At 41.4% G+C, this 54,062-nt stretch carries 72 protein-coding genes and 2 tRNA genes (1 of these 74 running past the window's edge); 69 read left to right on the forward strand and 5 right to left on the reverse strand.

Translation table 11 applies throughout. From position 1 onward, the window contains the following. Window positions 1–387 precede the first annotated feature (387 nt). Window positions 388–459 (forward strand) — tRNA-Arg (locus ACXM1Q_RS01675). A gap of 37 nt (window positions 460–496) precedes the next feature. Here ACXM1Q_RS01675 and ACXM1Q_RS01680 read toward each other — a convergent pair. The 3 genes from ACXM1Q_RS01680 to ACXM1Q_RS01690 all read right to left on the reverse strand — a co-directional run bounded on the left by ACXM1Q_RS01680 (window position 497) and on the right by ACXM1Q_RS01690 (window position 2,989). Further along, on the reverse strand, window positions 497–1,567 hold the full coding sequence (locus ACXM1Q_RS01680) for a site-specific integrase (protein WP_458515562.1): 1,071 nt from the start codon (window positions 1,565–1,567) through the stop codon (window positions 497–499). Between the two features lie 124 nt (window positions 1,568–1,691). Next, the gene (locus ACXM1Q_RS01685; protein ID WP_458515563.1) at window positions 1,692–2,150 is read right to left on the reverse strand and encodes an Ltp family lipoprotein; all 459 of its coding nucleotides are present in this window, start codon (window positions 2,148–2,150) and stop codon (window positions 1,692–1,694) included. A gap of 56 nt (window positions 2,151–2,206) precedes the next feature. After that, the gene (locus ACXM1Q_RS01690; RefSeq protein WP_458515564.1) at window positions 2,207–2,989 is read right to left on the reverse strand and encodes a LexA family transcriptional regulator; all 783 of its coding nucleotides are present in this window, start codon (window positions 2,987–2,989) and stop codon (window positions 2,207–2,209) included. Window positions 2,990–3,349: 360 nt separating this feature from the next. On the opposite strand from ACXM1Q_RS01690, the gene ACXM1Q_RS01695 reads away from it, so the two are divergent. Then, complete coding sequence (locus ACXM1Q_RS01695; protein ID WP_458515565.1) at window positions 3,350–3,508, forward strand: hypothetical protein; 159 nt, start codon at window positions 3,350–3,352, stop codon at window positions 3,506–3,508. 93 nt (window positions 3,509–3,601) lie between these two features. Here ACXM1Q_RS01695 and ACXM1Q_RS01700 read toward each other — a convergent pair whose 3' ends face one another. Then, entirely contained in the window at window positions 3,602–4,282 is a 681-nt protein-coding gene (locus ACXM1Q_RS01700; RefSeq protein WP_458515566.1) for a DUF4145 domain-containing protein, read from the reverse strand. Between the two features lie 124 nt (window positions 4,283–4,406). Here ACXM1Q_RS01700 and ACXM1Q_RS01705 point away from each other — a divergent pair, with 124 nt between their 5' ends. Together ACXM1Q_RS01705 and ACXM1Q_RS01710 are read left to right on the forward strand one after the other, a co-directional pair. Further along, a complete protein-coding gene (locus ACXM1Q_RS01705) occupies window positions 4,407–4,643 on the forward strand; it encodes an XRE family transcriptional regulator (RefSeq protein WP_458515567.1) in 237 nt (78 codons plus the stop codon). A gap of 59 nt (window positions 4,644–4,702) precedes the next feature. Next, window positions 4,703–4,885, forward strand: coding sequence for a hypothetical protein (locus ACXM1Q_RS01710; RefSeq protein ID WP_458515569.1), 183 nt, complete (start codon window positions 4,703–4,705; stop codon window positions 4,883–4,885). Here ACXM1Q_RS01710 and ACXM1Q_RS01715 read toward each other — a convergent pair. Continuing rightward, window positions 4,858–5,388, reverse strand: coding sequence for a hypothetical protein (locus tag ACXM1Q_RS01715; protein WP_458515570.1), 531 nt, complete (start codon window positions 5,386–5,388; stop codon window positions 4,858–4,860). The genes ACXM1Q_RS01710 and ACXM1Q_RS01715 overlap by 28 nt on opposite strands. Window positions 5,389–5,610: 222 nt before the next feature. Here ACXM1Q_RS01715 and ACXM1Q_RS01720 point away from each other — a divergent pair, with 222 nt between their 5' ends. The 65 genes from ACXM1Q_RS01720 to smpB form a co-directional block, all read left to right on the forward strand. Beyond that, entirely contained in the window at window positions 5,611–5,889 is a 279-nt protein-coding gene (locus ACXM1Q_RS01720) for a DNA-binding protein (protein WP_458515572.1), read from the forward strand. Between the two features lie 44 nt (window positions 5,890–5,933). Beyond that, window positions 5,934–6,875, forward strand: a complete 942-nt coding sequence (locus ACXM1Q_RS01725) for a replication initiator protein A (protein WP_458515573.1) — start codon at window positions 5,934–5,936, stop codon at window positions 6,873–6,875. Window positions 6,876–6,884: 9 nt separating this feature from the next. Continuing rightward, window positions 6,885–7,658: an ATP-binding protein gene (locus ACXM1Q_RS01730; RefSeq protein ID WP_458515574.1), complete on the forward strand. Its 774-nt coding sequence runs from the start codon at window positions 6,885–6,887 to the stop codon at window positions 7,656–7,658. Between the two features lie 9 nt (window positions 7,659–7,667). Continuing rightward, complete coding sequence (locus ACXM1Q_RS01735; RefSeq protein ID WP_458515575.1) at window positions 7,668–7,826, forward strand: hypothetical protein; 159 nt, start codon at window positions 7,668–7,670, stop codon at window positions 7,824–7,826. Window positions 7,827–7,843: 17 nt separating this feature from the next. Continuing rightward, a complete protein-coding gene (locus ACXM1Q_RS01740; RefSeq protein WP_458515576.1) occupies window positions 7,844–8,149 on the forward strand; it encodes a hypothetical protein in 306 nt (101 codons plus the stop codon). A 98-nt stretch (window positions 8,150–8,247) separates the two neighbouring features. Next, window positions 8,248–8,559 carry a hypothetical protein gene (locus tag ACXM1Q_RS01745; protein ID WP_458515577.1) on the forward strand — a complete coding sequence of 104 codons (312 nt, stop codon included), beginning with the start codon at window positions 8,248–8,250 and terminating at the stop codon, window positions 8,557–8,559. A gap of 133 nt (window positions 8,560–8,692) precedes the next feature. Then, window positions 8,693–9,601: a recombinase RecT gene (locus tag ACXM1Q_RS01750; RefSeq protein WP_458515578.1), complete on the forward strand. Its 909-nt coding sequence runs from the start codon at window positions 8,693–8,695 to the stop codon at window positions 9,599–9,601. 3 nt (window positions 9,602–9,604) lie between these two features. Continuing rightward, entirely contained in the window at window positions 9,605–10,435 is an 831-nt protein-coding gene (locus ACXM1Q_RS01755; protein WP_458515579.1) for a PD-(D/E)XK nuclease-like domain-containing protein, read from the forward strand. Next, on the forward strand, window positions 10,432–10,614 hold the full coding sequence (locus tag ACXM1Q_RS01760) for a hypothetical protein (protein WP_458515581.1): 183 nt from the start codon (window positions 10,432–10,434) through the stop codon (window positions 10,612–10,614). The genes ACXM1Q_RS01755 and ACXM1Q_RS01760 overlap by 4 nt, the downstream gene beginning before the upstream one ends. Before the next feature lie 86 nt (window positions 10,615–10,700). Beyond that, on the forward strand, window positions 10,701–11,129 hold the full coding sequence (gene ssb, locus ACXM1Q_RS01765) for a single-stranded DNA-binding protein (RefSeq protein WP_458515583.1): 429 nt from the start codon (window positions 10,701–10,703) through the stop codon (window positions 11,127–11,129). Window positions 11,130–11,137: 8 nt separating this feature from the next. Next, entirely contained in the window at window positions 11,138–11,347 is a 210-nt protein-coding gene (locus ACXM1Q_RS01770) for a hypothetical protein (RefSeq protein ID WP_458515585.1), read from the forward strand. Next, window positions 11,325–11,756, forward strand: a complete 432-nt coding sequence (locus ACXM1Q_RS01775; RefSeq protein ID WP_458515587.1) for a RusA family crossover junction endodeoxyribonuclease — start codon at window positions 11,325–11,327, stop codon at window positions 11,754–11,756. The genes ACXM1Q_RS01770 and ACXM1Q_RS01775 overlap by 23 nt, the downstream gene beginning before the upstream one ends. A gap of 128 nt (window positions 11,757–11,884) precedes the next feature. Then, window positions 11,885–12,058: a hypothetical protein gene (locus ACXM1Q_RS01780; protein WP_458515589.1), complete on the forward strand. Its 174-nt coding sequence runs from the start codon at window positions 11,885–11,887 to the stop codon at window positions 12,056–12,058. Window positions 12,059–12,198: 140 nt separating this feature from the next. After that, window positions 12,199–12,339, forward strand: a complete 141-nt coding sequence (locus ACXM1Q_RS01785) for a hypothetical protein (RefSeq protein ID WP_458515591.1) — start codon at window positions 12,199–12,201, stop codon at window positions 12,337–12,339. Continuing rightward, window positions 12,340–12,687, forward strand: a complete 348-nt coding sequence (locus ACXM1Q_RS01790; RefSeq protein ID WP_458515593.1) for a DUF1372 family protein — start codon at window positions 12,340–12,342, stop codon at window positions 12,685–12,687. A gap of 3 nt (window positions 12,688–12,690) precedes the next feature. Beyond that, window positions 12,691–13,023: a hypothetical protein gene (locus ACXM1Q_RS01795; protein WP_458515595.1), complete on the forward strand. Its 333-nt coding sequence runs from the start codon at window positions 12,691–12,693 to the stop codon at window positions 13,021–13,023. Window position 13,024: 1 nt separating this feature from the next. Continuing rightward, window positions 13,025–13,201 carry a hypothetical protein gene (locus ACXM1Q_RS01800; protein WP_458515597.1) on the forward strand — a complete coding sequence of 59 codons (177 nt, stop codon included), beginning with the start codon at window positions 13,025–13,027 and terminating at the stop codon, window positions 13,199–13,201. Next, window positions 13,198–13,398 carry a hypothetical protein gene (locus ACXM1Q_RS01805; protein ID WP_458515599.1) on the forward strand — a complete coding sequence of 67 codons (201 nt, stop codon included), beginning with the start codon at window positions 13,198–13,200 and terminating at the stop codon, window positions 13,396–13,398. Before ACXM1Q_RS01800 ends, ACXM1Q_RS01805 begins: the two co-directional genes overlap by 4 nt. After that, window positions 13,395–13,601 carry a hypothetical protein gene (locus ACXM1Q_RS01810; RefSeq protein ID WP_458515331.1) on the forward strand — a complete coding sequence of 69 codons (207 nt, stop codon included), beginning with the start codon at window positions 13,395–13,397 and terminating at the stop codon, window positions 13,599–13,601. Before ACXM1Q_RS01805 ends, ACXM1Q_RS01810 begins: the two co-directional genes overlap by 4 nt. Next, window positions 13,598–14,155, forward strand: a complete 558-nt coding sequence (locus ACXM1Q_RS01815; protein WP_458515601.1) for a DUF1642 domain-containing protein — start codon at window positions 13,598–13,600, stop codon at window positions 14,153–14,155. The genes ACXM1Q_RS01810 and ACXM1Q_RS01815 overlap by 4 nt, the downstream gene beginning before the upstream one ends. Window positions 14,156–14,330: 175 nt before the next feature. Next, a complete protein-coding gene (locus ACXM1Q_RS01820; RefSeq protein ID WP_458515603.1) occupies window positions 14,331–14,747 on the forward strand; it encodes a hypothetical protein in 417 nt (138 codons plus the stop codon). Continuing rightward, entirely contained in the window at window positions 14,744–15,154 is a 411-nt protein-coding gene (locus ACXM1Q_RS01825) for a transcriptional regulator (RefSeq protein WP_458515605.1), read from the forward strand. Before ACXM1Q_RS01820 ends, ACXM1Q_RS01825 begins: the two co-directional genes overlap by 4 nt. Before the next feature lie 179 nt (window positions 15,155–15,333). Continuing rightward, window positions 15,334–15,404 (forward strand) — tRNA-Trp (locus ACXM1Q_RS01830). A 37-nt stretch (window positions 15,405–15,441) separates the two neighbouring features. After that, window positions 15,442–15,855, forward strand: a complete 414-nt coding sequence (locus ACXM1Q_RS01835; RefSeq protein WP_458515607.1) for a terminase small subunit — start codon at window positions 15,442–15,444, stop codon at window positions 15,853–15,855. 1 nt (window position 15,856) lies between these two features. Beyond that, window positions 15,857–17,134 (forward strand): PBSX family phage terminase large subunit, encoded by a 1,278-nt coding sequence (locus ACXM1Q_RS01840; RefSeq protein ID WP_458515725.1) that lies wholly within the window; start codon window positions 15,857–15,859, stop codon window positions 17,132–17,134. A gap of 13 nt (window positions 17,135–17,147) precedes the next feature. Continuing rightward, window positions 17,148–18,641 carry a phage portal protein gene (locus ACXM1Q_RS01845; RefSeq protein ID WP_458515609.1) on the forward strand — a complete coding sequence of 498 codons (1,494 nt, stop codon included), beginning with the start codon at window positions 17,148–17,150 and terminating at the stop codon, window positions 18,639–18,641. Continuing rightward, window positions 18,631–20,283, forward strand: coding sequence for a minor capsid protein (locus tag ACXM1Q_RS01850; protein WP_458515611.1), 1,653 nt, complete (start codon window positions 18,631–18,633; stop codon window positions 20,281–20,283). Before ACXM1Q_RS01845 ends, ACXM1Q_RS01850 begins: the two co-directional genes overlap by 11 nt. Then, on the forward strand, window positions 20,274–20,459 hold the full coding sequence (locus ACXM1Q_RS01855) for a hypothetical protein (protein ID WP_458515613.1): 186 nt from the start codon (window positions 20,274–20,276) through the stop codon (window positions 20,457–20,459). The genes ACXM1Q_RS01850 and ACXM1Q_RS01855 overlap by 10 nt, the downstream gene beginning before the upstream one ends. A 52-nt stretch (window positions 20,460–20,511) precedes the next feature. Further along, window positions 20,512–20,640, forward strand: coding sequence for a hypothetical protein (locus tag ACXM1Q_RS01860; protein ID WP_458515615.1), 129 nt, complete (start codon window positions 20,512–20,514; stop codon window positions 20,638–20,640). Between the two features lie 2 nt (window positions 20,641–20,642). Continuing rightward, complete coding sequence (locus ACXM1Q_RS01865; RefSeq protein ID WP_458515617.1) at window positions 20,643–20,870, forward strand: hypothetical protein; 228 nt, start codon at window positions 20,643–20,645, stop codon at window positions 20,868–20,870. A gap of 121 nt (window positions 20,871–20,991) precedes the next feature. Then, the gene (locus ACXM1Q_RS01870; RefSeq protein WP_458515619.1) at window positions 20,992–21,564 is read left to right on the forward strand and encodes a DUF4355 domain-containing protein; all 573 of its coding nucleotides are present in this window, start codon (window positions 20,992–20,994) and stop codon (window positions 21,562–21,564) included. 10 nt (window positions 21,565–21,574) lie between these two features. After that, the gene (locus tag ACXM1Q_RS01875; RefSeq protein WP_458515621.1) at window positions 21,575–21,940 is read left to right on the forward strand and encodes a hypothetical protein; all 366 of its coding nucleotides are present in this window, start codon (window positions 21,575–21,577) and stop codon (window positions 21,938–21,940) included. A 3-nt stretch (window positions 21,941–21,943) separates the two neighbouring features. Next, window positions 21,944–22,993, forward strand: a complete 1,050-nt coding sequence (locus tag ACXM1Q_RS01880) for a major capsid protein (RefSeq protein ID WP_458515623.1) — start codon at window positions 21,944–21,946, stop codon at window positions 22,991–22,993. Window positions 22,994–23,004: 11 nt separating this feature from the next. Beyond that, window positions 23,005–23,241, forward strand: coding sequence for a HeH/LEM domain-containing protein (locus ACXM1Q_RS01885; protein WP_458515625.1), 237 nt, complete (start codon window positions 23,005–23,007; stop codon window positions 23,239–23,241). Between the two features lie 9 nt (window positions 23,242–23,250). Continuing rightward, window positions 23,251–23,604: a phage head-tail connector protein gene (locus ACXM1Q_RS01890; RefSeq protein ID WP_458515627.1), complete on the forward strand. Its 354-nt coding sequence runs from the start codon at window positions 23,251–23,253 to the stop codon at window positions 23,602–23,604. Window positions 23,605–23,901: 297 nt separating this feature from the next. After that, on the forward strand, window positions 23,902–24,276 hold the full coding sequence (locus ACXM1Q_RS01895) for an HK97-gp10 family putative phage morphogenesis protein (RefSeq protein WP_458515629.1): 375 nt from the start codon (window positions 23,902–23,904) through the stop codon (window positions 24,274–24,276). Next, a complete protein-coding gene (locus tag ACXM1Q_RS01900) occupies window positions 24,266–24,655 on the forward strand; it encodes a hypothetical protein (protein ID WP_458515631.1) in 390 nt (129 codons plus the stop codon). The genes ACXM1Q_RS01895 and ACXM1Q_RS01900 overlap by 11 nt, the downstream gene beginning before the upstream one ends. A gap of 14 nt (window positions 24,656–24,669) precedes the next feature. After that, window positions 24,670–25,161 (forward strand): phage major tail protein, TP901-1 family, encoded by a 492-nt coding sequence (locus ACXM1Q_RS01905; RefSeq protein ID WP_458515633.1) that lies wholly within the window; start codon window positions 24,670–24,672, stop codon window positions 25,159–25,161. A gap of 44 nt (window positions 25,162–25,205) precedes the next feature. Then, entirely contained in the window at window positions 25,206–25,556 is a 351-nt protein-coding gene (locus ACXM1Q_RS01910) for a tail assembly chaperone (RefSeq protein WP_458515635.1), read from the forward strand. A gap of 50 nt (window positions 25,557–25,606) precedes the next feature. Then, on the forward strand, window positions 25,607–25,936 hold the full coding sequence (locus ACXM1Q_RS01915) for a hypothetical protein (RefSeq protein ID WP_458515637.1): 330 nt from the start codon (window positions 25,607–25,609) through the stop codon (window positions 25,934–25,936). Then, on the forward strand, window positions 25,937–29,602 hold the full coding sequence (locus tag ACXM1Q_RS01920) for a tape measure protein (protein WP_458515639.1): 3,666 nt from the start codon (window positions 25,937–25,939) through the stop codon (window positions 29,600–29,602). Continuing rightward, window positions 29,599–31,605, forward strand: a complete 2,007-nt coding sequence (locus ACXM1Q_RS01925; protein WP_458515641.1) for a distal tail protein Dit — start codon at window positions 29,599–29,601, stop codon at window positions 31,603–31,605. The genes ACXM1Q_RS01920 and ACXM1Q_RS01925 overlap by 4 nt, the downstream gene beginning before the upstream one ends. Beyond that, entirely contained in the window at window positions 31,606–37,725 is a 6,120-nt protein-coding gene (locus ACXM1Q_RS01930) for a peptidoglycan amidohydrolase family protein (RefSeq protein WP_458515643.1), read from the forward strand. It abuts the gene before it with no gap. Window position 37,726: 1 nt separating this feature from the next. Next, entirely contained in the window at window positions 37,727–39,721 is a 1,995-nt protein-coding gene (locus tag ACXM1Q_RS01935; RefSeq protein WP_458515645.1) for a DUF859 family phage minor structural protein, read from the forward strand. A 14-nt stretch (window positions 39,722–39,735) separates the two neighbouring features. Continuing rightward, a complete protein-coding gene (locus ACXM1Q_RS01940) occupies window positions 39,736–40,104 on the forward strand; it encodes a DUF1366 domain-containing protein (RefSeq protein WP_458515647.1) in 369 nt (122 codons plus the stop codon). Window positions 40,105–40,123: 19 nt separating this feature from the next. Beyond that, on the forward strand, window positions 40,124–40,264 hold the full coding sequence (locus tag ACXM1Q_RS01945; RefSeq protein ID WP_458515649.1) for a CD1375 family protein: 141 nt from the start codon (window positions 40,124–40,126) through the stop codon (window positions 40,262–40,264). Window position 40,265: 1 nt separating this feature from the next. Then, on the forward strand, window positions 40,266–40,727 hold the full coding sequence (locus ACXM1Q_RS01950; protein WP_458515651.1) for a phage holin family protein: 462 nt from the start codon (window positions 40,266–40,268) through the stop codon (window positions 40,725–40,727). Beyond that, complete coding sequence (locus ACXM1Q_RS01955; protein WP_458515653.1) at window positions 40,711–41,448, forward strand: CHAP domain-containing protein; 738 nt, start codon at window positions 40,711–40,713, stop codon at window positions 41,446–41,448. The genes ACXM1Q_RS01950 and ACXM1Q_RS01955 overlap by 17 nt, the downstream gene beginning before the upstream one ends. A 43-nt stretch (window positions 41,449–41,491) precedes the next feature. Further along, a complete protein-coding gene (locus tag ACXM1Q_RS01960; RefSeq protein ID WP_458515655.1) occupies window positions 41,492–41,929 on the forward strand; it encodes a hypothetical protein in 438 nt (145 codons plus the stop codon). Between the two features lie 4 nt (window positions 41,930–41,933). Beyond that, window positions 41,934–42,260: a hypothetical protein gene (locus tag ACXM1Q_RS01965; RefSeq protein ID WP_458515657.1), complete on the forward strand. Its 327-nt coding sequence runs from the start codon at window positions 41,934–41,936 to the stop codon at window positions 42,258–42,260. Between the two features lie 3 nt (window positions 42,261–42,263). Then, window positions 42,264–42,767 (forward strand): hypothetical protein, encoded by a 504-nt coding sequence (locus tag ACXM1Q_RS01970; RefSeq protein WP_458515659.1) that lies wholly within the window; start codon window positions 42,264–42,266, stop codon window positions 42,765–42,767. Between the two features lie 157 nt (window positions 42,768–42,924). Further along, window positions 42,925–43,515 (forward strand): hypothetical protein, encoded by a 591-nt coding sequence (locus ACXM1Q_RS01975; RefSeq protein WP_458515661.1) that lies wholly within the window; start codon window positions 42,925–42,927, stop codon window positions 43,513–43,515. A gap of 29 nt (window positions 43,516–43,544) precedes the next feature. Next, window positions 43,545–43,901: a hypothetical protein gene (locus ACXM1Q_RS01980; RefSeq protein WP_458515663.1), complete on the forward strand. Its 357-nt coding sequence runs from the start codon at window positions 43,545–43,547 to the stop codon at window positions 43,899–43,901. Further along, a complete protein-coding gene (locus ACXM1Q_RS01985) occupies window positions 43,901–44,341 on the forward strand; it encodes a preprotein translocase subunit SecB (protein ID WP_458515665.1) in 441 nt (146 codons plus the stop codon). The genes ACXM1Q_RS01980 and ACXM1Q_RS01985 overlap by 1 nt, the downstream gene beginning before the upstream one ends. Before the next feature lie 364 nt (window positions 44,342–44,705). Further along, window positions 44,706–44,885: a hypothetical protein gene (locus ACXM1Q_RS01990; RefSeq protein WP_458515667.1), complete on the forward strand. Its 180-nt coding sequence runs from the start codon at window positions 44,706–44,708 to the stop codon at window positions 44,883–44,885. A 543-nt stretch (window positions 44,886–45,428) separates the two neighbouring features. Continuing rightward, a complete protein-coding gene (locus ACXM1Q_RS01995; RefSeq protein WP_458515669.1) occupies window positions 45,429–46,997 on the forward strand; it encodes a DEAD/DEAH box helicase in 1,569 nt (522 codons plus the stop codon). 775 nt (window positions 46,998–47,772) lie between these two features. Next, complete coding sequence (gene ybeY / locus ACXM1Q_RS02000) at window positions 47,773–48,261, forward strand: rRNA maturation RNase YbeY (protein WP_458515672.1); 489 nt, start codon at window positions 47,773–47,775, stop codon at window positions 48,259–48,261. Next, the gene (locus ACXM1Q_RS02005; RefSeq protein WP_135038444.1) at window positions 48,242–48,637 is read left to right on the forward strand and encodes a diacylglycerol kinase family protein; all 396 of its coding nucleotides are present in this window, start codon (window positions 48,242–48,244) and stop codon (window positions 48,635–48,637) included. Before ybeY ends, ACXM1Q_RS02005 begins: the two co-directional genes overlap by 20 nt. A 15-nt stretch (window positions 48,638–48,652) precedes the next feature. Beyond that, the gene (gene era / locus ACXM1Q_RS02010) at window positions 48,653–49,552 is read left to right on the forward strand and encodes a GTPase Era (protein WP_458515674.1); all 900 of its coding nucleotides are present in this window, start codon (window positions 48,653–48,655) and stop codon (window positions 49,550–49,552) included. Further along, window positions 49,552–50,373, forward strand: coding sequence for a DNA-formamidopyrimidine glycosylase (gene mutM / locus ACXM1Q_RS02015; RefSeq protein WP_458515676.1), 822 nt, complete (start codon window positions 49,552–49,554; stop codon window positions 50,371–50,373). The genes era and mutM overlap by 1 nt, the downstream gene beginning before the upstream one ends. Further along, entirely contained in the window at window positions 50,370–50,972 is a 603-nt protein-coding gene (gene coaE / locus ACXM1Q_RS02020) for a dephospho-CoA kinase (RefSeq protein ID WP_458515678.1), read from the forward strand. The genes mutM and coaE overlap by 4 nt, the downstream gene beginning before the upstream one ends. 21 nt (window positions 50,973–50,993) lie before the next feature. Further along, window positions 50,994–51,143, forward strand: coding sequence for a 50S ribosomal protein L33 (rpmG, locus tag ACXM1Q_RS02025; protein ID WP_135038452.1), 150 nt, complete (start codon window positions 50,994–50,996; stop codon window positions 51,141–51,143). A gap of 67 nt (window positions 51,144–51,210) precedes the next feature. After that, entirely contained in the window at window positions 51,211–51,444 is a 234-nt protein-coding gene (secG, locus tag ACXM1Q_RS02030) for a preprotein translocase subunit SecG (RefSeq protein ID WP_135038454.1), read from the forward strand. A gap of 67 nt (window positions 51,445–51,511) precedes the next feature. Next, window positions 51,512–53,788, forward strand: coding sequence for a ribonuclease R (rnr, locus tag ACXM1Q_RS02035; protein ID WP_458515681.1), 2,277 nt, complete (start codon window positions 51,512–51,514; stop codon window positions 53,786–53,788). Continuing rightward, on the forward strand, window positions 53,751–54,062 hold the 5' portion of the coding sequence (smpB, locus tag ACXM1Q_RS02040) for an SsrA-binding protein SmpB (RefSeq protein ID WP_458515683.1). 156 nt of this gene lie beyond the right edge of the window; only the first 312 of its 468 coding nucleotides appear in the window; its start codon is at window positions 53,751–53,753; its stop codon lies off the right edge, out of view. Before rnr ends, smpB begins: the two co-directional genes overlap by 38 nt.

Raw genomic sequence — 54,062 nt, forward strand, 5'->3', positions numbered from 1 at the left:
CTTTTTGATAATTCTTTGTTTGGTCTTTCCGTCTTTGCGATAACTTTCGGCAAGGTACACATGAGTTCTACCTTCTTTATTTGTAGTAGTTCGAATAAAAGCCATGTTTCCATTATATCATACAAGCGCATACAACACAAACAAAATCTAGCGAGAGCTTTAAAAAAATCCAGTTCTATCAAGTAATTGAACTGGATCGGCTACAACATAAACTGATAAACTCGGGAGTATGCTAGTAACTAAAAATGGGGAATAGTTTTTGATAGGGCAACGTTTGGACGCTGCCCTATTTTTGATTCCCCAATATCTGTGTAGACATGAGCGATTATGAATTGTAGAAAAAATTTCTTGCCTTCCTCTATCGTTTTTGATATACTTAATGAGTTACCACCCTTAGTGTAATGGATATCACGTAAGATTCCGGTTCTTGAGATGGGAGTTCGATTCTCTCAGGGTGGATGAAACTACGTTGAAAAAGCCTGTAACAACAGGCTTTTTACTTTATTTGACCCAAATCTGCCCCAAATAATTTTCTTATCCTATCAGAATTCTTATTTTTACTATCCTCAAGAAGGTGGGTATAAATAGTAAGAGTAGTTGTAAGGTCTTTATGACCTAAGATATTAGAAACTGTTAGGATGTCAATTTGCTTGCTAATCAAATAGCTGGCATAGGTATGTCGCAGACTATGTACGTGAGTATTTTTGCTGGTTAGTTTTTTAAGAGTTTTATTTACTGCGGTGTTTGAGAGGTTGTCAAAAAGACGGTTACTTATACCGTGGTACTCGATGTAAACTTTTAATAATTCTGCAGTTTCTGGATCAATTGGAATAGTGCGGATAGAGCTTTTGTTTTTAGTGGGAGCGAATCCACGTTCCGCACCATAGACCTTGAAGGTTTTATCAATATTGATTTCTTGACTCTCCCACAGAATATCATTCTTGGTTAACCCCATCGCTTCTGAAAAACGCATTCCAGTTACAGAAATGAGATAGATACAGAAGTGAGACTTATAGTGAATGTTCTTTTTTGTCTTTTGGATAAGTTCCAGATAGCTATCAAGTTCTAAAAACTTTTCAGGATTTTCTACATCTTTATTTTTTACTGTGGTTAGAGCAGTGAAATCCCTCTGAAGAATGCCATCGTGTAAAGCGAATTTGATACACTGTTTTATATGAGTATTAAACATTCTGACTGTTTGAAAAGAATGGCTTTCTTGGAAAGTATTTATAGCACTTTGATAGGTAGCAGTAGTCATCTTACTTAGCTTTGTATCTTTGAAGAACTCCTCTATCTTTTTGTGAGTGTATTCATACTTCTTCCATGTTTCAGGACGGATATTTGGTTTTTTATATAAATTTGCCCACTGGATAAAATACTCCTCAAATGTAATATCGTTATTTTCAACAACTCCTAAATTTAGAAGATTTTCAGCTTGGTTTGCGGCTCGAGCTGCTTCGCTTTTTGTCCGAAAACCTGATTTTGACTTCTGCTTGTATTTACCATCAGGAGTTTTGTAGGATATCCGATATTCCCATCCATTATCCCTTTTTCTAAAATATGCCATAACTTTACCTCATTTATGATAAAATGGGTATAGTAAAAGAGCCGGCAGTAGCTGCAGGTTTTTACTATACAATCGTTTCTCCTCACACTCAATTTTTGGCGAAGGCGAGTGTGGGGAGATTTTTTTATTTTTCTTCAGCAAGTTCTTTTTCTAGTTTTTCGATGGCGTAATTTACTTCACTTTCTGTGTATCCTCCACCATCTCCCTCAGAAGTTAGGCTTTCTTTAATTTTATCAGCAGACATACCAAACTCGTTTAGCTGTTTGGCCGTTTTGTAGGCATTCTCTTTGAAATCAATACCAGCTTGTTTGATTGCTTCTTCAGCTACTTCTTTGGAGTACTCGAATTCAGATGAAGTCATAGCTTCAATCAGTGCTTTTTTGGACATTGGTACATCTTTAAGATACTCAAGATTTTTAACAGCAGCATTGACATCAACGTTGTTTGTTGAAGCACTAGATGAAGAAGACTGTTCTGCCTGTGATTCAGAACTAGATGATGATTCAGTTGATTGGTTATTTGAACAAGCGACAAGTGTAAAACTTGCAAGAAGTGTGACTCCTAATAAAGCAATCTTTTTCATAATAAAAACTTCCTAGCCAGCTTTTACCGTGGATCAGGCATTGCACATTGATTTTTTTATTTTCTATAAACATCAACCACGACACCGACCGCTTCGGCGTATTCATCTTCAGAGAAGTAAATGTCATCGTAGTCAGAATTCAGACTTTCGAGTCGATCAGACTGTAGTCTTTTAACAAAGTTACCCTTACTGGTTCTAAAGACACCAATCTCCCCGATTTCAATTTGTTTAGTAAAGGTGATAAAAAGAATATCTCCGTTGTGAAGTTTCGGTCGCATAGAGTCACCAATAACCATGGCTAAGTCGTCAAACTCATCAGGAATTTCACTTGTAGGAACTCTGACCTCTATATCTGTATCTTCTTCTTGCCAAATTCCTTCTCCAGCTGATTCCAGTCCATGAACGATAAGATATTCGTATTCCTCCTTTGGTTTGGAAAGTGTAGTGACCTTCTCGGAATCGTAGTATGTAGAATCTTCTTGAACTGTGTTCTGTTCCTGTAACTGTTTTTCAGCTGTGTCTAAGACAATCAATTGGCGCTCATGCTCAAGCTGACTTGAGGTGTCTGTTATTTTTTTGAGGGTGGAGGATTCAACCTCTTGATGGTTATCAATTAAAACGGATTTATCATCCGAAGAGGAGGATAAATCAAATAGTTCTTGAGGTTCTACCCCCAATGCTTGAGCATAGATTCTAATATCTCTTTCATCTAGTTGTCTTTTACCATTCTCATGGTTCGAAATTGTATTTTGTTTGAATCCAGTTAACTCGGCTAATTGGGATTGTGTCAGTTTTTTTGATTTTCTGATTATTTTAATCGATTCCCCAAGAATATTCATAAGCTACCACCTTTCCTTTCCTATATTATACATCAATGAGATAAAAAAATAAACAAAAAAATCTCAAAAAGGGATAAAAAACTGTTGACAAATATCTCGTATCGAGATATAATATAATCAAGGTCAGGGAATGACCTAGCAAAAAGAAAGGAGGTACAGGACATGGAGTCAAGGCTAAATAAAAAGCCTAAGCACAAGGAAATCGCATTCGAAATCAGTTTCCTTGGACTTAGACTTAAGTTCAAATTCTTAATCAAGTGGTAACTTGGTTAAGAGGGAGGCGAAAGCCTCCTCCCCTTAGGGGGATATATTTAGTCTAACACATAGCTTGTACCTCCGCAAGAAAAAGGAGAGTAAAAAATGAACTGGAAAAAAGTTTTAATTGGTAGTTTTGAGAAAACACAAACATTTTCTGCCGGAACAGAAAAAACTAAGATTTCCATCAAAGGTGGATTGATTCCAAGCGTATTGATTCTTGGAGCAATTGCTTACGGTGTTTATCGGTTGGTGTTTGGGTGAGGAGGTCAATATGAACGAACTAGAAAAAACAGTCCTTGATGAATTGGTGAAAACGACTGGAGTTATTCTTGAAAAAATCGAGAGTATTGAGATTCAATTAGAAGAAGTGAAACGTAATGCTTCATCAAAATCGTATTCAGACGCAATAAATTGAGCGCACGCTAGTATGAATCGCTTAAGATCTTGAATATCTTTATCGTCATGTTTTCTAATGTAATGCGTCTCGTCATTTCCGATCCATGAGATAGCTTTAGCTAAGGTTTGTATTTTAGGGAATTTGGAAAAGTAAGTTGATATTACCTGACCCAAAGGCATAGTTTTGATTTGATCTTGATTTTCTGGCTTTTTATAGATTGCAAAATCTTTGAGAAGAAATTCAGCTGATTTTCGATAGCCGACGCCAGCGACTTGTTCGAGTTTTTCTGCTTCTGCAACGGTAGCTTGTCCGTAAATTTCAACGAAGTCAGGGGATACTTTTTCGATGTTCCGTGGGAGATTAACCTTAATTGGTGGACGGTAGGAATAAGTTTTGATATTAGTTGAGAGGCTATCGGGGTTAACTGAATATTCTAAAGCAAAATATTTTTTACAATCAGAATAGGAACATCGATATGTTACGGAAAAACGAGCGAAATCTGTTCGTAGAATATCCTGACTTTGGGACTTTGAGACTAACGCCGGCGAAGTATTTCGACCACAATGTGGACACCATTCAGGGGTATCAATTGACACTGTTTTGCGTGTATTTATGAATTCGATTTGTATATTTTCCATAATTCATTCTCCAATCATTTTTCTTTAATTATACCAAACCGTGAAGCCAGTTCTGGTACTTTCCGTGGTTCGATTCCACGGCTGGCTGTTGCCCTGCAGGGCGAATAAAAATTTAGGAAGGGAGGTGGCGGTATTGTCCAAAAAACAGAGATTGAAAATGGAACATTTGAAACCTAAAGAACGTTTACGAAAAGAGCGTCTAGCGCGTGAACTGACCGAGACATATATGGCTGATTTAATTGGTCTAAAAAATCGAAAAGGTTACTCTGAAAAAGAAGATGGACTCCAATCATTCAAAGATTATGAAATGGCCATTATCGCTAAAAAATTTGGTATCCCAGAAGCGGAATTATTTTTTTAGAACAAAATATCTCAAAAAGAGATATCCTTGCCAAGTAATGATTAGAAAGGAGGCGCACGATGAGACCAAATAGGTATCCGTATAGTGGACGTATAAAAACCCCCACCAGTGTGTCGGTGAGGGAGTGGGTTCAGGAAGTCGAGAAAGACATTGTCGAACTTGGCTTGCAAAATGACAAGAATTGGAAAGAGTTAGTGAGTCTTGCGGTGGCAAATCACCAAAGCTCTCGCCATTGGCTTTGACGCCAAGTCACATTATTTTCTCTAGTTCTTCCCATAACTGATTTGTACTCATTTGTAACAATATCAGGTCTTGGATTAAACGGGAACTCTAAAAACCGTTTTGGAGTTTGAACCTCAAGGAAATAGTCGGATTGATAGAGTATGTGTGAATCAAATATAAAATCTCCTGTGTAAATAGAGTAAGGCTTTATAAGCAAAGGAAGTTGGATTCCATTATGTAAAAATTCAGTGTTTTTAATTTCATGGGATTTTTTAAGCGAACCAATGTCTTTTGCGTAAGTTTGAATTTTATCCTTTGTAACAGTGAGTCCCACAATTGTGATTGGATTTGCTGATTCATTGATGAAAGAAATACGAACTGACATTTCACGGGTTGATTCGTCAAATATAGATCTTTGATTTGCTACCCCCAACCTATAGGTCGATTTATAAAGAGGAACTAAGAATGAGCTGATTGAAATCAGGAGAGAAAAAACAGAAATGATAATCGGAATAAACAACATAAGAATTCCTTTCTATCGCATTACTTAACTATATTTTATCAAAAAAGGAGAAAGAAGATGCTTGAGACAGTTATGTGGATTTTAACAGGAATTAATGTTCTATGTGCTGTGATTAACATTTTAGCCATGAAATCACGACGACATTAATACAAAAAAGACGCCAATTGCAGTTGGCGCCATTAGAAAATTATACACGTCAATTATACCACGAAAGGAGCGCTTATGGACGATATAGCAGATAGTTTAATAAAACGTTTTATTTCAAAGTTAAAAGTGGCAATTACTGAAGTTTTTGAGACTTTCAATATTGAACTCGCCCTACCTCTGATTTTAAACAGTGAGCAATGTAAGAAGTTGCTTGGCGTTAATAACTACGAACGTTTTCAAGAAATAGTTTCCATTCCTGGTTTTCCTAAGATTGATAAAGGTAGAGGTCACCATGTTCGTTTTCCGAGAGACGCAGTCGTGGAATGGATGAAAGAAAACTGGGAATTACTGTAAAAAAGGAGCTTAACCATGCTAGAAACTTAGGAGGAGCAACATGAATGACGGAACAGTTTATCAAAATCCCTATCCAGCTTCTCAAAGATGAGAGCTTTAGCAATCTGAGCTTGAATGCAGTTGTCCTGTATAGTTTGCTCGTGGATAGGCTGGAATCTTCGAAGAAAAACGGAGACAAGTTCAAGGATGAAAACGGGGATTTCTACGCCGTGATGACTCGTGACGAGATTGTAGATTTGTTGCGAGTCGGAAAGAATAAAGTCCCCAAAATAAAAAAAGAACTCATTGATCACAGCCTTTTAGAGGAGAAGAACCGAGGATCAAGAACGACATTATATTATCCTCAAAAACTAAAAATTGAATCCGGCAACGTCGGCCTTCATGCGTTGGTCAAAGCCGAAAATTGGAATACCGAAACAGGGCGTAATGATGTCCCGAAATCGGGCTTAACAACTCCTGTAATGTACCAAAATGGGGCGCAATGGAGTACCGAAACAGGGCGTAATGATGTCCCGAAATCGGGCTTAACAACTCCTGTAATGTACCAAAATGGGGCGCAATGGAGTACCGAAACAGGGCGTAATGATGTCCCGAAATCGGGCACTAATCAGACTAATTATAATCAGACTGATAATAATCATACTACTCTCGCTCCTAGACAGTCTAATAACGTAGATAGGGACTTCCAAATTTTGCATAATCTTGCGCTGGACGCATTGCAAAAAATGCATTTCAGTTCTAACGAGTTCCAGGTTTTCAGGCATGACGTGAGAGAAGCGACTCAGGGGAACAAGCAGGAGTTTGAACTAGTAAAGCTAGCTATCGAAGAGGCTAGAAACAACAATGCTAGTTCCTGGAACTATGTCTCAACGGTCCTTAGAAATTGGAGAGCAAAGGGGATCAGGAACGAAGAGGAACTTTACGAAAACAAGCGAAAGCGTAAAGAAGACCAATTGCCGGAGATTCCAGATTGGTTAGGGATTTAGGGAGGAGTTATGCAAGAAGTAAAATTCGGAAGTTTACCGCTAGCCTTTCAGCCAGCAAAAGAGAAATGCGAAAAGCATAACGTGGCATTTATTCAATCCCCAAAATTACCTGAACCTGTTTGTCCAAGATGCGAAAGCGAGAGAATCCAAGTCGAAAACCAAAAGAGAGTGGACAAGATTTCGAAAGAGCTAGATGAGCAGAAACGGCTCTACTTTATCAAGGAGTTGAGTATGTATGACGAGACACTTGATAAGGCAACTTTTGAAAACTTCGAGACGACAAATGATTTTGACAAAAAAGCTCTGGAGTGGGCAAAGGCAAGAACTAGGGAATGGTACAGAGGGGCTAGAAATAATATAGTTCTACGAGGTAGAGCTGGAACAGGCAAGAGCCACTTAGCCTTTGCGATGGTGAAGGCGTTGAGTGAGGGAAATGGCAAAAAAGCCCTATTCGTCAATGTTCCGACCTTGATGGACAAAGCGATGGACAACAACTTTGAAAAGAAAAATTTTTACATTGACCAGCTTAGTTCGGTAGATTACCTGGTTCTTGATGACCTTGGAAAAGAGTACAAAAGCAACGTAGGTCGCTTGATGATTTACTCAATCTTAAATGCAAGGTCGAATACTATCATCACGACAAATCTTTCTGATCGAGAATTGACAGCACATTACGACAACGATCCAGCTATTATTACCCGAATCAAAAAGGGGATCCCGAAAGGTTCAGACAATCAGCTGGAATTTGACGAAGCAAGCAATAAACGTACGATTTATTTTTAGGAGTTACAGATGGAAATAATCGCAATGATTGAGCATTTTGAGAAAACAACAGGCGACTTAATAGACGATACATACAAAGAGCGCCTGATTGAAGCGGGTTATGAGGTGGCTTATGGCTATCTTGAAAGGCGTAAGCAGTTCCACGGGAATGCAATTATCACTTTTTAAAGACAGGAGAAAATATAATGCTAGACACACTTTTGAAACTAACTGAAATCTTGGCCCTTGGGACTGCGTCTGTATGTGCATTAGAGTTCATGATCCGGAGAGTTCGTTTGAAGTGTAGACGTAAACGTGAAGCAGAGATTGCAGCAATTGAAGCTAGAGCGTACAAGAAAGCGGAGCAGGATCTGGCAGAGAAACAGCGACTAGACGCTGTAAGGCTAGCAGAATCTCGTAAGAGTATCGTGTGGTCCGCAGTTCAGGAAGAGCGTGCTTATCGCAAAGAAGCAACGAATGGAAATGTTATCCAGCTCCCATACAGACCATGAATCAGAAATGGCGGTCCGCTATATGGATTTGCTAGAAGATTACATCAGGGAAGTTGAGAGAAACGAAAAGCTAAGAAAAGAAGTTAGGAGGCTAGAAAATGAAAACTGGACGCTTAAGCGAAAGCGTAAGTTTTGAAACTAAAGAGAAAAAGGTACGTGGGAGCTTATCGATCAAACTGATTGAAAAATTAGATGCTTTACAAAATCGTGACCACAAGGCTTATGTTGAGTTTATCGAGAATGATTATCCGAATCATCAAGAATTAGTTGAGCGTTGGGAGGAATATGTTGACGCTCACGGTACTCCTCATCAAATTAATACCTTACTAGCGATAAAGGGTACGAACGGATACCCGACAAAACTCTACACCGTTTACCGTGGTCTAGTTAATCATGCAGAAGAGGTCTGATATGTATTTCGAGGACCGAGACGATTACGTTGCTCACCGTGAGTGGTTGCACCAGGAGAACATCGATCCGCTCGAAGATGAGAAGTACGACGGTTGGAAAGATAGCCTAGAAAAATAAAGATTGGAGAAAAATATGGCATACGCAATTACTACACACAAAAACTTTTTTAACTCACCTGCGGTAAAGGAAAGATTCGCAGAAGTTTTAAAGGGAAAAGAGACAGGTTTTATCACCAGTCTGCTATCTCTTGTGGGAGACGATAAAACCTTATCAAGAGCCAACTCAGACACAATTTATGCAGCAGCGATGAAGGCGGCCGTTCTAGACTTGCCAATTGAAAAAAGCCTAGGCTATGCATACGTCGTACCTTACAAAGGTCAAGCGCAGTTCCAGTTAGGCTACAAAGGATTGATCCAGCTAGCTCAAAGGAGCGGAAAATATAAGAGTATCAATTCGGGGGTTATCTACAAAAGTCAGTTCATTTCTTGGAATCCGATTTTTGAAGAATTAGAAGTCGATTTTACACAACCAACAGATGAAGTTGTTGGCTACTTTGCAGCCTTCAAGCTCTTGAATGGATTTTCAAAAATGACTTATTGGACCAAGGAGGAGGTCGAAGCTCATGCTAAACGATTTTCTAAAGCTTACAATTCTGGACCTTGGAAAACTGACTTCGATGCAATGGCCCAGAAAACCCTCTTGAAGCAAATCATTAGTAAGTACGGTCCGCTATCGGTTGAAATGCAGGAGGCTATCGCTAGTGATAACGAAAATGAGACAGTTGAAGCACCAAGAGACGTTACTCCGGATCAACCCGAAAATTTAGATGATATCTTAGGATCCTCAGAATTGCCACAGGAGGACGAAAAAGAAAAAGTGGAAGAATCTACTGAAGAAGTAGATGAAGCGCCACAGGCGGAAGAAGAACCACCTAAAAAGACACCTCAGAAGAAAAGTGAAGTGATCGACCAAGAAACGGGAGAGATTTTTGAACAAGAATCACTCTTCGAGGGAATGACTACAAATCCAAAAGAGGGTTAGAGTATGTTGACACAGGAAAATTATTATCAGGACAAAACCTACTTGACTAACTCACGGATCAAAAAGTATATGGAGTGCCAAGCCAAAGCCAAGGCTATAGAGAATGGTGATTGGGTGGAGGAGCGGGACGAAACCGCTCTTCTAGTTGGCAACTATGTTCACAGCTACTTCGAGAGTGAGAAAGCACATCAGCAATTTCTTGAAGAAAACGGCGACAAGATGATTGCTAAAACAGGTAAAACAAAAGGCCAACTCAAGAAGGATTTCTTGATTGGCGACAAGATGATTCGAGTTCTGGAAACTGACGAGCGATTCAATCAGCTTTATCACGGCCAGAGCGGCGACAAAGTAGAAAAAGAAATGATTGTATTCGGTGAACTGGAAGGAATCCCCTTCAAAGGCAAACTAGACAGCGTGAATCTAACCCGTGGCTACTTCGTGGACCTAAAGACAATGAAGTCTATCTATGCTGACGAGTGGAACTCAGAGTTGAGAACCCGAATCAAGGCAGCAGCCAACAACATCTTGAATTTTGGATACGCTGGGCAGTTAGCGCTCTATCGTGAATTGTTGAAGCAACGGACCGGAGACGACTATAGACAGTTTATTGTTGCCGTTAGCAAGGAAAATGTGCCCGACAAAGAGGTCTTAGTAATACCGGAACAATTTCTTGATACAGGTCTTTCAGACTTACTAGAGGCAGCAATCGAGATTTGGGACGTGATCCAAGGTAAGAAAGAACCTAAAAAGTGCGAGCGATGCGATTATTGCCGGAGCGTGAAAAAACTAACCAAAATCGTTAGCTTGGATGAATTGATTGGAGAACGGAAATGAGCAATTACAGAGTTAAGCATTTTTATGATAACCGGACGCCCGATCTTGAGAAACAAGTCAATGACTTTATTAAAAATAACAATATCGAAGTTTTGAAATACACATTTCATCCTATCAAATTTCGTGACAGTCTGTGTTTCACAGGTGTCCTAGAGTACGAGGTGGAAGAAAATGATTGATTTATTGAAGGAGATTGGGATGGCTATTGTTTGGTTGTTGCTAGGATATTTACTTGGTGAGCGGAGTTCAGGAAAGGGTGATTCAGATGATTAATAACGTTGTACTAGTTGGTCGCTTGACTGCAAAGCCAGAACTAAAATTCACACAATCAAATAAAGCGGTGGCGAGTTTTACGCTCGCCGTCAATCGTCAATTTAAGAATCAGGATGGTAATCGTGAAGCGGATTTCATCAATTGTGTTGTTTGGGGACAATCTGCGGAGAATCTAGCTAATTGGAATGACAAGGGATCTTTAATTGGTGTAGTTGGACGAATTCAGACTCGTAACTACGAGAATCAACAAGGACAGCGAGTTTATGTGACAGAGATTTTGGTTGGTTCTTGGCAGAAGCTAGAATTTGGTCAAAACCAAGACGGAAATCAAGGTCAGCAAGTTCCAGCGACCGGTTACAATCAAAATCCGTTTGGAAATACGGGGTCGATGGACATCTCAGATGATGATTTGCCATTCTAGGGGGTTCTATGGGAGAAGAAACCAAGGTTTATATTTTGTACAAAGGGGATGAGTTCATTGATGTTGGAACACTCGATGAACTCTCTGAGCGGAACGGCATTTCAAAGCGTACAATTCGAACCTACAGTACACCAAGTAGAAAACGGAGAAGGCCAAACGGAATGCTTGCTTATTTATACGAAGGAGATGACGAAAGTGAAGCTGGTCTTGAATATTGAACCGAAACCACAATCACGCCCAAGGTTTTCAAGACATGGGAAATTTGTAAAAACTTACGAAGAAAAAAAGATGAGTACGTGGCGTGAACAGTGTAAGTTGTTGGTTAAGAGCGTTTATAAAGGAAAATCTAAGCTGGAAGGCCCTTTGAGAGCACGAGTGAGGTTTTATATCGAACCTCCTCAATACCTCTCTAAAGTCAAAAAGAATCGGAAGGATCTACTGGATGAAATTATTCCTGTAGGAAAGAAACCTGATATTGACAATTATGAAAAAGCTCTATACGACAGCATGTCGAAGATAGTTTTCAACGATGATGGTCAGATTGCTCATCACGATGTAGCGAAATTTTATAGCTTGAATCCTCGTATTGAGGTAGAAATTGAGGAAATGAAATATGGAAAAACCTAAATTTGGAGTGCAGCTGTGGTTTAAAGGGGAACTCAGAAATGTAGTGCGGTTCTCACGCAAAGAAGCAGCAAAGTTGTACATGAAGCAGAGACGGCACACGAATTATGATATGAGGTTGGTGGAGCTGGATGACGAATAGATTTAAGGAACTGAGAATCGAGGATAAGCGTTGCGACGCTAGACTTGGAATGTATCAGTTTTTGATTGATGGTGAATGGATCGGTGTAAATCCCTACGATTACCATTGCTTTGAAATCGGGGATGCAGTTCCGCAGTATGTGGTGGAAAGGGGCAGTGAGTGAACCTATCTAATGTTATTGGTTTCATATGGTTGTATCTTGTTACGATGATGAAGCTTGGTGCAGAGTTCGATTTTTGGGATAGTTTATTTATAGGGATAGCTATTACCCTACTGTTTGCTAAAAATAATAAGGAGAAGTAGATGATTGGACCATGTCAATTTTGTAAGCAAGAAAAAGAAATCGCAGCTAGGGGGATAGCTTGCGGACCAGGAGGAGGGTTCGTAGGACTTTGTCACGAATGTTCTCGGGTGATGTTTGAAGATGACGAGGAGGACGATTGAATGACTGAACGAGAAGAAACTATCAAAGAAACCGCTTTGTTCGGTGTCTGGATCATGACGGTGTTCATCTTTGTGATTATGCTACATTTCGGAATCCAGCTACACGAGCTGGAGCAGAAAGTAGAGCGCTTGGAGATGAGTCAGGTTCAACTTAGGCAGACGTACACAGGACTGACTGTCGGAAAAGTAGTCGACAAGCAGGATAAAGACGGTAAGTACACGCTGACTATCTCTGGCTACGGGACTTTCTTGGTGAAAAAAGAGACTTATGAGAAATCGGTATTAGGTAGCGATATGCCGGAGGAAATTAAGGAGCGTGTGGAAGTGAAGAATCGTGTAGGAGGATAGAAGATGAATTGGTTAGTTTTTGCAGTAGTAGTTTTAAGTCTGATTTGTACATTGTTAAACATTTATTTATATCTAATGTTCTATGTCAATTTAAAGCGACTTGATAATCAAGTAGAATATTATAAAAAAAGTTTTATAAGAGCTTTTGGCTGGGATGAGTGGGATTGGTCTACTGGTTTTGAAAAATATCGGAAAGAGGCTAAGAAAAATTCTAGTAGATTAGATGATATTGAGTCCTTGCCAATTATCCAGGCCGCTGTAAAAGCCCGAAGAATCGAAAACCTTAATCGTGAAAAAGAAAAAGTTGAAGCAGAGCTTGGTAAATTAGGAGGATAGTATGAAATTAGTAAAGATTGATACAGGTTGGATAAATATTTCTGCGGTTAGTGCTATAACACCATCTAGCACAGGAGACTTTAAAACAAATATTTATCTAATAGGTGACAACACTCCTATGCGTTCATATCTACCACTTGACGAAGTAGTTGCAATTATCAATGGAGGGTTGAAATGACTAAAGAAGTGTTCGTAACTGAACGTCTGATTATAGATTTTCTGACGGGTATGTTCAAGACTCTGTGTAAGAAAATTGAGAACCCGAAAAATCCAAGACAAAAGATGTTTTCTGAAAGTTTTGATTTAGATATAGATAACGTAACTTATACTTGTCGATTAGAAGTCAAAAGAAAAGATAAGGAGGGAACAGAATGACAGCTAAACGAAGACATAGAGCGATTGAGAAAGCACGGAAAAGAGCTACAGTTTGGGAGTTGCGTTGGGAAGAGTATAGAAACTATAATTCTGATTCAACACCTTACAGAGCAAGATTTAAAAGTGAAAAGTTGGCTGTTGAGTGGGCTAAGGAAAATATTGGTTGCCCTAGTTCGACTAGTTTGAGGGAGATTACGCTATGACAGAAAAACTAAAATACAAAGTTGGGGACAAGGTGATGATTGAGGCGAAGATTGAGGAAGCTGATAGCTATGACACTTATCCTTATCGATTACGTATCGGGAATGCTATTACAGGTTGGGTGAAGTCAGACGAATTTAAAAAATCACTTGTAAACCTCCCACCAAAACCAAAAATCCCGCAGGCGGTGATGGAGTATTATGAGAAACACAAAGATAGTGATTGGACAATAAGTGACTATTTGAGACACCATCCAGAAGAACTTGAATACTGGTTTTTCTATGATGATAATAAACTCAAAAACCAACACGCTCTAGCAACTCTTATCACCTATGGTCCAGAAGCCGTTGAGGTTGAGAAGGAGAAGAGGTATCGGGTTGTGTTTAAATCAAGTGGCCAAGTTCTTGCTAAAGTCAATGACCACAGTATCGATGAAGTTTACTTCATGTTTTTACATAAAGGGGATATGTGTTACCCAAAACAAGAACTAATCGAAGCTGGCTTTGAAGGTGTGTTTGCTAATGAGATGTTCGAAGTGGAAGAGGTGGAGCAATGACCTATTACGGAATCCGTATCATAGACGAGGGACACACGGAATTCCATTGCATCCACTGCAACAAGCTAATCTATGAAACCGACAGTGACTTTAACTGGTTTACCGCTTTTAAAAAATGCAAGTTGTGTGCGAATAGGGAGGCGAAAGATGAACGAAGAACGTTGTAGTGATTGCTATGAATTGCATGAAGATTGTTTTTGCGATGAAGAAGATTATTACGAAGACTATTATGATTGTGGGTGTTGTAGATGCTGTGGCTGTACCTGTTATCTCGAAGATGAGGAGGCCGAGGATGGTTAGAGTTAAATCGAGTTTTACCTATCCTGGAGGGAGATCTAAGTCGATATTGACTATGTGGGGCGATAAGGTTTCGGCTAACGGAACTAACGTAACTTTGAGTTTATCAAGACCGAAAACGAGAAATAAATTCATTACGGTATGGTTGAATGAGCTGAGAAGTTATGAGTATACTGTCAAAGTTTTTGCTAAGATCTACAGTCAGTACAGCCTGTTAAGCGAAAAAACGATTGAACACTATGCCAGGGAAATTGCTAGTAAGTTGTTGGAGTTGGGATTGATTGGAGGAGATTGATGCGACTAAGTAACGCACAGTTGAAAGCGTTAGATGAACGACTATTTGATTATCCATATGTTATGAGCAATATAGCTCATAGGAAATTAGAGTTACAAACAACCATTGAACACGATGAGAACATCGGAGGTGGAAAAGGAAATGGAGTTTCAAAACCGACTGAGCGAATCATAGCCCTTTGGTCGGATGATGCAAGGATAAAATCTCTTGAAACATTTGAAAAAGCAGTTCGTGCAACGTTAGCTGAGTTAGATAGTGAGTTGAAGACGATTTTCGAAATGCGCTGGTCTAAAGGTTCTCGCAATACCTGGGAAGAAATAGCTGACAAGCTACATATCAGCAGAATGGGGATCTATCGGAAGCGAAAACGGATTTTATCGATTTTTGCTGAAAAAAGTGGAATGTGATACAAAAAGCTATAGAAGTATCACTTTTAAAGTGATAAATTGATAGCATGGTTTTTCAAAAGAACCAGAGATGATCCACCACTGGGGCAAGCGTACTATTTGCGATTTAGACATGAGTTTCTTTTCTGATTTATCTTGGTGGATGAAAGCAGTGATTTAGGTCGCTGCTTTTTGTTTTACGGACATAGTTTAATGGCAAGAACGGAAGTCTCCAAAACTTTCAGTGTAGGTTCGATTCCTGCTGTCCGCGTTAGAGATATGAAAAGGAGGTGATGATCATCGCCAAAATGACACTAAAACAAAAGCGTTTCGCAGATGAGTACATCATCTCTGGAAATGCGACGGAGGCAGCAATAAAAGCTGGCTATAGCAGGAAATATGCCAATACCAACGCTAGTAAATTACTACAAAATACTACAATCAAATCCTATATAGACGAACACCTTGCCGAACTCGAGTCCAAAACAATAGCAACTCAGGAGGAAGTCTTGTCCTATCTGACGTCTGTCATGAGAGGTGAGCAGAGAGAACAGACGCTCCGTGGTGAGGGTGAAGGCTATCAGTCGATTATTGATATTGATGTCGGAGCTAAAGACCGAATCAAGGCAGCTGAGTTGCTTGGTAAGCGCCATAGACTTTGGACGGATAAAGTTGAAACTGAACATAAAGGCGAGGTGGCTTTCGTTGACGACATTAGTTAGATTGAGTTCACTGCTCCCTAAAAAGTTCCATTCTGTTTGGAAGGCTAGTTTAGATCAAAAAATTTTACACGTTGTCTGCAAAGGGGGGCGTGGTTCCGGAAAGTCTTCGGATATTGCTCATATTATTGTTCAGTTGATGATGAGATATGCAGTCAATGCTGTCTGCATTCGTAAGGTTGACAATACGCTTGAACAATCGGTCTATGAGCAGTTGAAATGGGCCATTAGTGAGCAAGGCGTGACTCATTTATTCAAGTTCAACAAGTCGCCACTTCGAATCACTTATCTCCCAAGAGGGAACTATGTTGTCTTCCGTGGCGCTCAACAACCAGAGCGAATCAAGTCTCTTAAAGATAGCCAATTTCCGTTTGCAATCGGTTGGATTGAGGAATTGGCAGAGTTTAAAACTGAAGATGAAGTAAAGACAATCACTAACTCCCTGCTTCGTGGTGAGTTGGATGATGGTCTTTTTTATAAGTTTTTCTACACCTACAATCCACCAAAGAGAAAACAATCTTGGGTGAATAAGAAATATGAAAGCCAGTTTCAGCCTGATAATACCTTTGTACACGCTTCAACTTATAAGGATAACCCATTTATCGCCAAGGAGTTTATTGAGGAGGCAGAGGCGACCAGAGAGCGTTCTGAACGGCGCTATCGTTGGGAGTATCTAGGCGAAGCAATCGGTTCTGGAGTCGTCCCGTTTGACAACTTGGAATTCCGAGAAATCACCGATGAAGAAGTTGCAAATTTTGACAATATCCGAAATGGTGTGGACTTTGGTTATGCTACTGATCCTTTGGCTTTTGTTCGCTGGCACTATGACAAAAAGAAAAACGGTATCTATGCTGTCGATGAATTTTATGGTCAGAAAATAAGCAATAGGAAATTAGCGGAGTGGTTGAAAAAACGTGGCTATTCTTCCGAGGAAATCTTTGCGGATTCTGCTGAACCAAAATCAATTGCAGAGTTGAGAAATGACTTGGATATTCCTCGGGTCCGAGGAGTTAAGAAAGGTCCTGACTCGGTAGAGTTTGGAGAGCGTTGGCTTGATGATTTGGATTTTATTTGTATTGATCCAAAACGTACCCCAAAAACTGCTCGAGAGTTTGAAAATATTGATTATCAAGTTGATAAAGACGGAAATCCCAAACCAAGGCTCGAAGACAAGGATAATCACACCATAGATGCTACTCGCTATGCTTTTAGTGAGGATATGAAGAAAATCAAAAAAACAGGCAACCAGTTCGATGTTTTACGAGCTGGTTTTGGTTTGTAAGAAAGGAGAAACATTGGCCTATATTGAAACATTTAGCGATAGTACAGGCAGAACTAAACAGCTAGAATTCCGCTTTCACCGTGAGTCTCGTTTGCGCTATCGTGTAGAAAGTCTGGCAGACCTTAAGGCGGACAACTATTCATTGTTGCGTGATTACATTGCTCACCATGAGGGAATTCAGCGACCACGGATTCAAGAATTGTACGACTACGCTGAAGGAAACAACCACGAAATCAGCAAGGTTGGCAGACGCAGAGAAGAAGATATGGCAGACGCCAGAGCGGTTCATAACTTCGGTAAGGCTATCGCTAGCTTTAAACAAGGATACCTGGTCGGAAATCCCATCCGTGTTGATTACGAAGATGACGAAGCAACTGATAAGGCACTGAAAGAGCTATCCCAACTGAATGACTTTCACCAACTCAACCGTGATTTGATTCTTGACTTGTCTAAAGTTGGAAGAGCGTATGATTTGATTTATCGTGCCAAAGACGACACTACTCGGGCTGTTAAGCTAGATCCGCTAGGGACATTCGTTATTTTCGACATGACACTGGAAAACCACAGTGTGGCTGGTGTTCGTTATTATCAAAAGTCACAATTTGATGAAAGCAAAAAAATAGTCGAATTGTACACAAGTGAACGGATCATCACTTTTGAATACGATGGTGACCTGAAAGAAATCGGCAGTGTGCCTCATGCTTTTGGTTTAGTGCCAATTACAGAGTACCTGAATACAGGAAACGGAATGGGCGACTATGAAACAGAGTTGTCCTTAATAGATCTGTACGATAGCGCACAATCTGACACTGCTAACTACATGCAGGACTTGTCGGACGCTATTTTGGCAGTCATTGGCCGCATCTCTTTCCCGGATTACGTTGATACTGTTGAAAAACAAATCGAATTCATGAAACAAATGCGTAAAGCCCGTTTCATGAACCTTGAGCCTCCGATGGATTACGAAGGCAAAGAAGGAAGTGTGGATGCTAAGTACCTTTACAAGCAATACGATGTTAATGGTACGGAGGCTTATAAAAAGCGTGTTGTTAATGACATCCACAAATTCACGAATACTCCAGACATGACAGACGAGAACTTCTCTGGTGTCCAATCTGGTGAAGCTATGAAGTGGAAGGTATTTGGCCTTGATCAGGAGCGTGTAGATATGCAGGCGCTCTTTGAGCGCTCGCTCAAACGCAGATATAGACTAATTGCGACTGTTTCGACTTTGCTCAAAGAAATCAAAGACTTTGATGTTGCTAAGTTGAAGGTAACCTTCACGCCTAACCTTCCAAAATCCTTGCAGGAGAAAATCGAAGCCTTTCAAGCTCTTGGTGGCGAACTTTCGAAAGAGACTGCTATGCAGATTACGGACATTGTTGATGATCCGAAGGCTGAATTGGACAAGATAAGCAAAGAGGATGAGGAGTCTAGCTTGTTAGCACAGAAAATGGCAAAGAATGACCGCCTATCTGACAAGGATGTGATTACTGATGACCGATGATTACTGGAAAGAGCGGATAAAGGCTGAACAAGAAGCTAAAATTGAGCGTGATGCTAGTCTTGGAGACGAAATGAAGCGTCTTTACGACTATCACTTTGCCGAAATTGAAAAGGAAATCCGTGCTTTTGAGCAGCGCTATGCTGACAAAAACGGTTTGACCTTGGCTCAAGTTAAGGAAAGAGTCTCTGAGATGGACGTGAAGGCTTTCGAGGAGAAGGCTAAGCGATATGTCGCAGAAAAAGATTTCTCTGCCAAGGCTAACTCAGAACTTTCCCTTTACAATCTGAAAATGCGGATGAAGCGTCTTGAACTTCTTCAGTACCAGATGGATTTAGAGATGGTCGCCCTTGCGGATTCCGAGCATAAGATGACGGAAAAATTCCTGAATCAGGAATATGTGAAGGAGTTGGAGCTACAATCAGGTCTTTTGGGTAGGTCGGTTTTATCTGACGGTGCCATTAAACAAATGGCTCAAGCAACACTCAATACACCATTTAAAGGCGCAACTTGGTCCAGTCGGATTTGGGAACGGCAAGACGAACTTCGCTATATCGCAGCTAAAATGACGGAGGATTTACTGCTCAAAGGCAAGAATCCAACGGATATGATTCCAAGGCTTAGAAAAGAATTCAATGTATCTGCTAATGAGGCAAGACGACTAGCCGTTACAGAAGGCGCTAGGTTGGCAACAGAGGCTCAAAAACAAGCTTTTGATGCCAACGGCTATACGGAGTATGAATTCATCTCGGAACCTAAAGCCTGCGATATTTGCAAACCTCTGGATGGCAAGATTTTCAAGGTCAAGGATATGGAACCTGGAAAGAACGCTTCTCCCATGCACCCCTGGTGCCGTTGCTCTACTGCTGCACACTACTCGCTTAGCGATAAGGAATATGAACGTATTATCCGAGAGAGTGCTGAAAGTATGGGTGTGGAATATAGGTCAGCTAAAAAAATGTTTGCCTCAGAGGACAATCAGAGGTACAATGAGAGTGTGAACAATTTTGATTTGATGGCTAAAAGCCAGCTCTATATTGTAGGAGACAGGATACGTGTAAGTGCTAAACAAATTCAAGGTATTCAATACGATTTTTGGGTACAAGATAATACCAAGAAAATTCGTGATACAGTGACGAATGTCACAGAGGCATTGAATAATCTAGAGGACGCTTACCAAATTCCTAGAATTGTGTTTGTTAAACAGAGTCGTTTGAACGCTTTTGCAGGATACAATCAAGCGCAAGATATTCTTTTTATCAGCGACATTCTTCACTCGAAGAGAGAAGTATCAAAGCTATTAGCTGATAATTATTTTGCAGCAACAGATATTGAAGGTGTTTTGAAACATGAATTAACACATAAACAGCATTGGGATTCTGCTAAAGCATTTTACAAAGCAAACAAAAAGCGGTACAATGGTGTTGAACAAGCTATGTCTGATATGAATTCTGGATTGATATCGTATGTTAAGACGCAACAATCACAGGATATGATGTATTTGCATCGCATTAGTTTGAACTCTTTGGCTGCGTTTGAAGAAAATAATATAAATGAATTGGTTGCAGAAGTCGGAGTTCTTGGTCTTGATACATCTGATAAATTGTTGCTGGATAAAGTAGAGGAGGTTTTAAAATGGAAGTAATGGCTTTACCAAGTAAAGAGAAACTACAATTCTATAATGAAGTTTACCCTTGGGTAGAAATGAGCTATCCAGATGAACAAACACCTCGTTTTCGATTTCAAAAAGGCACACCTAAAGCAATCCTAGATTTATTTGAATCTATCAAGGATAAATTAGGTTATGATTATGCATATTAATGAGCACCTAGAGAAATCTAAGTGCTTTTTTCGTACCCTGGAAGGAGGAATAATGTTACAACTAATTTGGAGTATTGTAAGTGCCCTGGTCGGTTTAGGAATAGGGATTTTTCTTGTATCGATTATGGTTGCATACGTTGTGTTTTTGATTAGAGAACTGAAGAAAGCTTGGAAGGAGTAGCTATGAGCAAAGCAAACCAAGCGATTAAACCCATTTATAACTTCGGAGAGAAATCTAAGACTCTTCGACCTCATAAGGTGGTCGAAACTCCGAAAGGGGTATATATTAACGGTCAGAAAATAGATTTTGTGGTTGAAGACTCCGTATCTGTTAAATTTGATAGCAACTTAGCATTAGTAACGTTGACGTTTGTTGCAGATAGCTTTGAGTATCGAAACGAAGATATTTAAGATTATTATTTTGAAGATCAATGAGCTGAATAAGCTCTTTTTATTTTGCCCAAAACATGCTTACGGCTCTAAACTGCGCAAGAGAATATAGTCAGACATGACTCAAAACAAGGAGGCCGACATGGCAGATTTAGTTGAAAACGGTGTAGTGGAAGAAAAAACTCAAGAGGAGGTCGACACTCAAGAGGAAGTTAAGGCTGAAGCTGCAACCGAAAAGACATACACTCAAGCGGAAGTAACTGAAATGATTCAAGAAAATGTGAATCGTGCGGTTGCTAAAGCACACAAAGATGCCGAGGAGAAATTCAAGGCAGAACAAGATGAAGCTAAAAAGTTAGCGAAGATGAATGGTAAGGAAAAAGCTGACTATGAGCGCGATAAACTTCTCGTTGAGTTGCAATCGTTGAAAGACGAGAAAACTCTTAACGAGATGAAAAATATCGCTCGGGATATGCTTTTGGAATCAAATATCACGCTTTCTGATGAGCTTTTAGGTAGATTGGTTACGCTGGATGCCGAGGATACAAAAAAGGCTGTGACAGACTTTGTTTCGGCTTTTAACACAGCGGTATCTGAGGAAGTCAAGAAAACTATTCGACAAGATCCTCCAGGCCTTGGTTCTGGTGTGTCTAAACAAACCAATTATGGTGCTAGTCTTGCTAAAAACAAGAACACTAGCGGAAAATTAGTATAAGGAGGCCAACATGGCAGAAAAAACACTTTTTGGTGTCGCTGAAATCTTGCATAATATGACTTATGAAGCGATTTCCGTGACAATTGATAAGGAAACTACTGGTACAGTTACCGAAAACGGTCGAAAAATCCTAAAAGCTGGAACTCTATTGGCCGGAGATGGAGCGTCTATCTTTGAAGATCGCAGCAAGAAAGTAAAAGCAAATTCGACTGCGCCAGATGGAGTTCTACTCTATGATGCAGATGTGACAGACGGTAATGCTGTAGCATCTCTTGTTTACCGCGGTACTTTGCGAGCTGACAAAGTAAACGGTGGAACTGTGACAGATGAAATCAAGGGTAAACTCCCTCATATTCAATTTGTGAAAGGAGTCTAATAAATGGCTTTAATCTATGATATTGTAACTGCCCCAAACTTGGCAGGTTATTGGAATACATCGCAAACTAATGTTGAGACAACGCTTGGGGAGCGTGCTTTTCCAGCTAAGAAACAACTTGGCTTGAAACTAGCTTTTATTAAAGGTTTTGCTGGCCTTCCTGTCGTTCTTCGTGCATCAGCTTTTGATACAGAGGCAACACTTCGTGAGCGTATGAATGTGACTCTTAACGAAGAAGAAATGCCTTACTTCAAAGAAGGGATTGTCGTTAAAGAGTCCGATCGTCAGCAACTCAATCTGATTGCACAAACAGGTAACCAAGCACTGATTGACACAATCGTTGAGGGTATCTTCGATGATGAATCTCGTCTATTGAGCGGCGCTCATGCTCGCTTGCAAGCAATGCGTTTCCAAGTGTTGGCGACTGGTAAAATCGGTATCATCTCTAATGGCGTGGCTCGAGACATCGATTATGGTGTAGCTGATGCTAATAAAGGAGCCGTTAAGACTGCTTGGTCTGACGCAGCGAATGCGAAACCACTAGAAGACATTTCCAAAGCTATGGATGCACTTGCAGCAACTGGTGCTAAAGCAGAAGTTTTGATTCTTAACTCCAAGACATTCGCAGAAATCAAGGCTGCTAAATCTACACTTTACGCAATCAAACCAACAGCTCCAGATGCAGCAGGGGTGACAAACCGTGAATTGACTGCTTACCTTGAGTCAGAATACGGGCTGGCAGTTGCGATTGAAAACGGAACCTACAAAGACGATGATGGGAAAACAAAGAAATTCTATCCAGATGGACGTGTAACACTTGCTCCAAATGGCGCACTTGGTAAGACTGTGTTTGGTACAACTCCAGAAGAATCTGATTTGCTAGGTGGTAATTCAGATGCAGCGAAAGTTGCAATTGTTGATACTGGTATTGCAGTTACAACAATCAAACACGCTGATCCGGTTAACGTTGAGACCAAGGTTTCTATGATTGCTTTGCCGTCATTTGAGCGCTTGGATGAAGTGTATATGCTTTCAACTGTGCCTCAAGCTTAGGAGGGCAAAATATGGGAAATGTGATCAAAGCATTTGAAGATAAGGTGACAGGTATCATTTATTACATCGGTCAAGAATATACTGGCGAGCGGGTAGAAGAACTAACCGCTCTTGGTTTCTTGGCTGATGAGAAAAAAGATGACCTTAGCGATTTGAAACTTAGTGAAGTCAAAGCAAAATTGGATGAGCTAGGAATTGAGTATGATCCAAAAGCTAAAAAACAAGAGTTGCTAGAACTCCTGAAATAGAGGTGCGCCATGGCTGAGTTAGATAATTATGATGTGCTTGAAAGCGTGAAGATTGACTTGGATATTAAGGATGGTCTCCAAGATGACTTGCTTTTGTTGCTCATTCGAAAGGTAACAGATCACTTCAAGCTTGCTTACTCAGTGGAAACTGTAGAGGCTACTTTTTCGTTTGTTGTTGAGGACTGTGTTATCAAACGTTTCAATCGCAGAGGTTCTGAAGGAGCCAAAGCGGAATCGATCGAAGGGCATTCAGTTACTTATGATGATACTGCATCAGAATTTGAGCCATACGATGACTTGATACGCTCCAAATTAAGCCTCTTAGAGACCAAAGAGCGTAAAGGGGGAGTTTATATCCTATGAGGTACAATCAACGTGTACGGCTCTGTAGAGACGAGAAAAAGCGCTATGATAGTAAGCTTGGTCGAATGGTCTCGGAGAAGAAAGTTATAGCGGAAGTTCCGTGCTTTACTTCTCCTGTTAGGGTTGAATTGTTGAATGCGTTTGGAAATAAATTGAATCAGTCAAGCTTGGTTGTACATATCAGAGAGTATAGGAAAAAGGTCGACTCGCTCGAATTAGAAGGTCGGCCTTTTACTATTGTCCAAAAACCAATTCATAGGAACGGCAAGACAATTTTTTATGTAAGTGAGGTGCTAAATGGGGATTCTAGAAATTAAAGGTGATGAGCCATTGCTCAAACATTTACAGACTGCTGCAAGTTTAAAAGCTCATAAAGAGATTGTCAGAAAACATGGTAGCAATTTACAAAAAGGAGCTCAACGGCGAGCAACTTTCCGTGGTCATTATCAGGGTAAAAAATTTGTCAAACCTACTGGAGCTACCAAGCGCTCTATCAAACTTCAAATCACAGATGGTGGTTTTGCGGCTAAGGTTGCAACAGGGACGCATTATTCTGGCTATCTTGAAAAGGGTACTAGGAAGATGTCTGCACAGCCATTCATGAGACCTGCTTTTGAAGAGGTACAGTCTAAATTTGTTGATGATTTGAGGAGGGCTGGGATTGCTAAGTAAACAACCAGATCAACAATTACACGATGAACTAATTGACCGATCTAACAAACTTGGGCTTACTGCCTATCCTTTTCTTCCGGACGAGGGTACACCTTATCCATTCATGACAATCGCCTATACCCAGCTATTACCAAGACCAACCAAGTCCTATTTATTGGGTGAAGTTGTCGCTCAAGTTGATATTTGGGGTTCGATTGATGATAGAAAGTTGGTGTCGGATTGGATTGGCAGACTGCTGCATGAATTTTCTTCAATTCGAGAAATAGAGGGTAGAAAGTGGTCCATGGATCTATCAAGTTCATCAGAGATTTTAAAAGATGATTCAACCGAGGAAATGCTTTATCACGGCGTTCTTGATTTAAAGTTTAAATTTCACTAGAGAGGAAAAAGAAAATGGCTAATTTTGGTAAAGACAAAATTTTGATGTTCCGAAAACTCGGAGATAAAAAAGCAGCTGCTAAGCTGGCTTTGCAAACAGAACACTCATGGAACTATGAACGTTCTAATGAGGCAACTAAGACTAAAGATGGAGCGGTAGTTTCAGACGGTGGTCTCGAGGTGACTCTTCAGATTGAAGCAGTGGCAACTCACGACGAATTAAATAAAATGCTTAAGGATTCCGTCCTTCAAGGCTTTAAGTTGGAGGTTTGGGAAATTGACCTGGCTGGAACGAAACAAGGTGGTAAATACCCCGCTCTATATGCCCAAGGTTCTTTATCAAACTGGGAAACACCAGCTAATGTTGAAGAATTGGAAACTATTTCGACAGAAATGGCAATTGATGGTAAACCAGTCGAAGGATATGCAACTCTTACTGCTGATCAAGAAGCAGCTATTCGCTACGCCTTTGCTGACACAACAGCTATTACTACTTCAGGTAACTAAGAGAGGGGAACTTCCCCTCTTTATTTTTTTAAGGAGAAAAAATAATGAAACAAATTGAAATTAACGGAAAAACTTATGACTTACACTATGGAATCGGCTTTATTCGTGAGATGGATAAGCGCCACGAAGTGAATGGTAATGGCGTTTCTTTTGGTATGGGTATTCAAGCGGCAGTTATCTACCTTCAAGATTATAACCCGGTTATTCTGGCGGATATTATTCAAGCAGCAACCATTACTCTTCGCAATCGTCCATCTATTGCAGAAATTGAATTGTGGATTGAAGAACAGGGAGATAATTTGGAGCAAGCTTTTGATGATTTTTTATCTGTCTTAAAGACTGCGCCGATGACCAAGCTAAAAGTCAAGAAAACCCTAGAAGCGATGGAGGGTTAGAACCGAAAAAAACAACAGTGGCGAACGACTCTCAAGAAATTTATGAGGATATGTTGGCCACTGTTTTTGCATTTTTTGGAATTAGTGATTGGACAGAAGCTAATCGAATTACCTTATTTGAATTTAGAATTCGAAATCGTGGCCATATAATGAGTCAGCTAGAACATGAGAAGAATTTACATCTTCAAGCTTTCTTGAATCGACTTGTCAAAGCGACGACAAAAGATGGAAAGGAATACAAATTCAAAGACTTTAGAGATTTCTATGACGAGAAAAAACGCTGGAATGAGAAACTTGGTAAAAATCACTCTGTTCCCGTCAATGAGAATCTAATTGCCATCGCTAAACGCATGCAAAATTATAAGAAAGGAGGGTATTAAATGAGTTCTACAAGTTACACGGTTGAAGCGATATTGAAGGCTAGAGATAGTGGTTTCTCAAGTGCTTTTAAAAAAGCGGAACAATCTGTAACTGGCTTAACGGGTATGGCTGGGAAAGTTGGGTCAGCTTTTAAGTCTGTTTTGGGAGCCAATCTTGTCAGTTCTGCACTGACTTCTGGAATTGGTGCAGTTACATCAGGGATTGGCGGAATGGTTTCTGAATTGAATAGCTCGCAAAAAGCTTGGAAGACATTCGAAGGCAATCTACAAGCTTTTGGAAAATCCGGCGCAGAAATTGCTTCTGCTAAGAAAGAGATGCAGGATTTTGCTACCAAGACCATTTATTCTGCTTCGGATATGGCTAGTACCTATTCTCAATTGGAAGCTGTTGGAACTAAAAATGTTGGAGGGCTTGTTAAGGCGTTTGGTGGATTAGCGGCTTCTGCAGAGAATCCTGCTCAAGCGATGAAATCCCTATCACAACAAGCTACTCAGATGGCAAGTAAACCAAAGGTTGCTTGGCAAGATTTTAAAATTATGATGGAACAAGCTCCTGCTGGTATGGCGGCTGTTGCTAAAGAAATGGGAATGTCCACAGCAGAATTGGTTGCTGCAGTTCAGGATGGGAAAATTAGTACAGAAGAATTCTTTGATGCTATGGAGCGAGCTGGTAACTCGGAAGCTTTCCAAAAGATGGCTACGGAGTTTAAAACGGTAGATCAAGCTATTGATGGAGCAAAAGAAAGTCTCGCTAATAAATTAATGCCAGCTTTTGAGGAATTTAATAAATTTGGAATTAAAGCAGTAAACGCTCTTTCTGATGCATTGGAGAAAATCAATTTTGATAAGATGGCTGGTCAATTAGGTAATTTTCTGAACGGAATTGATATTCAAGGAATCATAGATGGAATTGGCACCACAGTTGACAGTGTTGTAACAAAAGTACAAGCTTTCTGGAAGGAGTTTGAGAAAACTGGTGCAGTAGATGCTTTTTCTTCAGCAGTAGATTCTGTAGGAAGAGCTCTTGGCCATATTATTGATAATGCAACTGCAGTCAGTGTTATGGAAACATTGGGCACGACTCTTGGGAATATCGTTAAAGATGTGTCAGGAGTAGCAAAAGCTATTGGCGACTTTATTTCTAAATTAGATCCAGGGTTAATTCAAGGTTTTGCGAGTGGGTTAGTCGTTCTAGGTGGGGCTCTACTGGCTTTAAAAACAGGAATGACGATTGCTAAAGGATTGTCAAAAGCATTTGATTTTGGAAGCAAAATTGGTGGTCTGATTGGTAAAATATTTGGTCTCACAGGGGCTCAAGTTGCAAATGCTGGTGCCAGTTCAGGTATGGCAGCAGGTAACACTGCTGTCGGAACAACTGCCGGAGCAAGCGCTGGTTCGGTTATGAAGCTTGGTGCAGCGGTACTTATGATTGGTGCTGGAGTTTTGATGGCAGCAGCAGGAGTCTATGTGTTAGTTCAAGCAGCAATTCAATTGGCTAACGCAGGAACTGGAGCACAGCTCGCAATGTTAGCAATAGTTGCAGGAATTGCTCTGTTGGCAGCAGGAGCGGCTTTAATTGGACCAGCTTTAACAGCAGGAGCTGTTGGTATGCTTGCTTTTGGTGCGGCGATCATGATGATTGGTATTGGAATTGGGGTTGCAACGGCAGGTATTGCTCTGTTAGCAACTCAACTCCCTACAATTGCAATTTTTGGAGCTCAAGCAGCAGTCGCCTTCATGCAATTAGGAGCAGGAATGCTTATATTGGGTGCAGGAGCGCTTGTCGCTGGAGTCGGATTAACCATTGCTGCAGTAGGCGTTGTGGCTCTCGGTGTTGCGGCAGTCGTTGCAGCAGTTGGAGTCTTGGCGCTCGGAGTGGCTGCGGTAGTTCTGGGTGTAGGAATCGCAGTAGCTGCTGCAGGCTTATTGTTGATGACTACTACTTTGCCACCTATTGCTGCGCATGGAGCGGCAGCAGGAGCGGCATTGATCACACTGGGTGCAGGTTTACTAGTAGTTGGTGCAGGAGCTATAGTTGCAGGAGTTGGTTTGACTGTTGTCGGAGCTGGAGCTCTAGTTGCGGCCGCAGGAGCAATTGCATTAGGTGCAGGGTTAGTGGTAGCAGGAGCTGGTGTAGCAGTCTTCGGTGCTGGTCTTAAAGCAGCAGGCCCTGGAATGGATGCATTTGCTAATGCTATCAAGAAAGTTATTGATGCTATTAGCGGTGGTTTATCAAGTATTTTGAACTCTATCGCTGGAGTTATTGAATCGGTAGGTAAAGCTGCCCTAAATGCTGGTAAAGGATTCAATCAACTTGCTGACGGAGTGGTTAAAATCACCAATACAAAATTAGGTGATATGGCGGCATCTCTCGCAGCAGTTGCTACAGGAATCGGAAGTATTGCTAAACATGCTAGCAGCATGACTACTCTTGGTACTGCAATGACTCAGGTTGGAACTGCAATGATAATGTTTTCTGCTGGAGCTACAAGTTCAGTTGCTGCTATGACGGCATTTGGAACCGCAATTTCAACATTGAAAACAAGTTTTGAAACACTTCTAGCAACAATGACAACCGCTGCGACCGCATTTGCTACTTTTTCATCTCAAGCGGTAGCAGGAATGGCAGGTTTGTCAGCCATCAATGCACCAATCGCTTTGTTTAAATCCCAAATTACTTCAATTGGTCCAGCCTTACTGTTAGCAGGCGCAGGAATTACCTTATTCGCTACCCAGCTAACTCTTGTCGGTACCTCAGTTGGGACTGTTACAGCAGGATTTACCGCTTTGAGCATGGCTTTAACCATGATTACCGCTAGCATGCTTCAGCTTGGATCAAGTGCAAGTCAAGTAGTTGGGCAACTAAGTGGAATACCAGGAGCGACTCAAGCGGTAGCTTCTGCCTTTAATTCCATGAGTAGCCAAGTGCAGTCAGCTATGAACCGTGCCTTACAGGCTGTTATTTCAGTCGGAAACCGCATGAAAACTCAAGGCCGACAAATAGGTCAACAGACTGCCCAAAACCTAGCACAGGGGATTAGGAGTGGTTCTGGACAAGTTTCCAGTGCCATGAGTTCATTAGTCCAAGCTGCCGTATCAAGAGCGCAGGCTGGAGTCGGTGCTATGCGAAATGCAGGGGCTATGATTGGTCAAGGTTTGGCTCAAGGTATGCTTTCAGCTTTAGGTGCAGTTACGGCTGCTGCTGATGCACTTGTCGCTCAAGCAGAGCGTGCGGCTCAAGCTAAAGCCAAAATCCATTCTCCATCTCGCTTATTCCGTGATGAGGTTGGTATCTTTATCGGTCAAGGTATGGCAGTGGGTATTGAAAAGAGTACCAAGTATGTTACAGGGGCTATTGATGACCTTGTCGATGAAGCAAGTCAAATCGATTTGCGCTTAGATGACTTGTTTGACAACCGATTGAACTATCGGGCAAATCTTGGTGAAATCAAGGGTGACATTACTCACCAACTTGTTAACAGACGTGAGGAACGCAGATTTGACGCATTAAGCGAAGCTCTTGAAGTGATTCAAGCTTCACTTGAACGAGATATGGTTGTTAATGTCAATGGGCAAGAATTTGCTAGGGCGGCAGGTCGTGATATTTCTGCTTATCAAGCTAACGAGGCACGACTCAATAAACTATTAAGGGAAGGAAGACGATGATAGACGAAAAAATCATTATGACCTACAATGATGTGAATTTTGGTGATTTGATTGACATCATCTCAATTGAAAGGGACATTGGTAATAAGAGAGATGTTTCTACGAATCCTGCTCTAACTTTAGGAGCGACGGTCAACCGAGTTAAAATCGGGATGAAGGAGATTCGTGTCCGCTTTTCCTTGGCATCGGTAAAACTTTCTAGTATTCAGTTCGTGGATACTGTACAAGAATTTGAACCACATTATGTAAATTTGAATAAACTACGAGAAAAGATTGCGGGGCTGTTGAATACGACAGTCCCTTTAAAATTGGAATTCTCAGATGAGCCGGATCGTTACTATTGGGCTTTACCTGATGGAGACATTACGTTAGGATCAATCACAACTTGGTATGACGAGGGGACAATTACTTTTTTAGTTCCGGACGGAGTTGCTCATTCAACCACTTACAAAGAAGTAACTACCCATCGGGTAGAGGAGAATAGAATCGTCTATACAGTCGAGAATAAGGGAACAGTAGATGCATTTCCGATCATCGAGGTAGAACATGAAGAGGAAAATGGGTATCTAGCTTTTGTGAATCGAGAAAGTATTAGTGCTTTTGGAGATGAGTCTGCCGAGGATGCTTCGAACCAAGTGCGCCCATCAGAACCTCTTTTGGATTTTAAAGGAGGAAAGCTTTTTAATAGTGTATCTCTACCAACTAGAGTCTATGGCGGTGGTTCGTTTACTGGCAGTGGTGCTAAAGCTGATTATCAATCGAATAATGATCGCGGCTATGTCTTCAATATCAGTATTGAAGTTGTTAGTCAAAACACCAGTGCAAGAACGAGCCAAGTTCGTGTACGAGGTTATTTAACTAATAAAGGATGGACCTTCACGCTTTATGATATCCATGCGAATGTGGCGGTAGCTGGTCAGACCTTTAGCTACTCAGGCAGACCAGCAATGTTGCAGAATAATTCACGGTTGGATTTAATCGATAAAACAATTACAGTAAGTGGTGATTCTGTCGGTGTGTCTGGTTATCTTCAGGGCGGTGGAGGTTGGTCACCCAATCGTTTGACAGTCGGGACAAAGACTTTCCGCTTACCAAGAATGGCAACTTCTACAACACAACCAGGTAATACTCAAGCAACAGGTCCGAACTTAGCGCAAAAGAATGTTGCGGTCCGCAATGATTCTTCCGATGTCCAAAATGGCAGTCTTAAAATTGAAAATGCCTGGGGGAGAAATCACATTGCCTTGAATACTCTTGGCTCAATTGGTCAAAACCAAGGGGCTAGTTCAGCTGGATTAACTTGGGTGATTCCTGGTAATGAACGGACCACAAGTGAATATATTTGGTGGCGTCAAATTTTTTGGTGTGGTCGAGTGAACCAACGTGGCTGGTTAAAGGTTATTGTATCTGATGCCAGTGGTGGATTTCTTTATGGTGTCGAAACCATCAAGCGTGGAGATGATTTTGGGACGGAGTACAATTTCTTTGCGACCGATGGCAAGGGCGGTTTTGAATTCCATAAGCAATGGAAGTTCAAACCTAGTCATAAAAATGAGGAGAATCCTTTTAACGCGAGTCGCGGTTGGTCGGACCTTACACGAAAAGATGATCAAGTGGATGTTTACTGGTTTGGTTCGAAGTTCAGAGTGACTGTTCCTAATCTAAAAGGTAAACAAGCAGCTAAGATTCATGTGGTCTGGGGTGGTTATCCCGGACATGAGTGGCCAACTCACATGTACTTAGATGAACTTTATTTCCGGATGGACTTCGGAAACAAGTTTAATCAGAAGCCAGCGAATCTTTTTGGGAAACAATCAGAACTAGTCATCAACTCAGAAGATGACACGATTCAATTGGATGGGGTTATGAACGCTAACCTTTTAATTGATGGAGCAGGTTTTATTCGAATCCCTCCTGGGGAATCAGAGCTGCAATTTTATGCTTCGAAGTGGACTAGAAAGATGCCGAGGGTAACAATTCGATTTGAAGAGAGGTGGTTGTAAATGCTATTAACGATTCACGATGCAAACTTAAAAAAAGTTGCTTTTGTTGAAAATGATAAGTCAGGGACTTTAAACTTTTTTAACGATGAGTGGCGTCGTAATTTAGAGACAGCCTCTTCAGTTTTTAGCTTTTCTGTTTTTAAGAAAGCCCTTCAATATGACACAGTTACTTCAAAGACTTACACTGTTTTGAATGAACGGTCATTCGTTTCTTTTCGTTACAAGGGAAGGAGTTATCTCTTTAATGTTATGACCGTTAAAGAAAATGAAGATTTCATTGAATGTACCTGTTATTATTTGTCGCTTGAATTGACCAATGAATACACAGGAGCTTATAAGGCTGACAAAGCGATGAGTTTTGTTGAGTATATGAATCTCTGGGGAATGGTCGAAAACAACGCAATCAAGATTGGCGTTAACGAGGTTAAGGATCAGCAACGTAAATTAGAGTGGGAAGGAGAAGATACTGCTTTAAATCGGTTACTTTCTATTGCGAATAAATTCGATGCTGAAATAGAGTTAATCACAAAATTAAAACCGGATTCCAGCCTTGACGCTTTCGTTTTGAATATCTATAAAGCTAACGATGGCAAGGAAATCCAAGGAGTGGGGAAGAGACGAATTGACCTTCTTTTGCAATATGGACGTAATGTAAAAAATATCACACGAACTATAGACAAAGCAGAGATTTATAATGCGGTTATGCCTATTGGCACTTCAAACCAGGGAACTGATGACCCCAAAAAGGGAACTGCTGCCAAACAAGCTACTACACAGACTGGCTACACAGGTACATCTATCCAGTACGCAGGTAAAACTCTCTCGAAAGAAAATCTCTCTAAGATTGTGGAACACTGTCGTAAGAATGACTTACTGATTTCTGGAGTTATCTGTCAGCTCTACCTTGAAAGTAACTGGGGTAATTCAAACGTTGCAAAGATGGATAACAACTGGTCAGGAATGAGTGGAGGAGCACAGACTCGTCCATCTGGAGTAGTGGTTACGACAGGTTCTTGGCGTCCTGCAAATGAAGGCGGAACCTACATGCATTATGCCAACCTAGATGATTTCTTCAAGGACTATACCTACCTCTTAGCCCAACAAGGAGTCTATGCTGTTAAGGGTAAGAAGGATATTGAAGGTTATACAAGCGGTCTATTTCGTTCGGGTGGTGCTAAATATGACTATGCAGCGTCTGGCTACGGCCATTATATTGGTCTCATGCGTTCAATTCGCAGTGGGGTCAACACTGCAAACAATGGTGTGCTAGATAAATTAGATCGTGGGGAGTTAGTCGGGAACCTCACTAGTACTCCTGACAAACACTCTGCTACTTCTGATCCACGAATTGATAAGATGATTCAATGGTTTGAAGCTAGGCAAGGGAAGGTCACTTATTCCATGGCGAATCGTGGCGGTCCTAACTCCTATGACTGTTCATCGGCTATTTATTTTGCTATGCAACACGCAGGCTTCCAAGGTATTGGCACATGGGCATTTTCTACAGAAACGGAACACGATGCCTTAAAACGTGCGGGATATCAACTGATTGCTGAAAACCGCTCGGTACCACTCCAAAAAGGAGACATACTTATATGGGGAAAACGTGGATTTTCGGCAGGAGCGGATGGCCATACAATGGTCATGAAAAATGCCAATGATATGATCCACTGTAACTTCCGCCATAATGGTATCTCAACAAATAATTACCAAGCATATCTCCAAAGCATGGGTCGTGCTATCTACACCTACGTTTACCGCTTACCGAACCAAAAAGGAGATTCGGGAGCGCCTAAGACTCTTGCAGTCTTGAGGGAGGCAGATGGCTTGAAGAACCGTACTGTCGGTTCTGGTGAGTGTTACGGCTTGGCAGCTTGGTACTCCATGAAATTAAAAGGTCCTGGACTTGGTGGAGGGGTGACAGGTATTACTGACGTTATCGGCGATACCATGAGAGCTTCACATATCGGTGATGGCTATAATTTCGCTAAGTACGGTTGGAAGGTAGTTCGAGGTGGAAGTGATATTCGAGCGGGTGGGCTTTATAATGTCAAACCTAATAACGGAACCCCTCCCCAAACAGGCTATTATGGGCACACTGGGATCATCAGAAAAGTTGAAGGAAATCGTGTTACGGTTCTTGAGCAGAACTTTGCTGGTAAGCGGTATGTTATCGAAAACACTTATGATTTAGCTACCTTTAGAACTGGTATGCAGACAGTCTGCTACCCACCGGAACTAGCTAATGGAGGAACAATTGATGCTTCCCCTAAACCTGCCGAACCTAAAAAAGAAGAGCAGAAGACAGAAACTACAACAGGTACCGAAGTAGTTGAAGTTAGAGTTGATCCAAAACGATACCAGGAATGGAAAAATGAGAAGGGACAAGTGGAGTTTTACCTCAAAAATGGCGTGCTCTATGCGCCAATTTCTCGGGATCTATACCCTTCCGTTTTGACTGGTAAGGAAACTACTGACAACTGGATTCGTAAGGATATGAAGATTGAAACGGACTCCCAAGATGTCTTGATTTCAAGTGCTCTTCGTGAACTTCGTAAGCACGCATATCCAAAAATTACTTATGAAGTGGATGGATATGTGGACCTTGAAATAGGAGATACCGTCAAGATTCGAGATGAAGGATTTACACCGACTCTTATCTTACAAGCTCGGGTATCTGAACAGACAATTTCTTTTACTAATCCAGCCAATAACAAGACAATCTTTTCAAACTTTGTAGCCTTAGAGAATAAAGTGTCTAAAAATCTCATGACAGAACTTGAGAAGATGGTGGAAGATGCACGTCCTTATGAAATCCGACTCACAACGGATAATGGGGTTTCTTTTAAGAACAGTAATGGTTCCAGTTTATTGACTGCACAATTGTTCAAGGGAAGAAGTGAGCGCCAAGCTGTCTTTATCTTCAAAGACCTGGAGGATAACTTCCTTGGAACCAATCAACAGTTGGAAGTCAAAGCGGAAGATATTGAAAATGTCTTAAATGTGGTTGTCGAAGCTTATGTCAACAATGTCCTGGTCGCTACAACTGACATCAGTTTTACCAATACAAAAGATGGTACTGTCGGAAAAGCTGGACCCAAGGGCGCTGACGGAAGGACTCCCTATTTCCATACCGCTTGGGCGGACAGTGAAGATGGGCGACTAAACTTTACCGTAGAGGATTCCGCAAACAAGGAATTCATGGGGACTTACACTGACTACACACCAGAGGATTCAAGAGACCCTGGTATGTATAAGTGGGTCAAGGTTCGTGGTGATGACGGTCAAGATGGCCGTGGAGTTGTTAGCTACACGAACTACTATGCTTTGTCTGATACAGGTCAAGCAGTGAGTACACCAAAAGGAAATCTCTTGCTTGGAAGTGATAGCCGTTGGGAAAGTACTGCTTTCAGCTCTAAACACTATCAATTATCCGAACCTTTAGAAGCTGGAGCCACTTATACTTTGGCTATCCGTTGGTGGCGAGTCGGAGCAAACTTTAATAATTACAAGCCGATGATTTTTTACAATGGTTGGCGCTTGCAACTATTAGCTCCCATCAATACGACTAACAACCAACAGTCTCCTGTTCAATTGAAGTACGATTCAACTCTAGATTGTTGGTGGGCGACATTTACAGTTCCCAAAGAAGAATCAATGAATGATAGTCAAAAAGCAGACTATGCTAATCGAACGAGTCCACGAATTGAGGTTTATCGTCACGGTACCTCTACTAATAAAGATGAAACCGGAAATAACGAAGATAAGTTTAGAACTGGTGCAGATTGGGCAGTTTTGGTCAAGGGAGATATTCCCGTTAAAGGGCCTGTTAAATCTGATAAAGAACTAGGTTGGGTACCTGATGTTCTAGCAGTCACACCTCAAAAACGGTTTCTTTGGTATTACCGCATGGAGCAATATTCTGACGGTTCTGTTAAGACAACGGAGCCTATTTTGCTTGCCGTTCATGGTGAGAAAGGAGATCCTGGGGAACGTGGCTTGCAAGGTTTGCAGGGAGAACGTGGAGAGCGTGGAATCCCAGGTCAAAAAGGTGCTGACGGGAAAACACAGTACACTCACATAGCTTATGCCAACTCTGCTGACGGCCGTCAAGGATTTTCAGTTTCAGATTCTAACCGAACTTACATTGGAATGTATGTTGACTTCGTAGAGAACGATTCAACAGATCCAACTAAATACCAATGGACTTTAATCAAAGGTGCTGACGGACGAAATGGAACACCAGGACCAAAAGGAGCCGATGGTCGCACTCCTTACTTCCACGTTGCCTATGCAAGTTCGGCTGACGGTAGAACTAACTTCAGTACAACGGACGCAGCAGGAAGAACCTACATCGGAACTTATACCGATTTTGTACAGCCTGATAGCACCAATCCAGCAAGCTATGCTTGGGTACTGATGAAGGGCGCTGATGGCCGAGATGGTCGGGACGGAAGAGACGGTGCTCAAGGTCCGAAAGGCGATAAGGGAGATACTGGTGCTAGAGGACCCCAAGGAGCACAAGGGGTCAAAGGGGATAAGGGTGACAAAGGAGACCAAGGGGCGGTTGGCCCACGAGGTGAGCGAGGTCTTCAAGGTCTCCAAGGGCCACAGGGGGAACGAGGTATTCCTGGGGTCAAGGGTGCAGACGGTCGCACTCAATATACTCATATTGCCTATGCAGATACTAACCTTGGCGGTGGATTCTCACAGACAACTAATGGCTCTAAAGCTTATATCGGAATGTACGTTGATTTTGAGGAGGCAGATAGTCCGAATCCTGCTCGCTATCGTTGGACTCTGATCAAAGGTCGTGATGGAACTGATGGTCGAAATGGACGAGACGGTGCGCAAGGACCAAAAGGAGATAAGGGAGACCGTGGTGCTCAAGGTCTGAAAGGTGACCAAGGTGTACCTGGACCGAAAGGTTCTGATGGCCGGACTCCGTATTTTCATACCGCTTGGGCTAACTCTGAAGACGGGACCAAGGATTTTTCTACAACCGCTTCAACTGGACGTAGATTCATTGGTACGGTTACTGATTACAATCAAGCTGACCCGACAGACCCTAGAGCCTATCAATGGCATGCTTTGTTTGAGAATGCTGACACCGGGAACTATAATCATATTCGAAATGGGGCTTTTCCGAAGGATACCAAATATTGGAATAATGTAAGACTTGCAAAACACAGTTATTACTACAATAATCAGAAAAATCTATTCTTACTTGAAACGACTAGTCCTAATGAGTTAACAAGCGCTTCTGCTCGCTTTGAAGTTAAGCGAAATACAGAGTACACCCTAAGTTTCTATGCTTTTGCTAGCGGCAATGTTAGACACTCTGATGTCTTTTTCTTAGGTCGAAAGACAGGAGAAACAAATGATTTTACGATTATTAATCAACTCATCAAGAGTCGCCGTTTTTCTCCACATAAAGCTGAATACGTGACCGTCACTTTCAATAGTGGTGAAGCTGATTCTGGATTTATCCGCTTTGACAATAACGGCTCAAGTAATGGCCAAAATGCGGTTATGTTCTTTGGCGAAGTTATGTTGGTTGAAGGAAATGCTGCTCAAAAATGGAGTGCTAATCTTGACGATATTGAAGATGAAATCGCAGCTAAAGCTGACGCAGAACTGACCACCGAACAAATCAACCGACTCAACGAACAAGCGGGTATTTTGATTGCGGAATTGGAAGCTAAGGCATCAGCAGAAATCATGGCTCAATGGATTGAAACAGTTAAAAACCAAATCAAGGAAACCGAACGAGGCAAGAAGGAGACTGAGCAAGCTCTTATCTCTGCGAGTCAACGAATCATAGCTCTCCAGCAAAATATGGGAGACATGCAGATTCGAACAGATTTCATGGATACTTACTTCAGTCAGAGCCAGGACGGATTGATTCTTGGTAAGAAAGATGGTTCATCAGCGGTTCGTGTAAGTAACGACCGTATTTCTTTTGTCTCAGCTGGTAAAGAAGTTGCTTTTATTTCTCAAGGTGTGCTCCAGATTGACAATGGGGTTTTCGTGAAAAGTCTCCAAGTCGGACGTTTCCGACTAGAGCAACATCAACAAAATCTTGATATGAATGTTATTCGTTATGTAGGAGGTTTATGATATGGCAGAATTTTGGTCAAATGACGACCGCGGCTTTCGTCTTCGGGTATGGTTGGATACCACCTCCCAAAATGTAGAAGCTAATACCAGTCAAATTCGTGTACGAGCTCATCTCTTGAACAGGGGCTGGACTTTTACGGGTTATCAAATCAATGCGAGTGTAACTGTAGATGGGCAAACCTTATCTTATTCTGGCTCACCAGCTATGCTTTCAAATAACTCCAGTATTCAGCTGATAGATAAGACTATTACGGTCGCTCACAATGATGATGGTTCTAAGACAGCCAATATGACCGCTCGCTTACAAGGTGGGGGAGGGTATTCCCCTAATACCTTGAACATTGGTCAGCAGAGCTATAAGCTAGCAGATATTGCAAGGGCAAGTTCTGCCACAGTTCCAAGTGGAGTGATTGGCTCACCTATGACCATCACCATTCAACCGGTCAAAGCAGGATATACTCACACCATCCGTTATGAATTTGGGAGTAAATCGGGAACAGTTGCATCTAATGTGGCAACTTCCACGACCTGGACACCACCCATGGATCTCTGTGATCTCTACCCAAATGCAACGACAGGAACTGGCCAAATCCATGTGGACACCTATAGTGGCGGAAGGAAGTTAGGGACTCGGTCTTTTTCAACAAATGTCACAGTTCCGGATTCAGTTAAACCAACTCTTAGCAATTTCAGTTTGTCTGAAGGTAGCGACGTAGTAAAACGTAAGCTACCCGATGGACCTTTTGTTCAAATCCTATCTAAGGTTAAGGTAAACTTTGGTGTGGCTCAAGGTGTCCGAGGTTCGACTATTAAAGGCTATAAGGCAGTTGTCTTAGGGAGTAATCAGACAGTGACAGAAAATAACGGCACCTTTGGGGTTATCGACCGCAGCGGTGAAGTTACTGTTCGGGCAACGGTTATCGATAGCCGTGGTCGTGAATCTGCTCCGGTTGATAAGAAGATTCGATTTGAGTCATACCATGCACCAGTTCTGTCTTTTAGCGTTAAGCGGACCGGAGCTTTACAAGATATTCTAGTTATTAATCGGAATGCTAAGGTTGCAAGTCTTGGAAACAAGAATCGTATGAAGTTGCGATTCTTTTCAGCAAGAGGTCAATCTACAAATTATACGGCAGCAAATGGCCCAGCGGGCGGTGAGTGGACCTCTACTTTTGAATTTGTCAATGCGGAAGCTCAACTCACTGGTAGTTACTCTGGAACTAGTTCTTGGACGATTAAGGGAGTCTTGGAAGATTCCTTCACCTCTACAGAATTTGTTTTCCAAATTCCACCCGAACAAGTGGTTCTGTCCTATACACCGGACGGAGTCGGAATCAAGAAACCGTGGGAACGTGGAGCAGCAGATGTCAAAGGAGATGTCTATATTGATGGAAATCTAATCATCGATAATAAACACATACAGTATCACGCCTTAACTTCAAAAGGCGGAAGGTCAACCTACAATGCGTCACGAACAATGGACTTAAACCTAAAAACAGTCAATCAATTCTTTTCTGTTAATGAGCCAAAGAATGGGCCTTTAGGAGATTTTAGAGGTCAGTTTTATGTAGCAGTCTATTCTGAGTCGGACAATTATCTTTCTCAAGATTTAATTGAAAAAGGGACTGGTCGTCGATTTGTTCGCACTAGAAACGCAGGAAATTGGACACCTTGGAAAGAGTATGCTTTTAAGGAAGAAGTGCCAATAAGAACTGAGTGGAGACAATTGCAAGAAGGTATTAGCGTCAAACGAATTGGTGAGATTGTGACTATCAAACTTGTTGAAGTCAGATTGACAAAAGGAACTGATATAAGTTTTACAAAACTTCCAGAAGAGTACAGACCGCCTTACAAAATCATGGAGAATGTTGCTATGTGGGCGGTTGATAACAATATCGCTAAAGTCCAAATCGAATCTGACGGCTCTTGGTTCTTCTTAGGTGGCACTATCAAAGGAAACTATGTTGTCAACGCTCAAATCACATTTATAGTGTAGAAAGGAAACACATTATGAAACTTGAATACCAATCAAAATCTTTACGCTATGGAGCAGACGGACATCCATCTAAAGCACAAATCAATCTTGGCAATGCGGAAGGTGCGGTCTATCCAGTCTTTCTCAGTCCAGATGTTATTGAGAAATCAGACACTGAATTATTTGAGTTAGCACTGGATGAAATCTACAATCAGAACTTCCCACGGCGGGCTGAGAATGAGAAATTCAATATCATGGGTGAGAAAATCGCCCAGTTTGACGATATGATGGACAAGATGAAAAAGGCGCTGGATGAATCTGAAAAGATGATTCAAACAGTCAGCATGACCGTTAATGAAATGATTTTCAAAAATGATGAAGATACTACAGACATTGAAGAATAACTTTAAAGGAGAACAGGCTATGATGATTAACTTTTTTGCAATGCAGATTGAACGTGGGTGGATTACTCTTGAGCAAGTGCCAAAACGGTACCGTGCCAAGGTGAAAGAACTTTTAGATTTATCCGAAATCGAATCAGGAACGGAAGAGGGAGGTAAATAGTATGTATCAACCAATCCTACCGGATTTGGTAACTAGTGAACTATTTTTACATCTGAGGGGGCTGACCAACAGCCCCTATATTCATGCTTTCTTTTGGTTGATGTGGATTGATATTATTACGGGTTACATAAAAGCTGGAAAAACCAAGACATTTGATAGTAAGACGGGTACTTGGGGAATGTTAAAACATCTCCTCGTTTTTGCAACGATTATTCTTGTAGGAACATACTCTCGAGCTCTGGGAGTGCGACCTTTCGGGATAGCTTGGGTTATGTTTTTTAATTTTAATTACCTGGGTTCCATTATCGAAAACTGGGAAGTTATTGGTTTAGGTTTTCCTGAGTTCTTGAAACCGTATATCAACCAGAAAAAGAAAAAAGCCAGCCAGTTGGCTCAGTCTTTAGTTGAAGCTAATTTAAATATTACAGACAAAGGAGAAAATAAAGATGGCAACACTGAATGAAATTATTAGCTTTGCAGAAAATTTAGCGAATGCAGGACAAGGTTGGGATCAAGATGGTTATTTTGGCACACAATGTGTGGATTTGCCAAACGGAATCGCTAGTCGATTTTTCGGTAAAACTCTTTGGGGAAATGCAATTGACTTGCTTAATGCGGCGGCAGGACTTGGCTGGGAAGTGGAGTACAACGAGGCTGGTAACTTGGACTCTAAACCACGAGCTGGTGCGGTATTTGTTATGGATACGACTTATATTTGGGGTCATCCTTACGGTCACACAGGGTTGGTTATTTCGGATTCTGACGGATATACTATGCAGACTATCGAGCAAAATATTGATGGTAATGCGGATAGTTTGATTGTAGGAGGTCCAGCCCGCTATGCGACCCGTGGTTTTGACGGAGTTGTTGGTTGGTTCTACTATCCCGTCTCAGACTCACCAGCTCATGCATTACCAACACCAAACGGCGATGGCACAATTCACGAAGAAACTGGGACTTTCACGGTAGAAGTTTCTGCTTTGAATGTGCGTGCAGCGGCTGGACTTAACGCAGAAGTAGTCGCAGTATATACACCAGGGCAAAAAATTCACTATGACGGCTACTGCGATCTTGATGGCTACATCTGGATCACTTACATCGCTCAGTCTGGAAACCGGCGCTATGTAGCAGTCGGTCGGTCTGAAAATGGTCGTCGTGTAACTAGCTTTGGTTCTTTTGAATAGCTGAAAGGGGTCGGATTCGACTCCTTTTTTCATGGAGGGATTTATGAAAACATCCAACCAAACAAAACTAGAGCGCCAATCAGGGCGCAAAATCAAGCAAAGAGATACCTCTTCCATCTTCCGCTACAAACTATTAACCCATGACGAAAAGACCCTGTCTGGAGCTGCTAGGGTGCAGTTGATTCATACTGATAGGGGTATGCTTGAGATTGAGGCAGAAGTTGTCGAGAACGTTGTAGAGTTCAAGTTAGAAAAAGCTTTACCAATCGGAACTTACACAGTTGAAATTGAACATGTGGGCTATGTCTTTCCGTCCTCTAACTCCGAAACTATCCAGGTCAATGAGAATTTAGGCGAGTTTGTTTCTGAAAAAGGGATTGAACTCTATTCTTTAAAAGAGATTGTTAAAAAGTATGTGGAGGAAACCAAAGAAGAAAACACTCCGGATTTGCTTTTATTTTATAATTTAGGAAAGGTTTAAAGATATGTCACTAAATACAGAAAAACTAACAGCATTCGCTACTGCGGTCGGTGTTGACTATAAGGAGTTGAAGCAGTCGCTTGGCGAAAAAGTCAGCGTTTCAGATTTGAATACAGCAATCGAGCAAGCTAGCCAGGCGCTCAAATCGGAATTGTTGGGTGAAGGTGTTCCGGAGCAATTTGATACACTGAAAGAAATTGCAGACGCTATTACGAATATGAATGGTCAAGCAGAAGCAGCAGTGGTTGCCAAACTTGCGGAACTTGGTCAGAAATTTGACGACATCGAAGCATTGGATTTGGTTGCCGTCTACAATCAAGCAAAGGCCTAGTCTATGAAGAATCTACTTGATTTTATTAAGGCGGTTGGTCAAGACATTAAAGAGTTGAAAGCCAACACAGCGCCTGAACGATATGGGCCTACAGGGTGGTTTTTAGACCGCTCTGTTGATCCGTGGGTATTTCGTTTTGACAATGGCGCTAATTTGACCTTGGGCAACGTCGATAGACGAGCTTACATTTATCCAGACAGTTCACCAATAACTGATGTACGATTGTCCGAGTATCGTGTGATTCTGACTTTGATGAGACAAGCGAATGGGTCAATTAGTGCAGCAGATTGGAGAAACGTCAGCAATGTGGCTCGCTTTTGGAATTTGGCCAAGGTCACGAATCCAGTTAAAGATTCATCAGTCTATGACTTCAGCAAGGCTATGTATAATGCGACAGATACTAGTGCTCCCTCACGTCGCAATCAGCAGATTTTGATTCGTTGTTACTATGAACTCGGTGTGTTTACAGAAGAAGACATTCTAAGTTTTGGTGCGGTGAAGAAGTAATGAATTGCCCCTCTGGAGAGATCCGGAGGGGCTTTTTTGCGTTAGTCTAAATCGCATTTATGTAGAAAAAATTATTGAAAAAACAGAAAAAAGTAGAAAAAGTTCTAATAAAGCGATATAATTTTCTCTAGAAATGAGAATCGGAGAGTTTCAAAAAATGGTTGTTGAAATTTATCCTGCTTGGCATGGGACAACCAATGTGAGAAAGAATTGTATTTTAGCACATGGGTTTAAATACGAAAAATATAAACCTGGGGTAAAGCCGCAACGTCATCCAAATGATTTAGGAAATGGTACATATTTCTTTCTTCCGTTCGCAAATGATAGTGGTAAAACCATTGCTTCAGCGTATGTCCAAAAATACAAATCAAAAGAGTTGGAGGAGAAAGATGTAAAACCAGAACTAATCAAAGCAAGGTTGAAGTTTGATTCATCAGAGAAAATTTTTGTCTTAGATGAAACAGGGTTAGCGATATTAGATGAATTTAAAAAAGAATTTGACGATAAACTAGCCCTTCATTTGGTAGATATAAAAGATGATGGTGCTAAGAAACGGGCATCTAAACTGAATCAAAATCAAGGATTGCTGATAGAATTATTATTAGACTTGGCGGCTGAGTATAATAATAATTATGATGCGGTTCGATCTGAGACCTATACAGATATAGATTTCCTGCCTGTAATTGATGGTAACAATGGAACTGAAATTTGTATTAGAAATAAAGATTGCATCACAGACTTATCTTAGTTAAATGCTTTAGAAAAAGGAGGGATAAAATGAGTTTATTATCTAAATTTTTAGGAACAGAAAATTATTCATTATCAGATTCTCCTATGTTTCAAGAGTTGATCCGCAATATTAAAGCAGACAATATCGATACAGAAGGTTTTGAACTCTACCTAGATGACTTGTCTGAAAGAAATTATTTTGAAGAAGAAGTTCATCTCGAAAAGAGTTACTCTTCTGAAACTCTCTTGAAAGAGAATAGGGCGTTGAGATATAGGAGTGATGTGTATGGAATCTCTACAGGTGGAGAAGGTCATGTTTACGGGGTATCGGTAAATAATAAATACGATTATACTGGCTACACTGCAAAAAGTCAGATTCTAAAAGGTAAAGAGGTAGCAGCATAATGTCATCATTGAAATTTAAAGATTATTTTCTAAATGAGTTGTCTTACAAAAGGAATTCTAACTTTGACCCTAGCGTTGAGGTTTTAAATTTAAAGCCTGAATTATCTGCAGCTATCACAATTGTTGGAGATAGTAAGGCGTATATTAATTTGAACACTAAACAAGGCGATATTAGTCTAACTGATTCCGCATTCGAGTTGGTTGTTGATATTGTGGGTGAATTTGAATTTGACTACGATCCTTCTGAGTATGATATTAAGTTTGAAAACTTTTTAACCGAAAATGGATTAGCTATCCTTTGGTCATATATTCGTCCAATGGTATCAGATATGATTACTAGAGGTAATGAATTTCCTAATTTTATTCTTCCGGTTATCAATATTCAAAAGATGTTGAAAGATAACGATTCTTTGGTTATCAAGTATAAGGAAGAAGACTAACCCCCTCCCCGCGGAGGGCTTTTTCATTACAAAAAAACTTAAACTTTTTTCGAATACCTCTTGACAATATACGCAAAAGCGTATATAATATAAATATAGAAAGGAGGAAGTTATGGCAAAGCATAGAAAAAAGCCAAAGATAAGTCTGAAAATTCGCTTCAACATTCTTATCTTTGACTTAACCATAACAATCGAGTGGGACTAACCCACTCGCCCCTTCGGGGGTTATGCTTATCATAACAAAAAAATCATGGGATTGAAAGTATCTTTTAAAATTGAACGCCATAAATTTGATTGGAAAGCGTTGATTGGCTGGATTATCTTTTTCGTAATCCTTTGGTGCGTTTTTAAGTAGGAGGGGAGTATGGCAGTATCAGAATCACAAAAGCGAGCTAATAAAAAGTGGGACGAAGCTAACAAAGAACGTAAGGCTTATATCAATAAACGTTCAACTGCTAGAAGTTTCGTCAAAAATCTAGCCACCCTCGAAGACCTGGACGAACTCACTCAGCTTATCCAAGAGCGCAGAAATATGTTACAATAGATAAAAATTTATGGAAAGGTTCCATTGATTTTCTAACGCCAGCCACTCCGATTTAGGAGTGGTTTTTTTGCCCCAAATTCGCCCCAAAACTTTAGAAAATATAGTTAAAGTATGTAAAAATAATTCAATAAAATCCCTAAGATTAGGGGATATTTCGCTCTATGTGATTCTATTATTTCCTCCCTTTTTCTCTCAGGGTGGATGAAACTACGTTGAAAAAGCCTGTAACAACAGGCTTTTTACTTTACCTATTCCAAATACTTTTTATCTTGTTAGATGGAAAATCGTGTTGGAAATTATTTATTTGAGTAAGGTGTTACGGAGTGAGGGGAAAGCCTCCTCCTTTATTTTCATCTTTTTGTGAAAATGAGGGACTTTTTCTCTATTTCAAGGTGTATTGTGGTATACTAGATAGGTTACAATTAAGTTGGTGGGATGGAAGCGTATGCTCAAAAGGATGGCATCTCATCGCCCGTTCCTGGGAACAGGGGCCGAGATTGTAAAGAGTTCCCATCCCAATTGATTGATAGAAAGAAGAGACCATTGAAATTTATAGAATTAGGTTTATCGCAAGAATTATTGACAGAGATTGAGAAGGCTGGTTTTGAAGAAGCAAGTCCCATTCAGGAGCAGACGATTCCCTTGGCTTTGACTGGTAAAGATGTTATTGGACAGGCACAGACTGGTACAGGGAAAACGGCTGCTTTTGGTTTGCCAACATTGGAAAAAATTAGACCCCAAGAAGCAACGATTCAAGCTTTAGTGATTGCACCGACGCGGGAGTTGGCAGTGCAAAGTCAGGAGGAGTTGTTCCGCTTTGGCCGTTCTAAAGGAGTGCGCGTGCGCTCTGTTTACGGGGGCTCAAGTATCGAGAAGCAAATCAAGGCTTTGAAGGCGGGAGCACATATTGTCGTAGGTACGCCAGGTCGTCTCTTAGACTTGATTAAGCGTAAGGCTTTGAAACTAGATAAGATTGAGACTTTGATCTTGGATGAAGCGGACGAGATGTTGAATATGGGCTTCTTGGATGATATTGAAGCGATTATTGAGCGTGTCCCAGCTGAGCGTCAAACGCTTTTATTCTCAGCGACTATGCCAGATGCGATTAAGCGAATCGGCGTACAGTTTATGCAAGAGCCTGAGCATGTGAAAATTGCAGCCAAAGAGTTAACAACCGAATTGGTTGATCAATATTATATTCGTATCAAGGAGCAGGAGAAGTTTGATACGATGACACGCATCATGGATGTTGAGCAACCTGAATTGGCGATTGTCTTTGGACGGACTAAACGTCGTGTAGATGAGTTGACACGGGGCTTGAAGATTCGTGGGTATCGCGCAGAGGGAATCCATGGAGACTTGGATCAAGGCAAGCGTCTTCGTGTTCTCCGTGATTTTAAAAACGGTAATTTAGATGTTTTGGTTGCGACAGATGTAGCAGCGCGTGGTTTGGATATTTCGGGAGTGACTCACGTCTATAACTACGATATTCCGCAAGATCCAGAAAGCTATGTTCATAGAATTGGTCGGACTGGTCGTGCTGGGAAATCAGGTCAATCTGTAACCTTTGTTTCTCCAAACGAGATGGGGTACCTTCAAATCATTGAAAATTTGACCAAAAAACGTATGAAGGGTCTTAAACCGCCAACAGCGGAAGAAGCTTACCAAGCCAAAAAACAAGTTGCTCTTAAGAAAATTGAACGTGATTTTGCGGCAGAAGACTTTGCAGCTAAAGCTGCAAAAGTTAGCAAGGATGCTATTCAGTTGGCTAGTGAATTCTCTCCAGAAGAACTGGCAGCTTATATTCTAACCTTGGTGGTTCAGGATCCAGATAGCTTACCTGAGGTAGAGATTGCTCGTGAGAAACCATTACCATTCAAACCGTCTGGAAATGGACAGCGTGGAGGAGGTCGTGGTCGCCGCGAAGGAGGTTACCGATCTGGTAATCGTGACCGCAATGATCGTCGAGATCGCAACCGTCGAGATAACTACAAAGGTAACCGTCGCAACGACCGCTTCGAAAAAGAAGGTCGTTACCGTAAAAACACCCCCAAAAAAACCTCCAGTGAAAAGAAAACTGGCTTTGTGATCCGGAACAAAGGAGATAAGTAAAACTCTCCAGTGGAGAGTTTTACCCCGAGCCAAGAAATAGGATGGCGAGGCAGTCCAGTGGAGTAATGTTAGAACGTTTCACGTTCATTCCTTAAAAACTCAAATCGTCAATTCCTGACTCTTTGACTATCCCGAGCCAAGAAACAGGAGATCGAGGTAGTCTAGTGGGACTCGCATAGTTTCTGTTGACTGGTTTGATTCTGGATTTTTCAATTGAACAGTGTAAAACCCTGAGCGGCATTCTGCCAGCTCAGGGTTTTGAGGTTAATGGGGGAAGGGGATAGCGACTACTGCACCGATAACTGCGCAGGCTGTGTAGAGTTGTGGGGGCATGAGCGGGATAGTTTGGGAGAAGAAGGCAATGCCTTTGAAGGCTCCGTAAAATCAGCTAAAGGACAGGTTCGCTTCTGTTGCCCCGTCTCTTTGAATGGATATAAGCTCAGTTGTGGCGAGTTGGTTCATCTCATTTAAAAGTTTGACTGGGATTATTCGTTCCTCTTACTTATCTATTCGAATTGCAATAGGGGATTAGTGACTAAAGTTATGTAAAAGCGAATATTCATGCTAACCTCTAATTGTTTTATAATGAATCAAGGCCAGTTCTTTTTATTATAACTCCGCAGTTATTCTATTTCTGCTTAATGTTATGAAATGTCTTCAAAACGTTCTGAACGGTAAAATTGGGTCGCTTTAAGGTAAGTCAATAGGTGATTTTCAGACAGGAGGTCTGGAGATATGCTATAATGGAAATAATAGATATGAATGAGGGTTTGCCATGTATATTGAAATGCAGGATGAGACTGGGCGTGTGTCCAAGGATATGATGGTTGATATTGAAAAACTGGTTGAATCGGCAGCTAAGCGAATTGGAAAAGAAGACAAAGAAATGGCCATCACCTTTGTAGACAATGAGCGTATCCACCAAGTGAATCTGGAATATCGTGGAATGGACCGTCCGACTGATGTTGTCAGTTTGGAATACAAACCAGAAGATTCGATTTCTTTTGAAGGAATGGATGAGGCAGACTTAGCTGAACTCATGGGAGAGTTCGATGCCTATATTGGAGAATTGTATATTTCGGTAGACCGGGCTTTGGAGCAGGCTGCTGATTACGGGCATTCTTTTGAACGGGAAATGGGCTTCTTAGCTGTCCATGGTTTTTTACACATTAATGGTTATGACCATTACACTCCCGAAGAAGAAGCAGAAATGTTTGGATTACAGGAAGAGATATTGACAGCTTATGGACTCACAAGGGAATAAACGCAAGTGGAAAAATCGAGATCTTGTCTCTAGTTTGGAATTTGCCCTGACGGGGATTATCACGGCTTTTAAAGAAGAGGCTAATATGCGGAAGCATTTAGTTTCAGGATTTCTCGTGATTGTTGCGGGTTTGATTTTTCAAGTTTCAGCTATTGAGTGGCTCTTTTTGTTGTTGAGTATTTTTATGGTGATTACCCTAGAGATTGTAAACTCAGCGATTGAAAACGTTGTGGACTTGGCTTCCAATTATCATTTTTCCATGCTGGCTAAACATGCGAAGGACATGGCTGCAGGAGCGGTTTTGTTCTTCTCTGGTTATGCTGTGATTACAGGTCTAATTATTTTTGTACCTAAAATTTGGAATCTATTTTTTTAAGTATAAGGAGAATGAATGTCTTTTAAATCAGGTTTTGTGGCGATTTTAGGTCGTCCTAATGTTGGGAAATCGACCTTTTTGAATCATGTTATGGGGCAAAAAATTGCCATCATGAGTGATAAAGCACAAACGACACGGAATAAAATCATGGGGATTTATACAACCCCAGAGGAACAAATCGTCTTTATTGATACCCCTGGTATTCATAAGCCTAAAACGGCTTTAGGGGACTTTATGGTTGATGCCGCCTATTCAACCCTTCGTGAGGTGGATACCGTTCTCTTTATGGTGCCTGCTGATGAGCCTCGTGGTAAGGGAGATGATATGATTATCGAACGCCTGAAACAGGCTAAAGTTCCAGTGATTCTTGTTGTTAACAAATTGGATAAGGTAAATCCTGAACAACTCTTGGATCAAATCCAGGATTTCAAGGATCAGATGGACTTTAAGGAGATTATTCCGATTTCTGCTCTTCAAGGGAACAATGTATCGCACTTGATTGATGTCTTGTCAGAAAATCTTGATGAAGGGGTCCAATACTTCCCAGAGGACATGATTACTGACCATCCAGAGCGTTTCTTAGTATCTGAGATGATTCGTGAAAAAGTGCTCCATTTGACGCGGGAAGAGGTTCCGCATTCAATCGCTGTGGTTGTTGACAGTATGAAGCGAGATGAGGAGACAGATAAAATTCACATTCAGGCTACCATTATGGTGGAGAGATCTAGTCAAAAAGGTATTGTTATTGGTAAGGGAGGTGCCATGCTTAAGAAGATTGGTACTTTAGCCCGGAAAGATATTGAGACTATGTTAGGAGACAAAGTTTTCCTAGAGACTTGGGTCAAGGTTAAGAAAAATTGGCGAGATAAGAAATTGGATTTGGCCGATTTTGGTTACAACGAAAAGGAATACTAATGCCAGAATTACCTGAAGTAGAGACCGTTCGCCGCGGTCTTTCTCCATTATTAAAAGGCAAAGTGATTACTCAAGTGACGGTTCTCTATTCACCGATGGTGCGGACAGGAGCTGAGACTTTGGTCCATGACCTGCTAGGTCAGGAAATTCAAGATGTTCAGCGGCGAGGCAAGTACCTCATTTTTGACTTGGGGAAGCATGTTTTGTTATCTCATTTACGCATGGAAGGAAAATTTTTCTTTCAAGAAGAACCACAAAAGACCTTGAAACACCAGCATGTTCTGATCGATTTTGAAGATGGATCTCGCTTAGTTTATCAGGAAGTTCGGAAGTTTGGAACCTTAGACTATTTGGAAAAGGATGCTCTAGAAGCCTATTTTCAGTCTAAGAAACTAGGTCCAGAACCAGTTGAAGAGGCTTTTCGTTTGAAGGAATTCCGAGAGGGCTTAGAGAAGTCACGCAAACCTGTAAAATCACTTCTTTTAGAGCAACGGCTTGTGGCTGGTTTAGGGAATATCTATGTGGATGAGGTTTTATGGCAGGCTAGGATTCACCCCTTGCGTCAGGCTTCCAGTTTATCTGCCCGAAAGATTACTCAACTTCGGAAGGCTATTATTGAAGTCTTAGCTGAAGGAGTGGCTCGTGGCGGATCTACTATTCGAACCTATAAGAACGCATTGGGGCAGGCTGGCACTATGCAGGAAGTCTTGAAGGTTTACGGTCAAGAAGGACAACCCTGTCCTCGTTGCGGTCGAGCTATTGAAAAATTCAAAGTTGGAGGAAGGGGGACCCATATTTGTCCCCGCTGTCAGAAGTTATGAAATCCAAAATAATCGGCTTAACGGGTGGTATTGCTTCCGGAAAAAGCCAAGTGACCCACTATTTACGGCAACAGGGCTATAAGGTGGTGGATGCGGATCAAGTTGTTCATGAGTTACAGCTTCCTGGAGGCCCCTTATATCAGCTATTAGTGGGATATTTGGGAGATGAGATTTTAGATGAGACAGGGAACCTCAATCGAACTTTACTGGCTCAACGTTTCTTTTCAGATGTAGATTTACGTGCTTGGTCTAAGCGTGAGCAGGGACGTGTGATTCGGGAGGCTTTGGCAGCTGAATTAGAGCAGGCTCAGAGGTCTGGACAAGTTGTTTTTTTTGATATTCCACTTTTGTTTGAAGAGGATTATGACGGTTGGTTTGAGTCAATCTGGTTGGTTGATGTTGATGAGACGACTCAATTGAAGCGTCTGATGCGGCGAAATGGTCTCTCAGAGCTAGAGGCACGTAAGCGTCTGGTCAGTCAGTGGTCATTAGCGCAGAAAAGGCCCTTAGCCAGTCTTATTTTGGACAATCGGGGGCATTTAGAGCAACTTTACCAGCAAATTGATCAGGCCTTGTCTGATTTGAGGAAGTATGTTTAATCCATAAATAGATGAGGGTGTATGAGAATTAAAATTCAATTGCGTTGCCAATCTTGTGGCAGTCAAAATTATATCAGTAGTAAAAATCCTCAATCGCATCCAGATCGAATCGAGGTGCTTAAATATTGTCCTAAGGAGCGTCAGGTAACGACTCATCAGGAAATGAAGTAGGGATGGTCGATGGTTTACAAGTTGGGGAAACTATGCTAATATAGAAGGGATTTGAAGGAGTTTGGCAATGTTTCAATTATTATTAACTGTATTTTTAGTCCTATCTGTTATTTTGGTCATGGTCATTTTTATGCAACCAACTAAGAATCAATCTTCTAATGTGTTTGATTCTAGTGGCGGTGATCTATTTGAACGTACAAAAGCTCGGGGATTCGAGGCAGTTATGCAGCGAACAACTGCTGTGTTGGTCTTTTTTTGGCTAGCGATTGCCTTGGTTTTAGCCGTGTTATCAAGTATTTAAGTATTTAGGGCGAGTTGGAGTAAGACCAGAGGTCTTGCGTGCAACCGCCCTTTTTTGAGAGGTATAAATGAAAGAAAAAATGATGGCCCTATTGAAAGAGTCTGGGCCAATGTCAGTGGATCAGTTAGGGGATTCCTTGGGAATGAAAAGCGCCAAGGGATTTACGAATCTGGTCAAAGAAATCTCCCGTTTAGAAGGGCAGGGAAAGTTGTCTTTCACGGATGAGGGGACGATAGCTCTGAAAGAAGTTAGGAAAAAAAACGTAGTTCCTAAACTTGAAGGGATTTTTCATGCCCATAAATCGGGATTTGGTTTTGTGACGGTTGATGAGACCGAACCAGATGTCTTTATTGGTCGAGACCTGGTGAATCATGCGATTGATGGGGACAGGGTTCGAGTAGAGATTCTCAAAGTTGCAGATCGTATGAAAGGCAGCTCTGCGGAAGGTAAGATTGTGGAAGTCCTTGAACGCTCTTTGACACGGATTGTTGGAAAGGTCATTTTGGAAGAAGGGAAGTCCAAGTACCCAGCATATATTCGTTCTCGTAATCAGAAGATTAATCAACCGATTTATATTCAAAAAGGAGATTTCGAATTACAGGGAACGGAGGTTGTGAAGTTAGCAATTCGTGACTATCCGAATAAAAAACATCCTTATTTTGTCGCAGACTTGATTGAAATTGTAGGTCAGGTAGATGATACAGGTATTGACGTCTTAGAGGTTCTAGAATCGATGGATATTGTATCGACTTTCCCGGATGCTGTTTTAGCGGAAGCTGAAGCAATTCCAGATGTTCCTAGTGCCAAAGATATGGAAGGAAGACTAGACCTGCGTTCAGAATTAACCTTTACTATTGATGGAGCAGATGCCAAAGATTTGGATGATGCTGTCCATATTAAGCGTTTGGATGGTGGGAACTTTGAGCTAGGTGTTCATATTGCGGATGTTTCTTATTATGTGAAGGAAGGCTCTGCTTTGGACAAGGAAGCTCTAGAGCGTGGAACATCAGTCTATGTGACGGATCGTGTTGTACCCATGTTACCGGAACGTCTGTCTAATGGTATTTGTTCTTTGAATCCGCAGGTGGATCGTCTAACCCAGTCGGCTATTATGGAGATTGACCGTCGAGGAAAAGTGGTCCGATACCAATTGGCTGAAACAGTTATCAAAACTAGCCAACGGATGACTTATTCGGATGTGAACGCGATGATTGCTGGGCAAGATGAGGTGATTCAAGCTTATCCAGAATTACTGGAATCTGTGTCAGCTATGGTGGATTTGCACAAAATTTTGGAGCAAATGCGGGTGGATCGCGGGGCTCTTAATTTTGATACCAATGAGGCTAAAATTTTAGTCAATGCGAACGGAAAGCCCGTTGATATTGTTTTACGTCAACGAGGCTTGGCGGAGCGAATGATTGAATCCTTTATGCTAGTGGCCAATGAGACTGTTGCGGAGCATTTCTACCGTAAGGATTTACCGTTTATTTATCGTATTCACGAAGATCCTAAGGCTGAGAAATTGCAAAAATTTATTGATTTTACAGCTAGCTTTGGCTTACGGATTTATGGTACAGCCTCCAAGATGACCCAAGCATCTCTTCAGGATATTATGGCAGCTGCCAAGGGACAGGTCTATGAAGAGGTTTTAGCGATGATGCTCTTGCGGAGCATGCAGCAGGCTCGTTATTCGGAGCATAACCATGATGGACATTATGGCTTGGCTGCTCCTTTCTACACCCACTTTACAAGTCCGATTCGGCGCTATCCAGATTTAATGGTGCACCGAATGATGCGGGATTATCGGAAGAGTACAGAAAAAGCGGCTCATTTCCAAGAAGTATTACCGGCGATTGCTAGTCAGTCTTCCAATCGGGAACGTCGAGCGATTGATGCTGAGCGTTTTGTGGAATCCATGAAGAAAGCGGAGTTTATGTCAGACTTTGTGGGGCAGGAGTTTGATGGTGTCATTGCTTCGGTGGTGAAATTTGGGATTTTTGTAGAACTTCCCAATACGGTTGAAGGATTGATCCATGTTACCAACCTACCTGAGTTTTACCATTTCGATGAACGAACTCTATCTCTGCGTGGTGAACGTACTGGTACAACTTTTAGAATCGGACAGCCGATTCGCATTCGGGTTGAACGGGCCGATAAAGAGACTGGAGAAATCGATTTTGCCTATCTAGCTGGTGGCGAGGTGGAGAAGAAGTCCTCCCGTTCTAAGCGCTCGCAGCGCGAGCGCAAGAAGAAACGGGAACAGTCCCAACCATTTTACAAAAAACAAGTAAAAAAAGGAGGTCGTCATGGCCAAAGGAGAGGGAAAGGTCGTCGCTCAAAATAAGAAAGCACGTCACGACTATACTATCGTCGATACCATCGAAGCTGGGATGGTTCTGACTGGAACGGAAATTAAAAGCATTCGTGCGGCTCGGATTACACTCAAGGATGGCTTTGCGCAGATTAAAAACGGTGAAGTTTGGCTAAGCAATGTCCACATTGCCCCTTATGAAGAAGGCAATATCTGGAATCAGGATCCGGAACGCCGTCGCAAGCTCCTCCTCCATAAAAAACAAATTCAGAAGTTGGAACAGGAGATCAAGGGAACAGGAATGACG

The sequence above is a fragment of the Streptococcus sp. 10F2 genome, from assembly GCF_054331515.2.

Excerpts from the sequence above, each read along its gene's own strand:
- ACXM1Q_RS01725 (WP_458515573.1), top strand. The coding sequence starts at position 5,934 with ATGACGGAACAGTTTATCAAAATCCCTATCCAGCTTCTCAAAGATGAG.
- ACXM1Q_RS01770 (WP_458515585.1), top strand. The coding sequence starts at position 11,138 with ATGGGAGAAGAAACCAAGGTTTATATTTTGTACAAAGGGGATGAGTTC.
- ACXM1Q_RS01695 (WP_458515565.1), top strand. The coding sequence starts at position 3,350 with ATGAACTGGAAAAAAGTTTTAATTGGTAGTTTTGAGAAAACACAAACA.
- ACXM1Q_RS01905 (WP_458515633.1), top strand. The coding sequence starts at position 24,670 with ATGGCTAATTTTGGTAAAGACAAAATTTTGATGTTCCGAAAACTCGGA.
- ACXM1Q_RS01890 (WP_458515627.1), top strand. The coding sequence starts at position 23,251 with ATGGCTGAGTTAGATAATTATGATGTGCTTGAAAGCGTGAAGATTGAC.
- ACXM1Q_RS02005 (WP_135038444.1), top strand. The coding sequence starts at position 48,242 with ATGGACTCACAAGGGAATAAACGCAAGTGGAAAAATCGAGATCTTGTC.
- ssb (WP_458515583.1), top strand. The coding sequence starts at position 10,701 with ATGATTAATAACGTTGTACTAGTTGGTCGCTTGACTGCAAAGCCAGAA.
- ACXM1Q_RS01850 (WP_458515611.1), top strand. The coding sequence starts at position 18,631 with ATGACCGATGATTACTGGAAAGAGCGGATAAAGGCTGAACAAGAAGCT.
- ACXM1Q_RS01945 (WP_458515649.1), top strand. The coding sequence starts at position 40,124 with ATGATGATTAACTTTTTTGCAATGCAGATTGAACGTGGGTGGATTACT.
- ACXM1Q_RS01880 (WP_458515623.1), top strand. The coding sequence starts at position 21,944 with ATGGCTTTAATCTATGATATTGTAACTGCCCCAAACTTGGCAGGTTAT.
- secG (WP_135038454.1), top strand. The coding sequence starts at position 51,211 with ATGTTTCAATTATTATTAACTGTATTTTTAGTCCTATCTGTTATTTTG.
- ACXM1Q_RS01955 (WP_458515653.1), top strand. The coding sequence starts at position 40,711 with ATGGCAACACTGAATGAAATTATTAGCTTTGCAGAAAATTTAGCGAAT.
- ACXM1Q_RS01680 (WP_458515562.1), bottom strand. The coding sequence starts at position 1,567 with ATGGCATATTTTAGAAAAAGGGATAATGGATGGGAATATCGGATATCC.
- ACXM1Q_RS01965 (WP_458515657.1), top strand. The coding sequence starts at position 41,934 with ATGTCACTAAATACAGAAAAACTAACAGCATTCGCTACTGCGGTCGGT.
- ACXM1Q_RS01855 (WP_458515613.1), top strand. The coding sequence starts at position 20,274 with ATGGAAGTAATGGCTTTACCAAGTAAAGAGAAACTACAATTCTATAAT.
- ACXM1Q_RS01730 (WP_458515574.1), top strand. The coding sequence starts at position 6,885 with ATGCAAGAAGTAAAATTCGGAAGTTTACCGCTAGCCTTTCAGCCAGCA.
- ACXM1Q_RS01930 (WP_458515643.1), top strand. The coding sequence starts at position 31,606 with ATGCTATTAACGATTCACGATGCAAACTTAAAAAAAGTTGCTTTTGTT.
- mutM (WP_458515676.1), top strand. The coding sequence starts at position 49,552 with ATGCCAGAATTACCTGAAGTAGAGACCGTTCGCCGCGGTCTTTCTCCA.
- ACXM1Q_RS01710 (WP_458515569.1), top strand. The coding sequence starts at position 4,703 with ATGAGACCAAATAGGTATCCGTATAGTGGACGTATAAAAACCCCCACC.
- rnr (WP_458515681.1), top strand. The coding sequence starts at position 51,512 with ATGAAAGAAAAAATGATGGCCCTATTGAAAGAGTCTGGGCCAATGTCA.
- ACXM1Q_RS01870 (WP_458515619.1), top strand. The coding sequence starts at position 20,992 with ATGGCAGATTTAGTTGAAAACGGTGTAGTGGAAGAAAAAACTCAAGAG.
- ACXM1Q_RS01925 (WP_458515641.1), top strand. The coding sequence starts at position 29,599 with ATGATAGACGAAAAAATCATTATGACCTACAATGATGTGAATTTTGGT.
- ACXM1Q_RS01975 (WP_458515661.1), top strand. The coding sequence starts at position 42,925 with ATGGTTGTTGAAATTTATCCTGCTTGGCATGGGACAACCAATGTGAGA.
- ACXM1Q_RS01865 (WP_458515617.1), top strand. The coding sequence starts at position 20,643 with ATGAGCAAAGCAAACCAAGCGATTAAACCCATTTATAACTTCGGAGAG.
- ACXM1Q_RS01735 (WP_458515575.1), top strand. The coding sequence starts at position 7,668 with ATGGAAATAATCGCAATGATTGAGCATTTTGAGAAAACAACAGGCGAC.
- ACXM1Q_RS01915 (WP_458515637.1), top strand. The coding sequence starts at position 25,607 with ATGTTGGCCACTGTTTTTGCATTTTTTGGAATTAGTGATTGGACAGAA.
- ACXM1Q_RS01720 (WP_458515572.1), top strand. The coding sequence starts at position 5,611 with ATGGACGATATAGCAGATAGTTTAATAAAACGTTTTATTTCAAAGTTA.
- ACXM1Q_RS01985 (WP_458515665.1), top strand. The coding sequence starts at position 43,901 with ATGTCATCATTGAAATTTAAAGATTATTTTCTAAATGAGTTGTCTTAC.
- ACXM1Q_RS01700 (WP_458515566.1), bottom strand. The coding sequence starts at position 4,282 with ATGGAAAATATACAAATCGAATTCATAAATACACGCAAAACAGTGTCA.
- ACXM1Q_RS01920 (WP_458515639.1), top strand. The coding sequence starts at position 25,937 with ATGAGTTCTACAAGTTACACGGTTGAAGCGATATTGAAGGCTAGAGAT.
- ACXM1Q_RS01805 (WP_458515599.1), top strand. The coding sequence starts at position 13,198 with ATGACTAAAGAAGTGTTCGTAACTGAACGTCTGATTATAGATTTTCTG.
- ACXM1Q_RS01780 (WP_458515589.1), top strand. The coding sequence starts at position 11,885 with ATGACGAATAGATTTAAGGAACTGAGAATCGAGGATAAGCGTTGCGAC.
- ACXM1Q_RS01990 (WP_458515667.1), top strand. The coding sequence starts at position 44,706 with ATGGCAGTATCAGAATCACAAAAGCGAGCTAATAAAAAGTGGGACGAA.
- ybeY (WP_458515672.1), top strand. The coding sequence starts at position 47,773 with ATGTATATTGAAATGCAGGATGAGACTGGGCGTGTGTCCAAGGATATG.
- ACXM1Q_RS01760 (WP_458515581.1), top strand. The coding sequence starts at position 10,432 with ATGAGCAATTACAGAGTTAAGCATTTTTATGATAACCGGACGCCCGAT.
- ACXM1Q_RS01935 (WP_458515645.1), top strand. The coding sequence starts at position 37,727 with ATGGCAGAATTTTGGTCAAATGACGACCGCGGCTTTCGTCTTCGGGTA.
- ACXM1Q_RS01800 (WP_458515597.1), top strand. The coding sequence starts at position 13,025 with ATGAAATTAGTAAAGATTGATACAGGTTGGATAAATATTTCTGCGGTT.
- ACXM1Q_RS01785 (WP_458515591.1), top strand. The coding sequence starts at position 12,199 with ATGATTGGACCATGTCAATTTTGTAAGCAAGAAAAAGAAATCGCAGCT.
- ACXM1Q_RS01745 (WP_458515577.1), top strand. The coding sequence starts at position 8,248 with ATGAAAACTGGACGCTTAAGCGAAAGCGTAAGTTTTGAAACTAAAGAG.
- ACXM1Q_RS01835 (WP_458515607.1), top strand. The coding sequence starts at position 15,442 with ATGACACTAAAACAAAAGCGTTTCGCAGATGAGTACATCATCTCTGGA.
- ACXM1Q_RS01690 (WP_458515564.1), bottom strand. The coding sequence starts at position 2,989 with ATGAATATTCTTGGGGAATCGATTAAAATAATCAGAAAATCAAAAAAA.
- ACXM1Q_RS01910 (WP_458515635.1), top strand. The coding sequence starts at position 25,206 with ATGAAACAAATTGAAATTAACGGAAAAACTTATGACTTACACTATGGA.
- rpmG (WP_135038452.1), top strand. The coding sequence starts at position 50,994 with ATGAGAATTAAAATTCAATTGCGTTGCCAATCTTGTGGCAGTCAAAAT.
- ACXM1Q_RS01940 (WP_458515647.1), top strand. The coding sequence starts at position 39,736 with ATGAAACTTGAATACCAATCAAAATCTTTACGCTATGGAGCAGACGGA.
- ACXM1Q_RS01685 (WP_458515563.1), bottom strand. The coding sequence starts at position 2,150 with ATGAAAAAGATTGCTTTATTAGGAGTCACACTTCTTGCAAGTTTTACA.
- ACXM1Q_RS01820 (WP_458515603.1), top strand. The coding sequence starts at position 14,331 with ATGAATTGCATGAAGATTGTTTTTGCGATGAAGAAGATTATTACGAAG.
- ACXM1Q_RS01715 (WP_458515570.1), bottom strand. The coding sequence starts at position 5,388 with ATGTTGTTTATTCCGATTATCATTTCTGTTTTTTCTCTCCTGATTTCA.
- ACXM1Q_RS01895 (WP_458515629.1), top strand. The coding sequence starts at position 23,902 with ATGGGGATTCTAGAAATTAAAGGTGATGAGCCATTGCTCAAACATTTA.
- ACXM1Q_RS01790 (WP_458515593.1), top strand. The coding sequence starts at position 12,340 with ATGACTGAACGAGAAGAAACTATCAAAGAAACCGCTTTGTTCGGTGTC.
- ACXM1Q_RS01885 (WP_458515625.1), top strand. The coding sequence starts at position 23,005 with ATGGGAAATGTGATCAAAGCATTTGAAGATAAGGTGACAGGTATCATT.
- ACXM1Q_RS01960 (WP_458515655.1), top strand. The coding sequence starts at position 41,492 with ATGAAAACATCCAACCAAACAAAACTAGAGCGCCAATCAGGGCGCAAA.
- ACXM1Q_RS01815 (WP_458515601.1), top strand. The coding sequence starts at position 13,598 with ATGACAGAAAAACTAAAATACAAAGTTGGGGACAAGGTGATGATTGAG.
- coaE (WP_458515678.1), top strand. The coding sequence starts at position 50,370 with ATGAAATCCAAAATAATCGGCTTAACGGGTGGTATTGCTTCCGGAAAA.
- ACXM1Q_RS01810 (WP_458515331.1), top strand. The coding sequence starts at position 13,395 with ATGACAGCTAAACGAAGACATAGAGCGATTGAGAAAGCACGGAAAAGA.
- ACXM1Q_RS01970 (WP_458515659.1), top strand. The coding sequence starts at position 42,264 with ATGAAGAATCTACTTGATTTTATTAAGGCGGTTGGTCAAGACATTAAA.
- ACXM1Q_RS01740 (WP_458515576.1), top strand. The coding sequence starts at position 7,844 with ATGCTAGACACACTTTTGAAACTAACTGAAATCTTGGCCCTTGGGACT.
- ACXM1Q_RS01750 (WP_458515578.1), top strand. The coding sequence starts at position 8,693 with ATGGCATACGCAATTACTACACACAAAAACTTTTTTAACTCACCTGCG.
- ACXM1Q_RS01875 (WP_458515621.1), top strand. The coding sequence starts at position 21,575 with ATGGCAGAAAAAACACTTTTTGGTGTCGCTGAAATCTTGCATAATATG.
- ACXM1Q_RS01980 (WP_458515663.1), top strand. The coding sequence starts at position 43,545 with ATGAGTTTATTATCTAAATTTTTAGGAACAGAAAATTATTCATTATCA.
- ACXM1Q_RS01795 (WP_458515595.1), top strand. The coding sequence starts at position 12,691 with ATGAATTGGTTAGTTTTTGCAGTAGTAGTTTTAAGTCTGATTTGTACA.
- ACXM1Q_RS01755 (WP_458515579.1), top strand. The coding sequence starts at position 9,605 with ATGTTGACACAGGAAAATTATTATCAGGACAAAACCTACTTGACTAAC.
- ACXM1Q_RS01950 (WP_458515651.1), top strand. The coding sequence starts at position 40,266 with ATGTATCAACCAATCCTACCGGATTTGGTAACTAGTGAACTATTTTTA.
- ACXM1Q_RS01860 (WP_458515615.1), top strand. The coding sequence starts at position 20,512 with ATGTTACAACTAATTTGGAGTATTGTAAGTGCCCTGGTCGGTTTAGGA.
- era (WP_458515674.1), top strand. The coding sequence starts at position 48,653 with ATGTCTTTTAAATCAGGTTTTGTGGCGATTTTAGGTCGTCCTAATGTT.